The following is a 57,171-nucleotide window of genomic DNA, read 5'->3' as shown; positions in this document are numbered from 1 at the left end:
CGCGCGAACTTCCGCCCCCGCCCACGGCACGTCAGCGCCCCTGACGGCTCCGGCAGGTCACCGCCCGGGCGCTCCGACGCGGAGCGCGTCCATGACGAGGTCCAGCAGGAGGGTCGCCCGGGGCTGCCAGTCGCCGTGCGGGTCGAGTGTCCACAAGCCTCCGATGGCGAGGAACAGGTCGTCCACCGTGATCCCGGGGCGGATGGTGCCGGCCTGCTCGGCGGCGCGGAGCAGGCACTCGGCCGCCTCCGTCACCGGGGCGTGGCCCGGCTTCTGCGTGCCCGGTGCGCCGACCGCCTGCCGGATCGCATCGGCCAGGCCCGCCTTGGTCATGGCGAACCGGGCGAGCCCGTCCATCCACTCGCGCAGCGCCCGGTCGGGTTCCCGGCTGCACAGCAGCGGGGCCGCGGTGTCGGCGACCTGCTGCATCTCGTGGCGGTAGATCTCCAGGACCAGGGCCTCACGGGTGGGGAAGTGGCGGTAGAAGGTCCCCTGCCCGACGCCCGCCTTCTTGGCGATCGTGCTCAGCGGGGTGCCCGCCGAGCGGGTCAGTTCGGCCAGCGCCACCTCCAGGATGCGCGCGCGGTTGCGCTGGGCGTCCGAGCGCAGAGGCGCTTCCTCGTTCTGGCCCACTGGCCCTCCTCGCGGTGGTGGCCGAAACCCGGTCCTTGTTAAGCGGACAGTTGTCCGTTACGTTTTCCGGGTAACGGACAGCTGTCCGCTTGTTCCCATCGTATCGGCGTGCCGCCCCTGCGGGACAGCCCGGGGCGGCCGGACACGGCCCACCTGCCCCGCATCCTGCACGGTCGCGCACCGGCGCCGCCAGCCGCAGCGCCCACACCTTTGCCCGGCCCGCCTCACCACGTGAGAGAGAAGGCTTCCATGGCCTCATCGACGTCCAGCGACCTCACCCTGTCCGTCAACGGCGAGAAGTGCACGCTGACCGTCGACCACCGCACCACCCTGCTCGACGCCCTGCGGGAACGGCTCGACCTGACCGGCACCAAGAAGGGCTGCGACCAGGGGCAGTGCGGCGCCTGCACCGTCCTGGTCGACGGCCGCCGCAGCGTGGCCTGCCTGCAACTGGCGGTCGCGGCCGAAGGGCGCGAGATCACCACCGTCGAGGGCGTGGCCGACGGCGACCGGCTGCACCCGGTGCAGCAGGCGTTCCTCGACCTCGACGGCTTCCAGTGCGGCTACTGCACACCCGGCCAGATCTGCTCGGCCATCGCCGTGATCGAGGAACACGCCGCGGGCTGGCCGAGCGCCGCCACCCACGACCTGCGGCCCGAGGCGGGGCCGCCACCCCTGACCCCCGAGGAGATCCGCGAACGGATGAGCGGCAACCTGTGCCGCTGCGGCGCGTACGTGTCCATCGTCCAGGCCGTGGCCCGCGCCGCCGAGGCGAACGGAGCGTCGGCATGAGGGAGTTCGGCTACCGGCGCGCCCACGACGTCCCCGGCGCCGTGGCGCTGCTCGACGGTGACACGGACGCCCGCTTCCTGGGCGGCGGCACCAATCTGGTCGACCTGATGAAGACCGGCGTCGAGCGGCCCGCCCGGCTCGTCGACGTACGCGAACTGCCCCTGAACCGCGTCGAGCCGACGCACGACGGCGGACTGCGCATCGGCGCGACCGTCACCAACAGCGATCTGGCCGCCCACCCCGAGGTCCGGCGCCGCTACCCGGCCCTGGCCCAGGCGGTACTGGCCGGCGCCTCCGGGCAGCTGCGCAACATGGCCACCGTCGGCGGCAACCTGCTGCAACGCACCCGCTGCGGTTACTTCACCGACGTCGACTCGCCCTGCAACAAGCGTGATCCGGGCAGCGGCTGCCCCGCCCTCACCGGTGAGCACCACAATCACGCCATCCTCGGCGCCTCCGGCCACTGCGTCGCCACCCACCCCTCCGACATGGGCGTGGCCCTGACCGCCTTCGACGCCCGCCTGTCCTACGAGACCGCTGACGGACCGGGCGAGCTGCCGCTCACCGACCTCTATCTGCCCGTGGGGCAGACACCGCACCGGGAGACCGCCCTGCCGTGGGGCGCCCTGATCACCGCTGTCACCCTGCCGCCCAGCGCCACGGCGGCCAACTCCCGCTACCGCAAGGTGCGCGAGCGGGCCTCGTACGCCTTCGCCATCGGCTCGGTCGCCGCCGCCCTCGACCTCAGGGACGGCGTCGTGCACGACGTGCGCCTGGCCTTCGGAGCCGTCGCCTCCCGCCCCTGGCGGGCCCGTGCAGCCGAACGCGTCCTGACCGGCGCCCCGGCCGACGCCGAGACCTTCGCGGCCGCCGCGGACGCCGAACTGGCGGCCGCAAGGCCCCTGCCCCGCAACGGATACAAGGTGACCCTGATGCGCAACCTCGTCGTGGCCGTCCTCAGCGAACTCGCCGAGGAGGCCGCCCGATGACCACCGCCACCACCGGCCGGTCCGCCGCCGAGCGCGTGACCGGCACCGCCCACACCCGGGTGGAAGGCCGCGACAAGGTCACCGGCGCGGCCCGTTACGCCGGCGAGATCCCCTTCGCCGAACTCGCCCACGGCTGGCTGGTGCTGTCCACCGTCGCCCGCGGCCGCGTCCACGCCCTGGACACCGACACCGTCCTGGCGATGCCCGGCGTCCTCACCGTGCTCCACCACCACAACGCCCCGCGCGTCGACACCGGGTTCGTCGGCATGATGGGCGTCCCGCCGGACCCGAGCACCGGCCTCTTCCAGCACGACCGGGTGCCCCACCTGGGCTGGCCCGTGGCCCTGGTCGTCGCCGAGACGTCCGAACAGGCCAGGGAGGCCGCCGAGACCCTCGTCGTGACGTACGACGAGGAGCCGCACGACGTCGCGTTCTCGGCCGGACGGGAGGCCCAGGCGTACCCGGTCGACGGGCACCTGCCGGCCGTGGCGGAGAAGGGCGACCTGGACCGGGAACTCGCGGCGTCCGCCGTCGTGGTGGACGCGCAGTACACCACCCCCGAGGAGCACCACAACCCGATGGAGCCGCACGCCGCGACCGCCCGCTGGGAGGGCGGCCGGCTGGAGGTCGTCGACTCCAACCAGGGAACCACCTGGGTCGTGGGAGAGCTCGCGAACCTGTTCTCCCTCGACCCGGCCTCCGTGCGCGTGCGCTCCGAGCACGTCGGCGGCGGCTTCGGCAGCAAGGGCGTGCGCGCCCACCAGGTGGCCGCCGTGATGGCCGCGACCGTGCTGCAGCGGCCCGTCCGGGTCGTCATGACCCGCCGGCAGATGTTCTCGCTCGCCGGCTACCGCAGCCCCACCGCGCAGCGCGTCCGCCTCGGCGCCGGTCCGGACGGGCGGCTGCGCGCCCTGGAGCACCGCTCCCTGAACCAGACCTCCACCGTGCACGAGTTCGTCGAGCCGAGCGCCGCGGTCGGCCGGTCGATGTACGCCGCCGACGCCCACCACACGGTCAGCCGGCTGGTGCGACTCGACGTCCCCACCCCGACCTGGATGCGCGCCCCGGGCGAGGCACCGGGCTCGTTCGCGCTGGAGTCGGCGCTCGACGAACTCGCCGAGAAGTGCGGTGTCGACCCGATCGAACTGCGCCTGCGCAACGAACCCGAGGTGGGACCGGTCTCCGGACTGCCGTTCGCCGGGCGCAACCTCGTCGCCTGCTTCCGGGAAGGGGCCCGCAGGTTCGGCTGGGCGGAGCGCGACCCGCGCCCGGGCGTGCGCCGCCAGGGGCGCTGGCTGCTCGGCACGGGCACCGCGGCCGCCTCCTTCCCGGCGATGGCCATGCCCTCCACGGCGTCCGTGACAGCAGAGGCGGACGGCACCTTCACGGTCCGGATCAACGCCGCCGACATCGGCACCGGCGCCCGGACCGCGCTCACCCTGGTCGCCGCCGACGCCCTGGAGGTACCCGCCGACCGCGTACTGGTGCGGATCGGCGACAGCGACCTCGGCCCCGCGATGATCGCCGGCGGCTCCGCGGGCACCCGCTCCTGGAGCTGGGCCGTCACGGCCGCGGCCGAGGAACTGCGCCGCGGCCTCGCGCCGGGCGGGGACATCCCGCCGGAGGGCATCACCGTGCGGTCGGACACGACCGAGGCCGTCGGCGCGCTCGCCCAGAAGGAACGGCACTCCTTCGGGGCCCAGTTCGCCGAGGTCGCCGTCGACCCGGCCACCGGCGAGGTCCGGGTGCGCCGCATGCTGGGCGTCTTCGCGGCCGGCCGGATCGTCAACCCCCTCACCGCCCGCAACCAGCTCGTCGGCGGAATGATCTGGGGCCTGTCCATGGCCCTGCACGAAGAAGCCGTCCGGGACCCGGCGAGCGGCGGTGTCCACGGCGCAGACCTGGCCGGCTACCACGTCGCCGCGCACGCCGACGTCCCGCACGTCGAGGCCGACTGGGTCGACGACCCCGACCCCGACGACCCGGTCGGCATCAAGGGCATCGGCGAGGTCGGCATCGTGGGCGCGGCCGCCGCGATCGCCAACGCCGTCTGGCACGCGACCGGCGTACGCCACCGCGACCTGCCGATCCGGCCCGACCGCGTCCTGTCGGCGGGCGGCGATGCTTGATCTGGCCGGGGCCCTGCACGCCTGGGTCGAGGAGGGCCGGGACTTCGCCGTCGCCACGGTCGTCGCCGTCGGCGGCAGCGCCCCGCGTCCGCCCGGGGCGGCCCTGGCCGTCGACGCCGACGGCACGGCGATCGGCTCGGTCTCCGGGGGCTGCGTCGAGGGCGCCGTGTACGACCTGTGCCGCCAGGCCCTGAGTGACGGCGAGCCGCTGACCGAGCGGTTCGGCTACAGCGACGAGGACGCCTTCGCGGTGGGACTGACCTGCGGCGGGACGATCGACGTGCTGGTCGTTCCGTTCTCCGCCGGGCGGGCGGTGCACGACGCCGCGCTGTCCGCCGCGGCGGGCGGTGAGCCGGTGGCCCTGGCCCGGGTGGCGCGGGGCCCCGCCGCCCTGCTCGGCCGGGCCCTGCTCGTCCGCCCCGACGGCTCGTACGGGGCCGGCCTCGGCGGCGGCCCGGAGCTGGACCGCACCGCGCGCGCCGAGGCCCGCGCCCTGCTGGACGCCGGCCGGACCGGCACGGTGGAACTCTCCGAGGACGGCACGCACTGCCCGGGCGGTGTCACCCTGCTCGTGGAGTCGGCAGTGCCGCCACCCCGCATGATCGTCTTCGGCGCGATCGACTTCGCGGCGGCGCTCGTGCGGGCGGGACGGTTCCTCGGCTACCACGTCACGGTGTGCGACGCCCGGCCGGTCTTCGCCACCCGAGCCCGTTTCCCGGACGCCGACGAGATCGTCGTCGACTGGCCCGACCGGTATCTGCGGGACACGGCCACCGACGGGCGGACGGTGCTGTGCGTCCTGACCCACGACGCGAAGTTCGACGTGCCCCTGCTGCGGGAGGCGCTGCGCCGGCCGGCCGCCTACATCGGCGCGATGGGCTCGCGCCGCACCCACGAGGACCGGGAGCGGCGGTTGCGGGAGGCGGGCGTCGGCGAACACGAGCTGGCCCGGCTGAGGTCCCCGATCGGGCTGGATCTGGGGGCCCGTACACCCGAGGAGACCGCCGTGTCCATCGCGGCGGAGATCATCGCGGAGCGGCACGGCGGGACGGGGGCCCCACTCACCGGCTCGGCCACCCCGATCCACCGTCCGGACAGGGAGCCGCAGCCGGTCTGAGCGGTGACACCGGCCGGGCCGGGAGCCGCGCCCGGTCCACCCGGGAAGGAGCGCACTACTCCCTCACGTATCCCTTCGACGAGTCGGCACCGGCCGATCTCGCGTACTTCTTCGCCGACCGGAACCTGGCGCCGTACATGCTCGACGCGGTCGAGTGGCACGACGAGTTGAGCGGGCTGGTCACCCAGTGGCGAGCAGCCTGGCCGGGGGAGGACGGAGCGGCCCGTCGCGATGAGTCTGTGCTCGGTGTCGGTGCTGGTGCTGGGCGGCACCGGGCACGTGTCGGTGGCGGCCGTGACGATCTGTCTGTACTCCTTCGGCATGGCGCTGGTGGGCGTCTGCTCGATGTCCCTGCGTCAACAGGTCACGCCGGACTGTCTGCTGGGCCGGGTGACCTCCGCGTTCTGGGCGATCCACGGCAGCCTCGCGCCCCTCGGCGCGACCCTGCTCACCGCCCTGGTCGGTCGGCTGGGGACGCGCGGGCCGCTGACCGCGGTGGCCGTCGTCTTCCTGGCCGTGGTCGTGGCCGCCGCCTTCACTCCCATTCGACAGCGCCACCCGGAGCAGACCGCCGTACAGCTCCTGCAGACAGGGCCGACCGATGCGCCGCCACCACGAGAGGAGCGTCACGGGGATGAGGCCGAAGCCCGGCGATGACGACCGGCAGTACAAGGTCGTGGTCCACCATGAGGTGAAGTTTCCCGTGATCTTGGACACTCGTTCGTCATGCCGCGAGGGCGTGTTGATGGCGTTGCCGGGTCTCGGCCGGTGTGAGGTGGCCGAAGGTCTTGTGCTTGCGCAGGCGGCGGTGGTTGTAGAAGGTCTCGGTGAAGTTGAAGCCTCGGCGCGGGCGGTGGCCCGATCGGGCCAGGTCCGGTTCCGATCTCCTCCTTGAGTAGGGCCCAGAAGCTCTCCGCGGTGGCGTTGCCGAAACACGGTCCGGTGCGTCCACAGCTCTGCCGCAGCCCCGACTCACTACCGGTGCCGGACGCCGTCCCGTTCTCCGGTTTGCTGGCGAGCGCCGGTCCCCTCCTGTTCTCCACCGTGTCCGAGGACCTGGCGGTCACCGGCGAGCCGGGCCGGCTCCTCGGCGGGGTCCGCGCTGTCGTCATACAGGTACCAGAACGGCCGCTCGGCCGTCAGCGCGACGATCCGGGGGAATCCCGTCGAGGGAGAGACCGGCCCGGAGACGGGACGCGCCGGCTGTCATGACCATCCCTGCACGGGGCGGCTTTCGACCGTACCCCTTCCACCTTCGCCGGGACCGGTTCCAGCAGTGCGGCGACCGCGAGCTGACGACACTCCATCGCCTCCCCGCGCATTCCGTTCCCGTCGGCCGGCACGTCCATGATCTGCCGGCAGTCCGGCGTGAGGATCGCCGGGGCGAGCCCATCCTCCCAGTGCGGCACCACTGAGCCGGGCACCACCCGCCCGACCTGCACCGACCGTTCGCCGACCGCCGCGACCGGTACCACGTCCTCGCCTCCGCGAGGCTCCGCCGAAACCTCACCCCCGTCTCACGGGCAATCACGAACCGCTCGCACCCCGCCTCCGCCTCCCGCAGCTCGGCCTGGTGAGCCTCCACCCACTGCAGAGCGACGCGTTCACGCTCCTCCGGCACCCCCGTCACCGACGGCATCCCGGCACCTTCACCGAAGAGACGACACAACAACCCGTCCCTCCCGCCGAAACACCACCCCCACACCTGACCAGCGAAAACGTGCATGAGGGTCCTTCCCGGCATCCGCCAGGCACGCCGCCGCAACGCGGCCGGGCCGAGCGCACCATCTGCGCGGCGGGCTTCACGGTGCGGTGACAGGAGCCTCACAAGCGGAGACCCCCGGGCAACGGATTCCGGCGGGCAGGACAGTCCAGCCCACTCAAATCCCCTGGCCGGACTGGCCGGACTGGCCGACGGCCCAGGTCGAGCTGGGCCCGGGAGCGGAATCGCCCAGTGGATTCTGAGACCGGAAAGCTGACTCGCGCCTACCGCCCGCAGACCAACGGCAAGGTCGAACGCTTCAACTGAAGAGGGCACCGGGCCGCGTAGGCTGATCGCCGCCCGGTGCCGGGGGAGAGGGAGGGAGCGGGACGTGGGAGTCGCTTCGATCGCCGTACAGCTCGTCGGCAGGACGTCCGGAAGAACGGGCGAGGAGTTCGTGTACTGCTGGCTGGTGCCCGACGACGGACGGCGCGGTTGGATGCTGTTCACCCCGGCGGAGGGGGTCTTCCGGGAGTGCGACGAGGTCGGAACCGTTCCGGAGGACGGCATCGAGGTCTGTTTCGGAATGCCCGAGGAGGAGTCGCTGCGCAGGCACGCCCGGTGGGAGGGCAGCCGGGAGTGGCGGGTGATGGTGACAGCGGCCTATGGCGTCTGGAAAAAGTTCCAGCAACACGGGGAGCCGCCGCGGCAGGCCCACCGCACCTTCCACTAGGGTCTCTCGTCTGGATCATGCCGGTCTCGCGGGTCCTGGCACCGTGAACCGCACCGGCTCGGCCTGTACGCGACTGGGGACGTACCCGCACCCTTCCTCAAGAAAGAGGGGTGTCTTGCCGCTGGATATTCGCAGACCGCTGCTTGTCCTTCGGGGTCCTCCGCCTCCGCCACGTCGCTGCTGTCAGCAGGAACGTGGTGCCGGTGGCGATGAGGACGGCGGTGTCAGGAGTCGTGACGGTGAGGAGGAGGCCAGTGGCCGCGGCGCTGAGGCCGTAGCCGATGCCGCTGCCGGCGTACGGGACGGAGTAGCCGACGGGGTGGAGGTCGACGGGCAGTTGTTCGCGGAGGGCGAGGTCACGGGTGATCAGTACGGCTGCCTGCAGGAGACCGGTGAGAGCGAGGAGAGAGGCGATCACGGTCCAGGTTGAGGCGAGTGCGGTGGCGGCGACGCCCACGATCACGATGACGAGCAGAAGGTTGCTCTGACGTGGCACACCGCCGGGCCAGGTGCGCGCGCCGTGGAGGAGGCCGCCGAGGATACCCGCAAGGGCAAAGCCGGTGAGGATCGGGCCGCTGTAGGTGACGGGCAGCTCCCGGTGCTGGAGCAGTGCGGGCAGCGTGAGTTCGATGCTGGCCAGCAGGTACATGGCGGCGACACCGCAGGAAGAAACCGACCGACTCCTCGCCCACCCCTTGGAGGACGTCCCGGCCGGGCCGTCGGCCTGGTTCATCGCCGTCGCCCGGCCCGACCGGCCGCTGCCGCGTACAGCCCCACCGCTGACCCGGGAGATGGCCGGCTACGTCAGCACCACGGCGAAGTCCCGTCCGCAAGCCCTGACGCGCAGACGTCACGTCGTCAGCCCGCTGCAGGCTCTGGAGAGCTGCGGCCAACCGGTCTAGACCTCTGTGGGGCTCGTGGGGCATGATCGGTGGCATGGACAGAGCGCATCTGCCGACCACTGAGTCCGCTGTCGTGGCGATTCGTGACCTCGCGGTGGAGTTCGGGGTGAGCATGACCGGCACCGACGACATCGGTGCCGACCAGACCTCGCGCCGCACCTCGGCCGAGCTGTTCACCGTGTTCGACCCCGACGGTTCGCTGCCGCACGAGGCGTTCGTGGAGCTGGCCGGGTCGCCCTCCGTCAGCGTCCGGCTCTTCCCCGAGGGCGACGCGCGGATCACCGTCGACGGGGTGGAGTTCCACGATGTGCCGCGGGACTCCGTGCCCGGGTTCCTGCGATCCGTCTACGGCGGGCTCGCCCGGACCAAGGGCCGGCTGTTCCCGCCCGGCCAGTGGCTCATCGTGCCGCTCCCGGGGGGGCGAGACCTGCAAGGAACTGATCGTGGACGCCAACCTCACCCCGTGGCTGGCGCGTAGCGCGCGATGAGGCCGTCCAGGTGGGCGGGGCCGAAGCCGAAGCGCGCGGCCTCGGGGACGTAGGCCCGCATCCGGCCGGTGGAGATCCGCAGGCACTCGGGCGGTACCTCGTGCGGGACCCGGTGCGCCCGCCTGCCCAGGGTCGCGGTTCCTGTCCACGTTCAGCGGCGTTTCACCCCACTTCCGGCCCCGCCGCCCCCTGGTGACCGCCACCGACTACCGTGCCGAGATGACCGTCCGCTTCGCCATCCGGGACCAGATCACCGGCACCGCTGACCTGCCTGCCGAGGCCTGAACACCGGCCCGAAACCCGACCCGCGCCACGTTCCGACGCACCGTCGGAGATCCAGGTACCCGACAACGTGACAGCGCCGCCGGACATGTTCGCCGAAGGCCACTACCGCAAGCACCTCACAGAAAATCCTTCACCCGTCGACCTCCGTGAAACTCTTTGAGCTTGTCGCCGAAGCTCGGCACGCAGGACGACGGAGTCGAGAGGGCGCAGGCCCGGCAGGTGACGGCCGGCCCCCGGGCCGGGTCGCCCCGCTCCTGTTCGCCACCAGGTCCCAGTCACCGTTCGCTCGGTACAAGCGGTCTTCACGTCCATCCCATCCCCGCTCCGTGCTCCTCAGCGACGGCCAGGGCGTGCTCAGCCCGGCCGAGTCCGCCGTGGAGGAATGCCTGGGCCGGGGCGAGCTGGGCGGTCCATATGCGCTGCACCCGCATGACTGACCCGCCATCACCTCGACTTGACTAGCTAGGCTGTGCGCCGGTCGGCCCCAGGCGAGGGGTCTCAGGGGGTGGGGAACAGGATGTCCGTAGAACGTCACATAGCGGGGATGCTCCGGCAGATCGCCCGTCAGCAGGACACCGTCGAGATCGCCCCCCAGGGCTCCACGCTGAAGGCAGCCGCCCTGGCGCATGTGGCGGAGCAGTACGGCTACACGTACGGCATGGCGTACAGGACCGGGTTCAAGAACTCGCTCGTGCAGGTCCGGATGTACCGGGACCCGCGGCCCGACGCGCGCGTCCGCGAGGCGGTCACCATCACCACCCATCCGCAGGCGGGCAACGGCGGGACAGTGCCGGGGCTGGAGCAGGGCTCGCTGAAGCCGCTCCCCGAAGCGGTCGGTGCCGTGGCCGTGCTGAAGGACCTCGTCACCTTTGACGTCATGGCCCAGTACGTCGCCGACCGGACCCAGAAGGTGCTGGGCTACCTCGCCTGCGCGGTCCTGGCCGTCCTCCTGCTCATCGACAGCTCGCCGGTCGAAGCGGTCGCCTCCGGCGGGACGGTCGCGCTGCTCTTCACCGTGGCGTTCAAGGTGGGCGCGATCCGCCGCGGGAAGATCGCACAGCGGCTGACGGACGCCGGGTTCCTCGCGGTACGCGACGAACAGGGCGCCCAGCGGTTCCTGCGCCCGGGGCAGCAGTTGCCCGGCCACACCACCCCGTTCGCCGGCTGAGGCCTGGCCTGCGGCACAGCCAGGCCTGAGACAGGCCGCCGGTAGCATCGGAACCGATGAGGAGATAGTCTCCGTTTCGCGCACGGCAATACGGAGAGATTCTCCGTATTGTCAACGGGAGGTGCAACGACATGGGTGAGGCAGCCGCCGGCGAGCGTCGGCAGCGGACGGACAAGCAGCGCAACCGCACGCACATCCTTGAGGTCGCGGAGCAGTTCTTCGCCGAGCAGGGCATCACCGGCTCCATGGATGCCATCGCCAAGCGGGCCGGTGTCGGTCCGGGCACGCTCTACCGGCACTTCCCCAACCGGGAGGCACTGCTGGCTGCCTTGCTGCAGGCCCGCGACGAAGAACTGGAGGCCCGACGCGTCGCCATCCAGCGCGAGGTGACCGACTCCCGTGCCGCGCTCGCACAGTGGCTTCAGGCGCTGGGCGAATGGGTGACCGCTTTCGACGGTCTGCCCGAGCCCCTGCGGGCCGCACTGACCGAAGGCACGTCCCCTCTGGCGATCACCTGTCAGGGCTTCGTCACGACCACCGAGGACTTCCTCCACGCAGCACAGCGCGACGGCAGCGCCAAGCCCTGGGTGCGGGGGCGCGACCTGTTCCTCAGCACGCTGGCCACCGCCTGGGCCCGTGGTGCCGCCATGGCCGACGAGTCGTCGCCCGACGCGCTCGTCTCCCTCATGCGCACCGGGTGGGAGACGCCCACGGCGGAAACTGCCCCCGGGGGCGGCGAAGACCCTGCGTAACCGCAGGCAGAAGCGTGGCGCCCTTGCGCGGGGCACTCTCTCGACAGCTCACCACCGGGCTCCCCCACCCGTCGGGCGCGCGGCCTGCGGGCCGGGCCGCCACTGGGATGCCACGGGCGCGCGGCGTCGGCGGCGGCCTCTCGCGACTGAACTCGAGGCAAGGAGAACCATCGTGAAGATCGGCGTTCTGGGCGTAGGGCATATCGGGAAGACCCTGACCCAGCGGCTGGCCGCGGCAGGGCATCAGGTGAAGGCGGCCAACTCGCGCGGCCCGCACACGATCGAGGCTGACGCGCTGTCCACGGGCGGGCGCGCGGTGACGGCGGCAGAAGCCGTTGAGGACGTCGACGTCGTGATCCTCTCGATTCCCTTGAACCGTCTTCCGCAGGTCGCGCCACTGATCGCCGACGTGCCGGTTGACACGGTCGTCATTGACACGTCGAACTACTATCCGGCGCGGGACGGCCGGATCGAGGCCATCGATGCCGGTCAGGCCGAGAGCCTGTGGGTCACCGAACAGCTGGGCCGGCCGATCGCCAAGACGTGGAACGCGATCGGTTCCCACTCGTTCGCGGCCAAGGGCAAGCCCGCGGGAAGCCCGGACCGCGTCGCCATCCCCATCGCCGCCGACCGCGACCAGGACCGCAAGGCGGCCATGGCGCTGGTCGAGGACACCGGGTTCGACGCCTTTGACGCAGGGGCGCTCGCGGACTCCTGGCGCCAGCAGCCGGGTGCGCCGTGCTATTGCACCGACCTCACCCGCGAGGAGATGCCCGGTGCGCTGGCGGCGGCGGAGGCCGAACGCCTGCCCAAGCGGCGCGACCTGGCCGTCGCCGCGATCCAGGAAAGGGTCGGGGACGCCACGACCAACCCCGATGCGGAGTACGGCGTCCGCCTGAACCGGGCCCTGTTCGTGTGAGCCCGCGGGGTGTGCGCCGTAATCCGCGCATCTCGTCGGCCGTCGAGCGGTACACGCCCCACCCACTCCGAACGCCCCGGCCCCGGCGTCGACCGACGCCGGGGCCGAGGTCCGCGGACGGCGCACAGGGTTACGGCGCTGCCCGGACACGTGCTGTCAGAAGGTGCGCGCGGCCACCTTCACCCGCTGGGCCGTCCGCAGCGCGTCGCGCAGCTTGTCGGCGGGCAGCGGTGCAGCGGGGGCCTGGAGCATGCGCTCGGCCGGCACGTCGGGATCTGCCAGGTAGATACGGGTGTAGGCACCAGCCTCGGGCTCGAATCGCCAGCTTTCGTCCAGGGTTCCGGCGTCCACCGTGTCGAAGCCGAGCCGGCCGATCAGTCCTGCCGCCCAGGCTTTAGCGTCAGGGTCGTTGCCGGCGATGGGCAGGGCGCTGCGGTCCGGATCTCCTGTGGGGCGGGCCAGCCGGGGGATGTGGTGGGCCAGGATGTTGTTGAACGCCTTGACCAGCAGCGCGCCGGGCAGGAGCTGCTGCTCCAGCTCGGCCGTGGTCACCTCCTCGGAGTCGAGTTCGGTGATCCGGCCGTCGCGGTACGGGTAGTAGTTGCCCGTGTCCAACACGGTCCTGCCCGCCAGTAGGCCGGCGGGCAGGTCGCGATACGCGGCCAAGGGAATGCTGAGCACGGCGGCCTCCCCCGCGCGGGCGGCCTCCTCGACGGTACCTGCCGTGGCGCGCGGCCCCAGTTCCCCGACGAGGTCCGTCAGGCTCTGGAGACCGCGTGAGTTGGCGATCACCACGTCGATGTCCGCAGCCACCGCCAGCCGTGCGATCGCGGACCCGATGTTGCCGCTTCCGATGATTCCCAGGGTCGGCATCGTTGCTCCTTGCTTCCTTGGTGTGCCCGGCACCGAGCAGTCCGGTCAGATTTCGGTGATGGTTGTCCACGGCGCTGCGTGCCGGGCGGAGAGGGCAACGCAGCGCCGCCTCCTGCCTCGGGCCGGTGGTCTGGCCCTGGATTCCATGCCTTCCTCGACGTGCCGCACGGTTACCGGGCCAGTGGTGTGTGGGTGCCGAAAGAGCGCTGGTGATACGTGAGTGGTTTCAGGGAGCCCTCGCCCGGCTCCGCTGCCGTTACGCGGGCGAGCAGGACGGTGTGGTCACCGGTGCCGACGCAGTCGGCCACCTCGGCGGCGATCCATGCGGCGGCGTCCGGCAGCCGCGGCAGTTCCCCGCGTGGCGACCAGCCGATTCCGTCGAACTTGTCCGCCGGTCTGTCGGGGATGCCGATCGTCTGCCCGAGTGCGAAGGCGCTACGTGACCTGCGCCGCAGACTCGGCAGCGCACCGGTGCGGGCGTTGTTCGAGGTGCTGGCCGGGCCGTTGGCCCAGCCGGCCACGCCGGGGGTACGGTTCGGCCCGTATCGGACGGTGTCGTTCGACGGCTGCAGCTCGATCAAGGTGCCTGACAGTGAGTGCAACCGGGGCTGGCCGGGGCGGTGCCCGCACGGCGGTTATCCCCAGGTCGAGCTGATGACGCTAGTCGAGACCGGTACCCGGGCCGTGATCGGGGCGGTTTTCGGTCCCACCCGGGAGGGCGAGACCTCGTACGCCACCAGGCTGTTGCGTCATCTGGGCCCCGAGATGCCGGTGCTGTGGGACCGGGGCTTCGACGGCAACGACTTCCTCACCGCCGTGCACGCCACCGGCGCACAAATTCTGGGCCGTATTCGCCAGCGCCGGCGTCCACCGGTCCTCCGGCCGCTCGCTGACTCCTCCTACCTGTCGGTCATCGGCGGCGTCCCGGTGCGCATCATCGAGGCCCGGGTGAGCGTCATCTGCACGGACAGCAGCGCCTTTGAGGGCTCCTACCGTCTGGCGACCACGCTGCTGGATGCCCGCCGTTACCCCGCCGCCGCCTCGTGCACCTCTCTCACGAGCGCTGGGAGCACGAGAGCGCCTACTACGCACTCCGCCACACCATCCTGCACGCACGAGTCCTGCGCTCGCACGATCCGGCCGGAGTCGAGCAGGAGATGTGGGCCCTGCTCACTCTCCAGCAGCTCCTGCGCCGCACAATGGTCGAGGCGGCGGAGTCCAAGCCGGGCACCGATCCCGACCGCTGCGGCTTCACCATTGCCCTCCAAACCGCCCGCGACCTGCTGGTATGTGCGCAAGGAGTCTTCGAGCAGGGCATCGGCGAGATCGGCCGCCGAGTCCTGTTGGCACTGGCGCCCGCACGGCGAAACCGCGTCAGCACCCGCAAGGTGAAGTCACCCATCTCCCGCTACGCGGAACGGAAACCGGGCGGCCGCCCCGACGGCAGCAAGGTCGTGACCTCGACGACGATCACGCTTCTGCCGCCCCCCGGACCCTGTGTCCGGCGAGGGCGGCCTGTTGCGGGCTGCCGTGGTCTTCCCAGAGGATCCCGGCGTGAACGTTTCCCCATGTGCGCACGGGGGCGACCATGACGGTCCTGCGATCACTCGTTTGCCGATGGGTACAGGGCGTCCGTCACCTGGCCGGCGTCACTGTTTGTCGTGGCCGCGCCTTGATGCACTGTTTAGATCACCACATATGGGCATTCAGTAGGGCAGGCGATCTTTACGCCTGCCAGTCCGCGGAGCGCATCAAGGTGCTCCCCATGACAAGAAGAGGTGCCTTCCATGAGCGCTGCGAACCCGGTTGGCAACGCCGGCCCCCACAGGAGTGACGGTGCGGCCGCTCACCGGCCGCGCCGACTGTCGACGGAGACGAAGGCGGCCTTCAAGACCACCGAGTTCTTCGTCTATATCGCCGCGGTCGTCGCGGTGCTGATCGCCTCCATGGTCGTGGGAGATGACGAGGGCCACGCCGACTACTTCCGGGCCGACAAGGCGTGGCTGTACATCGTGATCCTCACCGTCGGCTACATGATCAGCCGAGGCCTGGCCAAGTCCGGCAGCCGCGACCCGTACGACGACTGAGCACCGCTGCGACAGCGTGTCGGGGACGTACCGCACCGGCACCGCGGCCGCCACCGCACTCCTACCTGCTCCGGCCGGTCGTGTCGGGAAACCGTGCCGAGGAAGGCCCTGGAAGGCATCCGGTGCTGCGATTCGTCCCGTCCCGGTTGCGTCATGAAGCCGGTGGCGGACGTCTGGAGACGGGGGCGCCTTCGGATCGTCGCCGATCGGTGTCCGGGCCGGGCTGCAGTGACCCCGCTCCGGTCGTTGATGAGTGAGGCGGGCGAAAGCGGAGAGTCGCAAGGTAGCGGGTGCCACTGCCACACGAGTCCGCTTGGCCAGCGGGCACCGTCTCCGTCTTCAGTGGGCCTTCTGGCCGGGCGGCGCCGCTCCGTCCTGGAGGTCTCGCATGTCTGTTTTCGCTTCGTCCGAGCCGCTTGCCGAGCTGTCCGCCGCGGGGGTGTCGGTCTGGCTGGACGACCTGTCCCGTGAGCTGCTGGCCGGTGGGGAACTGAAGGAGCTGATCACGGACAAGCACGTGGTGGGGGTCACCACGAACCCCACGATCTTCGCCTCGGCGCTGTCCAAGGGAGACCGCTACCGCGACCAGCTGCGCCGCCTGGGCGGTGAGGGGGCGGGCGTCGATGACGCGGTCTTCGCGCTGACCACCGACGATGTGCGGGAGGGCTGCCGGGCGTTCCGCGACGTCTACCGGCGTACCGGCGGGCGGGACGGACGGGTGTCGATCGAGGTCGATCCGCGGCTGGCCCGTGATGCGCAGGCCACTCTCGCCCAGGCGGTGAAGCTGTGGGAGACGGTGGCGGAGCCGAACCTGTTCGTGAAGATTCCGGCGACCCGCGAGGGACTGGCTGCGGTCACCGCCGCCATCGCCCGGGGTATCAGCGTCAACGTCACGCTGATCTTCTCGCTGGAGCGCTACCGGGAGGTGATGGACGCCTACCAGACTGGTCTGGAGCAGGCCCTGGCCGCGGGACGTGATCTGACGGACATCCACTCGGTCGCCTCGTTCTTCGTCTCCCGCGTGGACTCCGAGGTCGACCGCCGTCTCGAGGCCCTGGGCACCTCGCAGGCCCGAGCGCTCAAGGGCAGGGCTGCCATCGCCAATGCCCGGCTGGCGTACCAGGCGTACGAGCAGGTGGTGGCCGAGCCGCGCTGGCAGATCCTGGCCGCGGCGGGAGCGCGTGCCCAGCGCCCGCTGTGGGCGTCCACCGGGGTCAAGAACCCGGCGTACCAGGACACGATGTATGTCAGCGAACTGGCCATCGCGGGCACGGTGAACACCATGCCGGGCACCACGCTGGCCGCGTTCGCCGACCACGGCACCCTTCCTGACCATGCGCCGGCCGCCCAGGACTACGCCGCGGCCGCAGCCCACCTGGAGGCGCTGGAGCACGCCGGCGTCGACTTCGCGGACGTGACCGACACCCTGGAACGCGAGGGACTGGACAAGTTCGAGAGCAGCTGGTCGGAGCTCGGCGCCTCGGTCGACGAGGAGATGCGCTCCGAAGCCGGGAAGGCGGCCGGGAGCGGATCGGCGAACGATGGTTCCGGCAGTGCCGGTCTGCTGTCGATCTATCTCAACGACCACTATTCCGGTGCGACCGGTGGCCTGGAACTCCTCCGGCGAGCCGCCCAGGCACAGCAGGGTGAAGAACGGGAAGGATCCCTTGCCGATCTGGCCCGTCAGGTGGAGGCAGACCGCGCCGCGCTGGCACAGATCATGGCCGACCTGGGGGTGTCCGTCGACCACACCAAGGTCGCTCTGGGCTGGTTGGCGGAAAAGGCCGGCCGCCTCAAGACCAACGGTCATCTCTTCTCCCGCTCCCCGCTCAGCGACGTGCTGGAGGCCGAGGCGATGCTCCTGGGCGTTCAGAGCAAGGCGGCGTGCTGGCGCACCCTGCGTGCCCTGTCCGAGACCGACCGGCGCTTGGACACCGCGCACCTGGACACCCTGCTGGAACGTGCCGAGCGCCAGAGCGCGGCTCTGGAGGAGATACGGATCGCGGCAGTCACCCGAACGCTCCGCCCCCAGCCCGCCCCCGCGCAGTGATCCGGATCGTGGCCGCTCCCGGGCAAGGGGCCCGGCAGCGCCTCCTCCGCGGTCTCACCGCTCGCCCTCCGCTGCCCTCGACGTGCCATCTGGCGGCCCACGTTTGCGCACACGAGCCTGTTCCAGGCGGACTCGCGGTCGGACACTGGCCTGCAAGCCTGCGTCTTCGGGCGAGGGACTGGCTCATCACGTGTCCCAGTCACACCAACACCAAGCTGCACGCCGTGGCCACATTGGTGATCGCCTGCGCCTGGGCAGCGGCTGCCGGAGCCGGTGGGGCAGGAGCTGGAGGCGGCTGTGCAGCGGCGCTCACGCCGGCGGGATGCCCCGGACACGGAAGCCGGGTAGAACGCCGTAACCGGGCACGGCGCGGGTCAAGCGGTCAGAGCCTGCTCGACGGTGGAATGGCATGGGATGACGCCGGCCAGGCCGACGATCTCAGAGGACGTCCTGTTTGATTGGGGGATAGTTCACGGATTGTGCCAGGTCATGGGCGTTTCGCCGGTTGCTCGTCTCGCGAGGTTCGAGATCGTCGCGAGACGGGTCATGCTCTCGGAGTGGGCGGGTTTGGCCTCGTAGTCGCGAGCGAGGCGCCGGTGCATCATGATCCAACCGAAACTTCGCTCTACCACCCAGCGTCGCGGTACCACTGAGAAGCCCTTGACCTGGGTGTTTCGCGGGACGACGTCGACGTCGATGCCGAGTGCGGCGCCGTGTTCGATGGCCTGGGCCTTGTAGCCGGTATCGACCCACGCCTTGGTGATCGTGGGGTGGTCGGCGGCGATCTGACTGAGCAGCTGCTTGCCGGCCTCGTTGTCGGAGACGCTGGCTGCGGTCACCATGACCAGCAGTAATAAGCCGAGGGTGTCGACGACGATGCTGCGCTTACGGCCCACGATCTTCTTGCCGGCGTCGGTGCCCTGGGTGTCGGTGGGCACGCTGGGAGCGGTCTTGACGCTCTGCGCGTCGATGACGCAAGCCGTGGGCTCAGCAGTGCGTCCTTCCTGCTCACGGACCATCCGGTGCAGGCGGACGCCGAGTTTCTCGATGGTGCCGTCGGCGGTCCAGGCGCTGAAGTAGCTGAACACGGTGGTGTGTGGCGGGAAATCGTGCGGAAGGTAGCGCCACGGGACCCCGGTCCGGTTGAGGAAGAGGATCGCGTCCATGACTTCCCGCAGGTCAGTGACCTTGCCGCCGAGGTTGAGCGAGGTCTTCTGCCGCTCGGCCCGCCAGGCCGTCAAGGTCGGCTCCATCACCGCCCAGCGGGCATCGGACAGGTCGCTCGGGTAGGGCTTGCGTTGCTTCGAAGAGGCCATGAGGATACTGACGCACGAGGTGTCCAACCGGGCATATCGCTCGATCGGGTGAGGCGAAAGCGCCGTTCAATCCCATATTCGAACCGGACAGGAGCTCTTGGCGGGAATCGACGCAAACCGCAAGGTCATGTCCGTCTCGACTGGCGCGACATACTGCTTGTTCTGCCTTTATATGGCTAATCCTGACAAGTGTTGAACCACATCAAATAGCCGCAAAAGTGATGCGGACGTCCTCTCGCAGAGAGGAGTCCTGTTGGTGCCTGCCCCGAGGAAGTACCCGCTGGAGTTGCGTGAGCGTGCGGTGCGGATGTATCGCGCCGCGGAGCCGAAGCCCGTGATCCGTCGCATGGCCGACGCCCTCGGCCCGCTCGCCCTTCTCATGGCCCAGGTGAGCGGTGAGTTCGCCCTCCGGAGCCGATTCCAGGAACACCTTCGTCAGCTGCTGCAGCAGACCGCCCTCGCCGGTCAGCTCCAGCCCCTGCGAGCGAGCCTGCTCCATCAGCCGGCCCACCAGCTCCACGGACGGTCCCCCTCCACCATGACCGACCCGAAGATCATCCCACCCGGCCAACCAACGTGACAGCGCCAGGCACAGGCGCCGCAGGGGGCTGTTACTCGGTGGTGCCTGTTCCGGAAGCCGACGTCGCGGGAGCCGGTTCCTTCGGTGCGGGGGCGCCTGGCTGACGCTTCCTCCTCTGCAGGAAAGAGATCAGGAGGAATGCAGCGGCGATGGCGATCAGGACGAGTGGTGTCACGTCGGTCAGGAGTGTCAGCAGCAGACCGGCCGAGGCGGCCTTGTCACCGAGTTCTCTCATGCTCGCAGGAGTCACGCTGAACGTGAAGGAGGAGACCGGTAGCAGGGACGTCGGTTCATCGCCGACGCCGGTGCTCGCCACGACGGTTCTGCTCACCGTCTGGTCGATGGCGATGCCGGTCTGCTGGTCGATGTAGGCGACCAGTGTCGAGCGGCCCTGGTAGGCGATCGGCACCGGGTCCGGCAAGGCGGACAGCGCCGTTGAGTCGAGTTCGGGCAGCAGTTTCGCGACAAGCTTCTTCGGCAGGGCGGGCGGGAGCGGTTTGAGTACCGCGGGGTCCGTGACCGGGGCCGACACCGTGATTTTGTAGACGTTCACCGCACGGCCTTCACGCTTCGCGGTTCCGGTGTAGCGGACCGGCACGATCGAGCGGGTCGTCGAGTCGTAGTACGTGTAGGAGTCGTTCTGCTCGGCATCCGGGGGGAAGGCGGAGCTCAGTGCACCGCGTGAGGGTTCTACGGACTTCGAGGCCGGCGGTGACGTTCCCCGTCTGGTCTCCCTGTCGAGGGCGTACGCCTTGGCGCTGGAGAGGGACTGCTTGCCGAGGTGAATTGTCGTGGCGTCCTTGAGTACGGCTGTGTCGCCGTGGACGGAGGTGACCTGTACTCGTCGGTCGACGGTGATGGGGATGTCGGACCTGAGCGCGTGCGCGGTGTCTCCGGACTGCAGGGCCTTGCTGTCCAGCATCATGGCCTCACCCGCGTAGTGCACCGTCTGGTCGGTGTCACCGGGCAGCTTCGTGGCGTTCGGGGCGAGGACGAAGCGGACGACTGTCGCGACAGCGACAAGGACGACGGCCACGGTGATGAGCACGATCGACGAACGACGAGCGGACACGAAGTCCTCCCTTCCTGTTCTGGGCACGGTTCTGGTCACATGTTTTCGGCGCCGGCCCTGATCGCTTCGCGGATACGGGGGTAGGTGCCGCAGCGGCAGATGTTGCGGATGCCGTCCAGATCGGCCTCGGTGACCGGGCGGCCTTCCTCCTTGACACGGCGGACCAGGGCGACGGCGGTCATGATCTGGCCGGGCTGGCAGTAGCCGCACTGGGCCACGTCCTGGTCGAGCCATGCCTCCTGCATCGGGTGCAGGTCCGCTCCCACGGTGGCCGGGAGCCCTTCGATGGTGGTGACTTCGTCGGACGGCCGCAGAGCGCCCACGGGAATGGCGCACGGGTTGGCCGCCCTGCCGTTGAGGTGGCTCGTGCAGGCTTTGCAGACGTTGATGCCACAGCCGTACTTCGGTCCGGTGACGCCGAGGATGTCGCGAAGGACCCATAGCAGCCGCTCGTCGTCCGCGGCGTCGACGGTGACCTGCTCGCCGTTGAGGCGAAACGTGTGCTCAGGCACGGAAACTCCCTGTCTCGACGCACATCAGCGGACGTGGTCCAGGCCGTCGGTGGGTGACGCGGGGACGGGCGGGACGGTGGGTTTGGGTGTGAAGGAGAGAGTGCCGTGGTTGATGGGGAAGTCGGTGGGCATGGCTCCGGTGGCACGGCCGTACGCACAGGCGACCGCGGCCATCGACGCGGCCACGCCGAGTTCCCCGGCACCGCCGGGCTCACCGGTACTGGTCGGCATGACGACGACCTGCAGTTCGGGTGGTGTGTTCCACTGCCGGGTGTAGAAGTAGTTGTCCCAGCTGGCCTCCAGGAAGTGCCCGTCGCGCAGGTGAAGGCTGGAGGTCAGGGTCAGCGCGATGCCGTCCATGAGACAGCCCATCATCTGCGCCTCCAGACCACGCGGGTTGACCGCGAGGCCGACATCCACGGCGATGACCGCTTTGGTGACGCGAGGGCCGGCGACACCGTCGCGGATGGGGCGGTCGACCGTCTCCGGGCGGCAGTCGAGTTCCACCAGCACCGCGCTGGCGGCGTGGTACTCGGAGTGGAAGGCGATGCCCTGAGCCGTACCGGCCGGCATGCTCCGGCCCCAGTTCCCGACATCGGCGACCTTGTCCAGCACTGAGCGGAAGCGGTTGTCCCGCAGGAAGTCGTGCCGGAACCGGTAGGGGTCCTTGCCCATCCTGGCGGCGAGCTGATCGACGAGGAGTTCCCGGGCACAGGTGACATCGGGGGAGTAGACGTTACGCATACTGCCGGTGTTGAAGCCCTTGTCGGTCTCGCTCAGGAGCCGGCTGTTGGAGCCGAAGTCGTACGGCATCGACTGGGAGAGCTGGAAGAAGAGTTCCGAGAATCCGATGTCGCCCACCGGAAGTCTCGCGGCCAGGGCGGTGAGGATCTCCCCCAGGCCGTGGCCGAGATCGGTGGAGACACTGGTGTGCCGCTGGGTACAGCTGAGAACGGTGTTGCCGAGGTAGGCGATACGCGCACGGGAGATCGCCATGGGATGGGTGCGGCCCTGACGGGAGTCGTCAGCGCGATGCCACATGAGCCTGACCGGTTTGCCGGTCTTCTGGGAGACCTCGACAGCCTCCAGCGCGGCGTCGAAGAAGAGCTTGCGGCCGAAGGAACCGCCCCCCTCGGTGACATGGACGGTCACCGAACGCAGCGGCAGACCAAGCTTGGCGGCGATGGCCTCTCTCGCGACGATCGGTGCCTTCAGGCTCGACCAGATCTCGGCGCGGTCGGATCGGACGTCGGCTATCGCGCAGTTCGGCTCCAGTGCGCTGTTGCTGCGGAATCGGAAGGTGAACCTGCCTTCCACGCTCGGCGTCAGCGGCGGGAGTCCGAGGGGCAGTTCGGCCGCTCGCAGTTCCTGCAGCACGGAATCGTCGGACTTGCCTTCCGCGCTCCCGGCCTTCCACGACACCTTCAGGGCACGTACGGCGTCGATGCACTGTCCGAAGGTGGCCGCGCGTACCGCCACCCCGGTCGATATCACGACGACGTCGGTGACACCGGGCATGGAGCGGATCGCGGGCAGATTGGACACCGATCCGACCTTGCCGTTGATCGTCGGTGGACGGCACACCATGGTCGGCATGGCGTCCGGGACGTCCAGGTCCAGCGTGAACTTCTTGCGTCCGGTGACCGCGGCGAGGGCGTCGACGCGGCCGTGCGGTTTTCCGATGACACTGAACTGTTCACGCGGCTTGAGGTCTACGGTCACCTGTTCGGTCCGTACGCTCGCGGCCCTTTCGGACAGCGTCCCGATGCCGGCTTTCCGGTTGCCGGGACCGGTGACGACTCCCGCCTTCAGAGCCAGCTCGGCGACCGGGGCTCCCCATTCGGCCGCTGCCGCCTGGAGCAGCCGGCTGCGGGCGATGGCGGCGGCGACCCGGATCGGGGTGTACGTCGAGAACGTCGTGTTCGATCCGCCGGTGAGCTGGTTGAACAGCAGTTCCGGTCGTGCGTCGGCCAGGGTGACGCGCACCCGTTCCAGGGGGACGCCGAGTTCCTCGGCGACCAGCATGGCCGTCGACGTGGTGATGCCCTGTCCCACTTCGGCACGCGGCAACGCGAAGGACACGGTGCCGTCCTTGTTCACCTCGACCGTGATCAGACCGGAGGTCGGCAGGGCTGCCGCCGTCATCACGTCGTTGAGATCGATCAGTTCGGTGATCTCCGGTGAGGGGATGTCCGCCCGTGCTCCGGGCGCGGAGACGAGTTCGGCCGCGGCCGTCAGCGTCGGAGCGGCCAGCACGTAACCGAGGAACCGGCGTCTGGCCATGGGCGCCGAGCCGGCTCCCTGCTGTGTCGGGCGATCAGTGCCTGTCACGGACGGCCGCCCCCCACCTGTACCGCCGGTCCGGCGGACGGCTGTCCGAGGGCGGCAGCCCGGCGGAGAGCGCCGGGGTTGTTCCATCACTGCGCAGTGTCGTCATCGTTCCATCTCGGCTTCATGGTGGAGAGCACCTGACGAGCCCGGGCGGAACGGGCCGTCGTGGTGAGTACGGCCGGGCCCGGGGCCGACGCGGGGGTACGCCGATGACGACGATGTGCCCCCGCGCCGGGCATACCGGACGTGACTCAGGAGGGACGGTTGGTGTCGGGGATCTCAAGGTGGATGCCGCGTCCTTCGGCGAGGAAGAGCAGGACGAACTTGCGGATGGCCTCTTCCACGGTCCAGGCCACCTCGGGGACCAGCGGCAGGGGAATGAGTCCCTCGCGGAAGGCCACGAGCAGCGGCCAGGCGGCCGCGATCAGCGGCTGCCAGAAGGGCTCCCTGTCCAGCCCGATCAGGTCCCCAGTCCGGTCGCCGAGCGTGTACCTGCCGAAGGCGTTGATCAGGGGCCGGGTGAGGCCGGCGTCGAGTTCGGCGACGATGTCGAGGAGAGCGTCGGTCAGTTCCTTCCCTTCGGGCGTGGCGGCGAGCCTGGGATCGAGGACCTGCGCGGCCTGTGCGTTGGCCTCGTTCCAGGAAGCGGGTATGTACTCGTCCTGGACGCCGAGCATGTGCGCGGTGACCTGCCACACGTGCAGGAAGCCGTCGGACTCGGTGGAGCTGACCGGAACCCTCCAGTTGATCAGCTTGCGCATGACAAACGTGGCGAGGCTGTGCCAGGTGACCATGATGTCGGCCTGGCTGATGGGAATCGTCTGGCCGCCGCTGGTCTGGGACCAGCCCGGAGACTGTGGCAGCAGGTGCCGTACGGCGGCGTGCACCACTCGGGTCTTCACGGCGGTCACGATCATTCCGCCCTGCGGCTGGTAGGCGTCCAGGTCCCCGACGTCGTACCCGAGCTGGGCGGTCTTGGCGATGCGGTCCTTCATGTCCGCGCCGCCTTTGGAGTAGTAGACGGCGCGCGCCTCCCGGGGAATGGCGGTGCTCATCAGGCCGCTGCCCAGCCCGTACAGGGCGCCCGCGTAGATGCCCTTCTTCTTGGTGAACTGGGCCGCGGCATCGAGCTTGCGCCGGTCGGTCCAGGACGGGAGTCGGCGTGCCTTCTCCATGAAGTCGCGCAGGTCCGCGGGGAGTCCGGCCGGCAGCGGCTGGTCGTTGCGGGTCCACTTGCGTAGCGCCTCGTTGGCTTTGGCCGTGTCCCCGCGTTCGATCACGGCGGCCAACACCGGGTCGGCCTCTTCGTCCCAGACCCATTCCGGGTCGAGTCCCGCTCCTTTGCCCGCCACCGAACCGCTCGGTGCCCACGTCCACAGGGACCGTGCGCTCGCCGGCGACGCCGCCCCGAGCGCTCCGAGCGCTCCGAGCGCTCCGCCTGTGATCAGTATTTTGCGCCTGCTGAGTTCGTCCATTGCTCTGAACTCCTCCTTGGTTCCTGCTGATGCTCGCTTTGAGGTGAGAGGGGTGAGAAGGGTGAGAGAGCTGTGGTGCGTCTTCGCGCGCGAGGACCGGCCCCGGACGTCCGTACGGGCGGCGATAGGCCGTCACGCGTCCGGGTCTCGAGCGGGTCTGTCCGCTGGTGCACGAACCTCTTACGTCCTGTGTGGCGTCGGAACCTGCGGGGCGGTGTCCTGCCCGCTTCCTCCGCACCGCTCGAACGCTTCCGTGTCAAGTCGCGTGCGCCCGCCGCCCGCCGGTTCGGGGCCGTTGCACGCGCGGGTGCCGTCTCTCCTCAGTCGGGGCGGTTGGTATCGGGAATCTCGATGTGCGTTCCCTGACCCTTGGTGAGGTAGAACAGGATGTACTTGCGGGCTGCCTCGTCGATCGTCCAGGCCAGCGGCGGCACCATCGGCAGCGGGATCAGCTTCTCGCGGAAGGCGACCAGCTTCGGCCAGGCGGTCTCTATCGCCTTCTCCCAGAACGGCTCGCGTGGGATGCCGTCCCAGTCGGCGACCTGGTCACCGACCAGGTATCGGGCGAGCGCGTCGACCAGGGGACGGTCGATGCCACCGGGGCTGGTCTGCTCGGCGAGCTGGCGCAGCAGGATGTCGGTCAGTTCGACACCTTCGCGCGTGGCTGCCAGGACGGGGTCGAGGACCTGCTCGGACTGTGAGTTGGCCGCATCCCAGGTGGCGGGTATGTACTCGTCCCGGATGCCGAGCAGGTGTGCGGTCACCTGCCACACGTGCAGATAGGCAGCCGATTCGGCCGACGTGATGGGCACCTTCCACTCGAGCATCTTCCGCATGGCGTAGGTGGGCAGGCTGTGCCAGGTGACCAGCATGTCCTGCTGGCTGATGGGGATCGTCTGGCCGCCGCTGGTCTGGGACCAGCCCAGGGACTGAGGCAGCAGGTGGCGTACGGCGGCGTGGACCAGGCGGGTTTTGACGGCTTGCACGATGACGTCGCCGTCGGGCCGGTACGCGTTCAGGTCTCCGACGGCGAAACCCAGCATGCTCGTCTTGGCGACACGGTCCTCCATGTCGGCGCCGCCCTTGGAGTAGTAGACGGCGCGCGCCTCGCGGGGGATGGCGGTGCTCAGCATGCCGCCCCCCACCCCGTTGAGCAGGTTGAGGTAGAGGCCCCTGGACTTGTTGAAGTCGGCCGCGGTCTCGAGTTTGTTCCGGTCCGCCCAGGACGGGAGTCGGCGTGCCCTCTCCATGAAGTCGCGCAGGTCCGTGGGGAGTCCGGCCGGCAGTGGCTGGTCGTTGCGGGTCCATGTGCGCAGCGCTTCGTTGACCTGGGGCACGTCACCACGCTGGATCACGGAGGCGACCAACTGGTCGGCCTCCTCGTCCCAGACCCATTCCGGGTCGAGTCCCGCCCCCTTGCCCGCCACCGAACCGCTCGGCGCCCACGTCCACAGGGACCGTGCGCTCGCCGGCGACGCCGCGCTCAGCGCCCCGAATGCCCCCAGAGCCCCACTCGCGAACAACATCCTGCGCCTGCTGAGTCCGTCCATTGCTTCGAACTCCTCCTCGAGTTCTGTAGCACCACTGCCGGGATTGGTACGATGAAACGATTTGAGGTTCTATGTTTCACCAGGGGAGCACATGTTCGATGTGAACGCCATGGGCTGTACCGAATCTGGGAGGCACATATGGAACCCGTCCTGTCGGCTGTCATGCGGCCGTCCGGCACTCCGTCCGTGTTGGAGATCGCGTTCACCGAGGCCGTGACGGTGCCGACCAGGACGACGAGATGTCGGCTCGCCTGCTCGACGCCGCCCATGAGCAGTTCTGCCGCATGGGCATCAAACGCTCGACCATGACGGACGTGACGCGACAGGCCGGCATCTCCCGGACCACCGTCTATCGTCGTCTGGCCGCTGAGGACCAGTTGGCCGAGCAGGTCGTACGGCGCGAGTTCCGGCGCAGCTTCGACCGTTTCATCGAGGACATCCGGGACGCCGAGACCGTCGGCGGGCAACCTATCCGGCGACGTGGAGGTGAACATGCTGGCCGAGATGAGGGTCCGGGCGTCCGCGTCGTTCCTGATCATCCCCAGCCATGTGCTGGACCTTGACGACGAGGAGCAGGTGCGTGCGGCAGTTTCTCGTCCCGATGCTCGGTCCACTGCACTCGCCTCACCCGTAGCGTTCGCCCTTCTCCGCCATCGTCACCAGGGATGCCGACGGCTCGAACCGCTCTCCGTACCGTCCGGCCAGTTCCCTGGCCCGGACGACGAAGCCGTGGAGCCCGCCGGGATAACCGTTGACGTACTGCAGGACCCCGCCGGTCCACGGGGGAAAGCCGATGCCCAGAAGGGAGCCGATGTTGGCGTCGGGCACCGAGCGGAGCACACCTTCGTCGAGGCATCGAACCGCGTCCAGTGCCTCGGCGAAGAGCATCCGCTCCTTCATGTCCTCGAACGGGATCTCATGTCCCGGTACGGTGAAGTGCTCGTACAAGCCGCGCCACAGTTTTGTCCGCCGGCCGTCGACGTACTCGTAGAACCCGGCGCCCGCGGAGCGCCCGCTCCGCCCGAATTCGTCGATCATGCGGTCCACGACCGGCTCCGAACCGTGCGGATGCCACAGCCCTTTCTCCGCCAGCACCGCGGCCTTGGTCTCCTCCCGGATCTTCCGCGGCAGGGTCAGGGTCAGTTCGTCCAACAGCTGTAGGGGCGGCGCGGGATAACCTGCCTGGGAGCCGGCCTGTTCGACCGAGGCGGGAGGCAGGCCCTCACCGACCATGGCCACCGCCTCGTCGATGAACTTGGATATCACCCGGCTCGTGAAGAAGCCCCGGCTGTCATTGACGATGATGGGCGTCTTGCCGATCTGGTGCGCTATGTCGACGGCCTTCGCCACGGTGTGCTCGCCGGTCTTCTCACCGGTGATGATCTCCAGCAGGGGCATCTTGTCGACGGGGGAGAAGAAGTGCAGGCCGATGAAGTCCTCCGGACGCCTGACGCCCTTCGCCAGCCCGGTGACCGGCAGGGTGGAGGTGTTGGACCCCAGTACGGCGTCCGGCGCGACGACGTCCTCGATCTCACGGAAGACCCGCTGCTTGAGGTCCGGGTCCTCGAAGACGGCCTCGATCACCAGGTCGCAGCCGGCGAGGTCCGCGGGATCGGCGGTCGGCATGATACGAGCGAGGATCTCGTCGGCCTCCGCCCGGGAGAGCCGGCCTCGCGCCACGGCTTTGGCGAGGAGCTGCTCGGAGTAGCCCTTGCCCGTCTTCGCCGCCTCGTAGGAGACGTCCTTGAGGACTACGGGCATGCCGCTGCGGGCGCAGGAGTACGCGATCCCTGCGCCCATCATGCCTGCGCCCAGAACACCCACCCTGTGCGCGGTGTGGTGGGGATGGCCGTCGGGACGGCCGCCACCGGATGTGATGTGCTGCATGTCGTAGAAGAAGGCCTGCATCATGTTGGTCGAGACCTGACCCGTCATGAGTTCGACGAGGTAACCGGTCTCGATCTTCTGTCCCGCGTCGAGGTCGACCTGCGCGCTTTCCACGGCTGCGGCGAGGATGTTACGCGGTGCCGGCAGGTTGGCCCCCTTCAGCTGTTTGCGCAGGTGTGCTGGGAGGGTCGGCAGGATTGTCGCGACCTTGGGATGGGAGGGAGCGCCGCCGGGGATGCGGAATCCCGCGGTGTCCCACGGCTGAACGGACTCGGGATGGTCCAGGACCCACTGCCTGGCCCTGGCGAGCGTCTCCTCCGGCGTCCGGGTGAGTTCATGGACCAGCCCTATGGCGTGTGCTTCCTGGGGCTTGTACTGCTGCCCCGTGAGCAGGACGCCGGCCAGCGCCTCCTGGAGTCCCAGAAGGCGTACGGTTCGGCTGACGCCGCCGGCGCCCGGTAGAAGTCCCAAGGTCACTTCGGGCAGCCCGAAGCGGCTGCCCGGCGCCTCCAGGGTGATGCGCCGGTGGCAGGCGAGCGCGATCTCGAGCCCGCCTCCGAGGGCCGTGCCGTTCATGGCCGCAGCCACCGGCCTGCCGAGGGTCTCCAGCCGGCGCAGCTGCGCCTTCAGGACCGTGCACAGCTTGCTGAGTTCCGCGGCGTTCTCGGGCCCTGCCTTGCTCATGAAGCCGATGTCACCACCGGCGAAGAAGCTCTTCTTGGCAGAAGCAAGGACGACACCGGCGATGTTCTCCCGCTCCGCCTCCAGACGGGTGACGGTGGCTTCCATCGACTCCACGTAGGTCTGGTTCATCGTGTTGACGGGTTGGTCCGGGTCGTCCATGGTCAGTACGACGACACCGTCGGCTCCCTGTTCCCAGTGGATCATGTTCTTCTCCGGCATTGGTCCGGCTCTCCTTTCGAGGGGGCGTGCGCGGCCGACGGGCGGGGAGGGCAGCGGGCCGTCACAGTCGTTCGATCACGGTGGCGATGCCGATGCCGCCACCGGCACAGAGGCTGACCACGGCCCGGCGCGCGGAGCGACGCTCCAGTTCGTCCAGGACGGTGCCCACGAGCATCGCCCCGGTGGCGCCCAGCGGATGTCCCATGGCGATCGCGCCCCCGTTGACGTTGACCTTCTCGATGGGCAGATCGAGGTCCTTGACGTAACGGAGTACGACGGCGGCGAACGCTTCGTTGATCTCGAACAGGTCGATGTCGTCGACCGTCAGCCCGGCGAGGTCCAGTGCCTTGCGGGTCGCCGGGGCGGGCCCGGTGAGCATGATCGTCGGATCGGCACCGCTGACCGCGGTCGCCACGACCCGTGCGCGGGGCACCAGGCCGAGCTCCGAGCCGGCCCGTTCCGTGCCGACCAGGACCAGGGCCGAACCGTCCACGATGCCAGAGGAGTTGCCTGGTGTGTGGACGTGCTCGATGCGCTCCAGCCAGTGGTACTTCTGCAGGGCCACCGCGTCGAAGCCCGCCATCGCGCCGATGTCGGTGAACGAGGGCTTCAGTTTGCCGAGCGTCGCCGTCGTGGTCTCCGGGCGCGGGTGCTCGTCCTGGGCGAGCGCGGTGACACCGTTGCGGTCCCGAACCGGAACCACGGATTTCGCGAAGTAGCCGCCGGACCACGCGTGCGCGGCCCGCTCCTGGGATCGGACCGCGTACGCGTCCACGTCCTCGCGCGAGAAACCCTCGATGGTCGCGATCAAGTCGGCGCCGATGCCCTGCGGCACGAAGTACGTGTCGAACGCGGTCTCCGGATCCGCGGCCATGGGTCCGCCGTCACTGCCCATCGGCACACGCGACATGGACTCCACACCGCCCGCGATCACCAGCTGCTCCCAGCCCGAACGCACCTTCTGCGCGGCCGTGTTCACCGCTTCCAGGCCCGAGGCGCAGAACCGGTTGAGCTGGACGCCGGCCACCTGGTCCGGCAGTCCCGACGCCAGCGCCGCCGCCTTGGCGATGTTCATGCCCTGGTCTCCGACCGGGGAGACCACGCCGAGTACGACGTCGTCCAGCCGCTCCGGATCCAGCTCCGGGTGGCGGCGGCGGAGTTCCTCGATCAGGCCCGTCACCAATGACAACGGTTTGACGTGGTACAGCGAACCCCGCCTGCCCCGGCCACGCGGGGTGCGGATCGCGTCGTAGATGAATGCTTCGGCCACTGTCCTTGCACTTCCTCTCCGACGGCGGGCGACTCCCCGCCGACCCGGGCACTCTCGGTGCACCTGATGGCTCCGACGGAGACAAGTAAGAGGCTCTATTGGCTATACGTCAATAGAGTGCGCAGACATCAAAAAGCAGTGCTGTGAGCTGTTTTGGGGAAGATTTACAGCTCAGGCGCGCGATTGATATCGCTTGTCGTCTTACCTGTTGACTCAAAGCCAAGAGCGGTTCACTGTGGGGACCGCCCAGGAATCCGCTCACGTGATGGAGGGAGCCCGCCGTGGCCACAGCAGAGCAGCTGTACGAGCCCGTCGAAGGGCTGACGATCCCCGCACTGCTGCGTCGCAACGCCCAGCGGTTCGCCGAGCGTCCGGCGCTGACTACCGGTATCGGCCCGGATGCCGGAACGCTGTCGTGGTCGCAGTTGCGCGCGGAGGTCGCCGCTCTCACCCGTGGTCTCACTGCCCTTGGGCTCAAACGGGGCGACCGCATGCTCGTCGCGATGTCCAAGCGAGCCGAGCACTGGGTCACCGACCTGGCCGCGATCCACGTCGGCGCCCTGTCGTGCAGCACGTACGACACGCTGAGCACCGACCAGATCGGAGCCGTGGCCCGTCACAGCGCGGCCACCGTCCTCGTCCTGGAGGGCAAGGAGCAGATGAACCGTTGGCAGCCGGTCCTGGAGGATCAGCCGAATCTGCGCGCCGTCGTCGTCCTCGACTGGGACGCCGCGCCGCCGGATGACCCGCGTTTCGTCAGCTACGCCGCCGTGCGCGGCGTGGTACCGCCCGATGACGCCGCCTTCGAGACGCTCACTGACACCGCCACCCCCGACCAGCCGCTGGCCCTGGTGTACACCTCGGGCACGACCGGTGACCCGAAGGGCGTGGTGCTCTCGCACCGCAACGTGATCCACCAGTCCCGGATGCAGGACCACCTCGTCCCCGTCCCGGAGCATCCGAGGTCGGTCGCGTACCTGCCGATGGCGCACATCGCCGAGCGGGTGCTCGGGATCTACATGCCGATCTGCAACGCGGGCCACGTCACGATATGCCCGGAGCCCGACCAGCTCCTGTCCGCGCTGCTCACGGTGCGCCCGCAGGGCTTCTTCGGAGTCCCCCGGGTGTGGGAGAAGCTCACAGCCGGCCTGAAGGCGAGGCTGGCGACACTTGACGAACAGCAGAGGACGGCGGTGGCACAGGCCCAGAAGATCGCTCTTGAGGTGTATCGCCTTCGTTCCGAGGGCAAGGACATACCGGACGAGCTCGCTGAGCCGCTGGAGCAGCTCGACGAGCAGGTGATGAGGCCCCTGCGAAAGGCCGTCGGACTCGAGGACTGCCGCAGGGCCTTCAGTGGCGCGGCCCCGATTCCCACCGCTGTCCTGGAGTTCCTGGCGAGCGTGGGACTGCCGGTGTACGAGGTGTGGGGACTGAGCGAGACCACCGGCGCGGCCACGGTCAGCACACCCGAGGTGTTCGCGCTCGGCTCGGTCGGCCGGGCCGGGCCGGGCATCGAGGTGCGGGAAGCCGGTGACGGTGAACTTTTCGTCCGCGGCCCTGTTGTGTTCCTCGGCTATCTGCAGGCCGACGGCCGCATCGAGAGCGCGACCGACGCCGCGGGCTGGCTGCCCACCGGTGACGTCGGAACGGTCGACTCACGGGGGCTGGTCACCATCACCGACCGCAAGAAGGAAATCATCATCACCGACGCGGGCAAGAACATCGCCCCGACCAGGATCGAAACCCTGCTGCGGGCGCACCCACTGGTCGCTCAGGCCGTCGCGATCGGTGACCGGCGGCGCTACGTCACCGCCCTTCTGGTGCTCGACGAGGACATGGCTCCGATCTGGGCCAAGGCGAACGGGATCGACGAGTGCGACCTGGACGCGCTGACCCGCGACCCGGCGGTGCTGTCGGCCTTGGACGAGGCGGTCGCCGAGACCAACGCGGTGCTCTCCCGCGCGGAGCAGGTGAAGAGGCACCTTGTCCTGCCCGGTCCCTGGACTGCCGAAAGCGGTGAGCTGACGCCCAAACTGAGCTTGCGGCGCCGTGCCATCGACGAACTGCACGCCGCCGCGATCGAGTCGATGTACACGTAGGACAGACACACCGCGACCACGAAGGACAAGGAGAAAAGATCACATGGGCGTTCAGCGTGAGGCTCAGCGACGCCGAATGGAGCCGGACGCCCGGCGTGCCGAGATACTCGGCGTCGCACGCAGACTGTTCGGCGCCAACAGCTACACCACGGTGTCCCTCTCGGACATCGCCTCCGAGGCCGGTGTGGCGCGTGCCCTGGTCAGCCACTACTTCGGCAGTAAACGGCAGCTCTACCTGGAGGTTGTCCGGCAGATGATGGTCGTCCCCGCCTCCGTCTCCGAGCGGCTCCCTCCGACCACGGCCGAGGAGCGCGTGTCGATCTGCGTCGACCGCTGGCTCGAAGTCGTCGAACGCAACCGGGACATGTGGCTGTCCGCGATCGGCCTGGAGTCCCTGGGCAGCGATCCGGAGATCGACCAGATCATGCTCGAAGCCGACGAGATCGCCACTGACCGTGTTCTCGAGGCGGCGATGATGGCGGACGTCACCGAGGGCCGGCAGAAGCTGCGGGCGATGGTCCGCGCCCACAGCAGCATGCTGAAGGCCGCCTCCCGCGAATGGCTGGTGCGCGGCACCCTCAGCCGCAGTGACCTGCACGTGATGCTGACCCGCACCGTGCTCCACCTGGTCGACACGGTCTTCCCCGCCCTGCGGGACGAGTGAGAACACCTCTACGGCAGAACACCTTCACGGCAGAACACCTTCACGGCCCTTGCCGAAGAAAGAGAGCGTCATGCCCCGAGTCCTGTCAGACGAACGTCGTGATCTGCTCAAGACGATCGCCGACTTCTGCCGTCGCGAGTGCGGAACGAAGGAGCAGCGCGACAAACTGACCGCCAACGGCCAGGAACAGCACAACCAGAAGCTGTACGAGAAGATGGCCGCGCTGGGTTGGCTCGGCATCGCGATCCCGGAGGAGTACGGAGGCGCGGGTCGGGGGATGACGGACCTCTGCCTGTTCCTCCAGGAAACCTCCTACGGACTGGCGCCGATCAGCGGCTTCGGGACGACTGTCATCTCGGCCGCTGCCTACGAGAAGTTCGGCACCGAGGAGCAGAAGCGCACCGTACTCGAAGGTGTGGTCAACGGCCGGGTGGAGGCCGTCTCGATGTCGGAACCCGGCGCCGGCTCCGACGTGGGCGCCCTGACCTGCCGCGCGGAACGCACCGACGGCGGTTACCTCGTCAACGGACAGAAGACCTGGTGCTCCAACGCGCACTTCGCCGACCACATCCTGCTCATCGCGCGCACGGAGCAGGGCGAGTCCAAGCACCACGGCCTCACCCAGTTCATGCTGCCGACCGATGCCGAGGGCCTCCGGATCAGAGGCATCGACACCATGGGAGGCAAGGACGTCAACGACCTCTATCTCACCGACTGCTTCGTACCCGACTCCGCGGTCGTCGGTACCCCCGGACAGGGATGGGCCCAGCTCATGGCCGGCCTGAACCTGGAACGGATGATCCTCGCCGCCCTGATGCTGGGCGTGGCACAGCGGGCGTTCGACGACACCCTCGCCTACGTGCGTCAGCGGGAACAGTTCGGCAGGCCCATCGGCTCCTTCCAGGCGCTCAAGCACCGGATCGCGGACATGGCCACCGAGCTCGAATGCGCGCAACTGCTGCTCGACGACGTGGCCACCGCGATCGATGCCGAACCCGGCCGCGTGTTCGCACGAGAGGCGTCCATGGCCAAACTCAAATGCACCGAACTCGCCAAGCACGTGACCCTGGAGGGCATGCAGATGATGGGCGGTTACGGCTACGCCACGGAATACGGCATGGAAGCCCTGCTCCGGTCGACCGTCGTCTCCACGGTGTACGGCGGCACCAGCGAGATCCAGCGGGAGATCATCGGCAAGACCTACGGGCTTTAGGCGATGGCGATGCTGACCACACGGTTCTGTGAGATGTTCGGCGTGGAACACCCCATTGTCCAGGGCGGCATGCAGTGGGTGGGGCGGGCGGAACTCGTCGCCGCGGTCGCCGACGCCGGCGCGCTCGGATTTCTGACGGCTCTCACCCAGCCGACACCGGAGGCACTCGTCAGGGAGATCACGCGCTGCCGGGAGCTGACCGACAAGCCGTTCGGCGTCAACCTGACCATTCTGCCCTCGATCAACCCGCCACCGTACGACGAGTACCGGCAGGTGATCGTCGAATCCGGTGTGCAGGTCGTCGAGACCGCCGGCTTCAACCCCGAGGAACACCTGCCGGAGTTCCGGGCGCACGGCGTGAAGGTTCTGCACAAGTGCACGAGCGTCCGGCACGCGGTGAAAGCGGAGAGGATCGGCGTCGACGCTGTGAGCATCGACGGGTTCGAGTGCGCCGGGCACCCCGGTGAGGATGACGTTCCCGGTCTGGTCCTCATCCCCGCCGTGACGCGTCGCCTGTCCGTCCCGGTGATCGCCTCCGGCGGTTTCACGGACGGGCGAGGACTGGTCGCGGCGCTGGCTCTGGGTGCCGAGGGGGTCACCATGGGCACGCGGTTCCTGTGCACCGTCGAGTCCCCGGTGCACCAGCGCGTCAAGGAACAGATCGTCGCCGGCAGTGAACTCGCCACCGAGCTGATCTTCCGGCCTCTGCGCAACACCGCCCGGGTGGCGAGCAACTCCGTCAGCCGGAAGGTCGTCGACATACTCGGCGCCGGGGGTGAGTTTGCCGACGTACGGGACCTGGTCGCCGGTGCCCGCGGGCGCAAGGTGTTCGAGGATGGTGATCTGGAAGCCGGTATTTGGAGCGTCGGCATGGGGCAGGGACTCATCGACGACATTCCGACCGTCCGGGAAGTCGTACGGCGCATCGTGGCGGAGGCCGAAGACCTGATCAGCGGGAGGCTGGCCGCCGCCACCTGTCGCGATCACTGACCCGATCTGTCACGGAGTTGCGCAGATGCTGGACATCGCGCAGGAACTGCACCGTTGGGTGACGCCGGGGCGCGATGTCGCGGTGGTCACCGTGGTGGCCGTCAGCGGCAGCGCACCCCGCCTGCCCGGCGCTGCGCTCGCGGTGAACGTCGAGGGCACGGTGATCGGGTCGGTCTCCGGGGGTTGCGTGGAGGGGGCCGTGTACGAGCTGTGCCGACAGGCACTGAAGGACGGCGAAACCGTCCTGGAACGTTTTGACTACAGCGACGAGGACGCCTTCACCGCGGGCCTGACCTGCGGCGGAGTCATCGATGTCCTCGTCACACCGGTTCGGGCGGACGACCCCGCCCGTCCGGTCCTGGCGGACGTGCTCGCCGCCGTGGCGCGGGGGAAGTCACAGCGGTGACACGGGCCGTCAACGGTTCCGCGGACCTCATGGGCCGTGCCCCCTGGTCGTCCGCCCGGACGGCTCCCACCGCGGCGGTTTTGGCGCCCGCTCCGAACTGGACCATGCCGTGGCCGCCGAGGCCGGCGCCTTTCTCACAGCCGGCCGCACCGGAACCCTGGAGTTCGCGATCGCGGAGCACCGCCCGCGTCGCGGAACGCCGCTGACCTTCCTGGTGGAGTTCTCCGCGATGTGCCGGGCGACGAGGTAAACGTGGTGGTCTCTCCGGGCAGACGCTGATGGCTGCCGGGTTCACCGGGTTCGGCATCTCGTTCGCCGCGACCTGGAGCGGTCAAGACCAGCAAGGGGACGGGTGTCCGGACATTGCGATGACGGCGGAGGGACACCGAGGGGACCGCCGCGCACGCGACCGCTGTGTACGCGTTGACGGGTCGGCCACCAGGCAGAGAAGAGGGGATGTCGGACCGCTGTGACAGGGTGGGTCCCGGACGGAGGATTCGTCCGGAACAGATCCCGGAGACACCCCAGGGAGCAGCACGTGAACAGCCCCGACACCGCCCCGCCCGGGCACCGTTCGGCGCGGCGACGCTCGGACCTCACCACGATCACGGCCTGGTGGCGGGGACTCGGTGGCGACGGGTTTCTCGTGCTGCCGCCGCCGAAGCGGGACCGCTACACCCAGTCCGACGGCCATGAGGACGCCGCCGCACTCCTCGGGGCGCGGGGGTTCACCGGCCCCGCCTCCTTCGCGTACTGGCACTGGCAGTCCCATGAGCGTGCCTTCGACCGCTCCGGCACCCTGACGGACGAACTCATGCTGCACTGGGGCGGCGACCACGCCGCCGTCGCCGCCGGGCTCGGCGAGGGGCCGACCGGTTTCCGGGTCGTCGACGGCGGGCCGCGGGGCGCCTTCCGGCTGGACCGGGTCACCCACCGGGACGGTGCGGGCCTGCCCGACCCCGCGGACCCCGACGGCGTACGCCAGTTCCTCGACGCGCTCGACAAACCGGTGGACCGCAGCACTCCCTCCTTCCGGTACCGGCCGCTGTCCCCGGCCGAGGCCGAGTGGCTCCATGATCGGCTGCGCGACCCCCTGGATCTCTCCGCCGCGACCCGGTTCGTGGTCTCGCTGGAACGGCGGGACGGGCTCACACCCGACGAGACGCAGCGGCTGCTGCGCGCCTGGCGAGTGGGGCACGAAGGGCGGCCCGCGGAGTGGGACGCCGGGCCGGCACTGCTCCACGCGCTGCTGCGCCACGGCCACGAGGAGGCTTGGGAGATCGTCGCCGTCCTCGGCTCCCGTGCGTCCGGTGTCCTGTGCCAGGTGCCGTCCGAGCGGGGCCTGGCAGTCGTGCGGGGGCTCGCGCTCGTCGGCGACCGCGGTGCGGTCCCCGCCTGGCTGGCGCTGCACCGGTCGCTCCACGAGCCCGACGCGGTACGGGCCGCGGCCGCCATCGCGGCGGAACTGACCGCGCACGACGTCCCGGAGGCCTCACTGCGCGGGCTGCACGACGCGCTGATCGGGGGCGTCACGGCAGACTGGTGCCGGGAGACGGGGGCGGACCACCGCGCCGGCCGGTTCTATGCCGCCCTTGCGGCGGTCCGCTTCGGCACCGACGAACGGCTGCCGTACGCCCTGCGCGTCCTCGCGGCGGGCGCGGCCCGCGACCAGGCGGATCTCGTACGGGAGGAGGCGCTCCGGCCCGGTCGTTCCGTGCTTGTCGGCACCGGCACCGCCGAGGTACTGGCCGCCGTGGACCGCTACGAGGCCGCCCGGGACGGGCTTCTGTCCGGCACCGGCCCCGATCTCAGCGCCTATGAGGGCGCGCTGGGCGACGTGTGGCACCGGTACCGGACGCTCACCGACGCCGACGTGCGCTGGCTGCGGGAGCGGGTGGCCGACCCGGAGACCGGTTTGCAGGGGCTCGGTTTCTGCCTCGAACTTCTCCTCGCCCACGGCCTGGCCACGGGGTCCGATGTGGAGGCGCTGCTGCCGCGCCGGCTGAAGGACCTCACCAAGAAGTACGAGACCACGTACACCGAGTGGCGCCATCCGCTCGTCACTCTGACCTGTCTCGCCCTCGACCTGGACCATCCGGCCGCGGGAAAGCTGGTCTCCTGGTGGAACGGAGCCCGGCCGGTCTGGAAGGACGAGCTGCGGCTCCTCACCCACCTCGGCGCCCCCGACGAGGCCAAGGCTGCCGAGCTGTGGGACTTCGCCACCTCGCCTGCCCACGACGTGGGTCAGCTGATGACCTGGGTGCTGGTCCGGGCCCGCCTCGACGGGGAGCACCCGCTGCTCGTGGCCGACCGACTCCTCGGCACGCCGGGCATCCGCGACCGCGTCCTGCACCGGGTGCTGATCGGTGTGGCCGACCCTGGGCAGCCGCTGTGGCACTACGCCATCGACCCCCGCAGCCGGGGGTGGTGGCAGCGTGCCCTGGAGGTCGCCGAGCACCCCCGCCTCTCCCCGGAGGCCCGCGCAATCGGACTGCGGGCCGCCCGCGAGCACTGCCTGATCCGCTACCCGGACCAGCTGAAGCCCTCGCCGACCGAGACCGAACGCGCGGCGGCCCTGGCCTGGATCGACCGGCACACCGACGGCTAGGGTCTGTTCGCGCAGGCCCCGGACGAAGCGTGGGAGAAGATCTCCTGCGGCGACGGCGCGAAGGGGCCCCGCGTCTACTGGGCAGCGGTGCGGCTGCCGGCCGTCGCCGAATTCGACTATCAGGGCGAGGTCCCTCACCGGATGCGGTGGGCACTGGCCCGGCGCAGCATCAGCAAGCCCGACGAGATCGCCTACTACCTCGCCTACGCGCCCCTTCAGGTCACCGCCCAGGAGCTGGTGCGGGTCGCCGGAGCACGCTGGGCGATCGAGGAGTGCTTCCAGGCCGCGAAGAACGAATGCGGCCTGGACCAGTACGAAGTCCGCCGCTACGTGGGCTGGTATCGGCACATCACTCTGGCCATGCTCGCGCACGCCTTCCTGGCCGCCACGGCACGCCAGCCCGGGGAAAGAAGGGGCGGAACAGGTGGGACAGCCGGGACCATCGAGCTCACAGTGGCGGAGGTTCGGCGACTCCTGGCAGCTTGTCGTGCCCGGCCCCCGCACCTGAGCGGACACCGCGGACTGCACCACGCGCTGAGCTGGTCGAACTGGCGCCGCTGACGCCAGGCAGTCGCCCGCCGCTGTCACTACCTGCGGCGTTGTCGCACGATCGAGGGGCGGTCCCCGTGAGACCGCCCCGGATCGTTCCGTGTCCCGCTACACTCCAGCCGCCCAGCGAAACCCGCAGGTCAGACAGCAAAATCCTGCTGGAGTCCTACTAGTGCCGCATCAGGCAACGTTCGCCCTGGTCTCGCCTTGATCGCAGGCCCGTACCCTCGTGGGATGCACTCTCATCGGCGCTTCGAGAATCCGCCCGCGCTGCCTCACGAGGTGGTGGTCGAGACGTTGGAGCGGGCGCTTCGCGACCGCTCGCACGAGGGTGAGGCGGCAAGTGTCTTGGTCGGGAGTGCGTTGAACGACGAGGATCGAGAGTTCGTCGAGCACTGGTGCGTGCAGGTCGGGACGCGGGCTGTGGCGGGGAGCCCTTTGCTCGGCCTGGCTGGTCTGTGCCTTGGACATACCGCCCGGCGCTTCGGATATCTCAGCGCTGAGGCCCTTGCGCTCGTGGAGTCGCTGGCGGCGCGTGCCGAGGCGGATCCGAAGGATGTGGACGGTCGGGCTCTTGATGGCTTTGACGACGCCCGGAGCTTCCTGCATCTGTGGTGAGGAAAGCTGTCACAGCCGGAGTCAGGCGGCGTTCGCCCTGGTCACGACGTCGTTGAGGCGCTCGTCGGTGGCATGCTTGTTCCGCCAGATGATGTAGCGGCGGATCATGCTGCCCTGGGCCTTGTGGGTGAGGTGGTCGGTGCCGTCCAGGGCGAAGTAGCGAAGGGCCGTGAACTGGGCCTCGATCCGATTCAGCCAGGAGCTGTTCGTCGGGGCGTAGGCGATCTCGACGTTGTTCGCCCCGGCCCAGTCCGCAACCCGCTGGCACCGCTTGGTGGTCAGGTGCGGCGCGTAGTGGTCACACACGATCGCGATGCGCTTCTCGGCCGGATGCAGGGACCGCAGGTAGCGGCAGAACTCCAGGAACTTGCTGCGGGTCTTGGCCCTCTTGATATGGCCGTAGAGCTGGTCTTTGCCCAGGTCGTAGGCCGCGAAGAGGTGCCGGACTCCGTGCGGGCGGGTATAGGTGGCCCGTCGACGTGGCCTGGGCTCGCGCTCGGGGTCCTTGCCCCTGCCGCTGCGTTCGGCCCACTGGCGTCCGGGGTGGGGCTGGAGGTTGAGCGGGCCGAACTCGTCCATGCAGAAGATGACTTCGGGTTCGCCAGGCTCGGGTATGACCTCGCCGTCGGCGATGGCATAGAGGTGTTCGACCCGGGCCTTCTTAGCCTCGTAGTCCGGATCCTTGGAGGTCTTCCAGGTCTTCACGCGTTGAAAGGTGACGCCTTCCTCGCGGAGCAGGATGCGCAGTCCCTCGTGGCTGATGTCGTCGACCACCCCCTCGGCGACCAGGAAGTCGGCCAACTTGACCAGGCTCCAGGTCGAGAACGGCAGGCCGTGCTCGGCCGGCTTGGACTTCGCGATCTTCTTGATCTCCCGCCGTTCCGGCAGAGTGAACGTCTTCGGGCGCCCGCCCTTGTACTTGGGATAGAGCGCCTCGAAACCGTCCGCGTTGAAATTGTGGATCACATCGCGGACCCGGTCCCGGCTGGTGAACGTCACCGTCGCGATTTTGTTGACGTCCATCCCCTGCGCGGACAACAGCACCATCTGGGCCCGCCGCCAGGTCACCACCGACCCGGTGCCCCGGCGAACGATACGCAGCAGCCGCTGCGCCTCGTCGTCATCGATCTCACGCACCCGCACACGCTCAGCCACGAGGACAGCATGGCGGGCACCTACCACCCGGACCCGTACGCCGGACGGCGCGTCACAACAGGGCGAACGTTGCCTGATGCGGCACTAGCACACTGGCCGGAAACCTAGTCGGTGGCTGACCGAATCGGTATCAGCTAGATGATGAGAAGGAGTGACCATGCCTCTGGGATGGACCAGTGAGCAACAGGCTGGAGTGAAGCGTTGGTGGCAGTTCGCTACTTTCTTCTGTGTCCTGGGGCTGGCCCTTTCCGTGTACCTAATAGCCAGCGGCAATTCTGGAGGGTGGGGACTCCTAGCCTTTATCGTCATTCTGTGGGGAGTGGGTGCGTACTCCTTGAGGACGATGAAACGTAATCGACCTTAAGGAAAACACCGGTTGCCTTCCCGGCCAGGGAGGGCCACCGGTGTATCGCATCGAGCACACCACTTACCGGCGTCGGATGCGCCGGCGCTCGGCCTGTCCGTTCTGTTCCTCAGGCCCGCCCCTTTTTGGCGGGCCTCCTCCTGCTCAAGCGCAGCTTCTTCCAGGGCGTCCATGAGGTCCTTGTCGATCCGCATCCCAGCGGCGTCGGGATGGGCACGAGCAGTGGTGGAATCCACGCTGACCAGCGATAAGCCCGTTATCCCCGTGCCTGCGGCCTCGGCGATCATGCCTTCCAGCAGAGCAGAGAAGACACCGGCGTCCCGCCAGACCCGGAAGCGTCCGTAGACGGTGGCCCAGGGGCCGAACTCGGCAGGCATCTCCCGCCACTGAACACTGGACCGGAACCGCCAGACCACCCCCTCGAACTGCTCCCGCAGCCGTTCGGGGTACGGGCCGTAGCGGCCAATCGGCAGATACGGCTCGATGAACTTCCATTGCCTGTCGGTGAGTTGCCTGCGCGTCACGACCAGTTCCTACCGGGTTCCACCCCGCGAAGGAGGCGGAACCCAGCAACTGATCACGACCTCACACAGGCCCTAACCGCGCCACCACACTACCGACGCGCTGACCGCCTCACGGCAAGGGCATTTCCTGCTCGATCCAGTTCGTGATCGATGGGCGCGAGGGGCGCCAGCCAAGGTCGTGAGCCCGGGTGGCACGTACGCGGCTGTTGGCGCCGAGGGCGTACCGGGAGAAGCCCTCCCCCCACGCGGCCGCAGCGGAGCTCAGATCCCACGGCTCCACCGGCCCCAGTCCCAGCCGACGGGCGATCGCCTCACCGATTTCGGCGAACGAGGCGTCCTCGCCGCCCTCCACGAAGTAGAAGCCCGTGGCCGCGGGGTCGGTGAGCGCCAGGTGATACAGGTCGGCCATGTCATCGAGGTGCACCGTCGACCAGCGGTTCAGGCCGCGTCCGACGACGCGGACGGTTTTGCCGGCCTGGGCCTGTGTGACCAGTGGCGGGATCAGCACGGTCTGCGGGCGCGGTCCCGTGCCGTTGCCGTAGATCAGTGAGTTGCACAGCACCACCGAACGCACTCCCGCTGCACCGGCATCGACGACGGAGCGGTCGATGGCGTACCGGGCCCGCCGGATCTCGTGGTCCCCCGGGCTGAAAGGCTTCGCGTCGTCGAAGACCACCTCGGATTCGTACTGGCCCTGGGCGTCGTCACCGATGACGCTGGTCCCGCTGGTGTGGATCAATACCTTGCCCGAACCCCGCAGGGCGTCGACAAAGGCGGCCACAGCGCCGCGGTGGTCGCTGTGAGCGGCGTTGACGACCGCGTCGGCGCGGTCGGCCTCTCGCTGGAGCAGCGCCGTGTCGTCAAGGTCCCCGACGACCGGTTCGATGCCGGCGGCGGCGAGAGCACCGACCACGCCGCGTGTGCGGGTCAAGCCGCGTACCGTGTGCCTCTCGCGGATCAGACGGCGGGCCACAGCTCCGCCGATGTAGCCGCTGGCACCTGTGAGAAAGACGTCCATGATGACTCCTGACGATGTCGGGGTGGTGGGGGTGTCAGCTGCGGAAGCGGCCTGCGGCACGCAGGGCCTCATCCAGTGGCAGGCGCTGCTGTCGGTCGCCGAACTCGCAGATGCGAGTGATGCGCCCCTCGTGGACCGTCACCTGGAGACAGCGTGAAATGCGCACCGGGGTGCCGTTCTCCAATTCGCCCGAAGCGGTGGCGGCCAGAGCGAAGCCGTGGTGGTCGACGTGGAGAGACCAGATGCGGTCGGCGTGGTTCCTCACGAGGTCGGCGGTCGCACGGAGCATCCGCAGCATCGCGTCCGCGAACTCCTTGCCGGGAAGTGACACGGTCTCGTGATCGAAGCTGTGCCAGACCTCCACGGTCTCGGCGAAGAGCAGACCGAACTCGGGGTCCACCTCCGTCAGACCGTAGGCCCCGGTGAATCGACTGGCGACTTGGCGCACAGCGGCCAAGCAGGCGGACGACTCGGAGTCCTGCTCGTTGGGTCGGCTCGCAGCGGCTGCGGCTATGTCACTGCTGGTCATCATTGCCCTCTCGTGCCTACCCCCATGCAGTTAGGGGCGCTCGAGAACCAGCGTCCTTGTAACCGTGCCAATGCGCGAAGGCGCCTTGCTGCTATGGCAAAAATCGCCGACCGGGTGGTCTCAGGTGACGCGGCGACACATGTTCCTGGGCCGAACGTGGGGCCTCTGACCTGTCCATACCCGCCGGCCTATTCCCACAAGGCCAGAGGAAGCACACTCGACACTGCCCTCAACGTGGCCTCTCTTACGAGTTGGTGCGTGATAGCGGGTGAGGTGTGTTTGGCCTGGTCATGGCTTGTTTTTAGGTGGTGCTGGTGCGGTCGGAGACGAGGCTGGCGATGGCGCGGTAGGTGTCGGGCAGTCGGTCGCGGCGGTGGGTCCAGCGCGTCAGTTGCTTCCAGCGTTTGTGGTCGGCGAGGGCGTGTTCGATGGTGATGCGGTCGGATGAGTGCCCGTGGCGCTCGCGTTCCCACTGTTCGACTCTGCCGGGCAACGCTCCGGGCCGCGGCTTTCTCGGGGGTGTGACGGCTTGCCCGCGGTGGTCGCGGCTCAGGCCGAGGTAGCCGTCGTCCAGGAGGACCTCGACGTCGGGGAAGTGCTGGAAGCAGATGGCGATGCCTTCGTTGCGGGCGGCTGTGGCGTCGTGCATTCGTCCAGGTCGCAGGGCATCGGTCCATAACGTGCGGCCCTGCCAGTCGGCGATCACGGTGGCCTTCATGGTGTTCTGTTTCTTCTTGCCCGACACGAACGCGCGTCGTCCGCCGCGTCCGGCCGGTGGCCGGCGGACCTGGATCTCGGTGGCGTCCAGCCGCAGCTCGATTCCCTCGGCCTGGGCATAGGCGAAAACATCCGTCAGAGTCCGCAGCCACAGGCCGCGACGGTCAGGGACCGCACATCCCCGCTCGGCCAGGAGCGGACGTATCTCCGCGATCGCGCGAGTGACGGTGGAGCGGTCGACGCCGAACAGCAGGCCCAGCACGGCGTGCGGCAGGTCGTGGCGCAGATGGATCAGCGTGGCCACCAGCCGGTCGACGAAAACCAGTTGGTGGCGGGCCCCGGCGCCCTCGGCCCGCTTCCTGGCCCCGCCCCGCGCCGCATGACGGCGACCTTCAAGGCCGACCTGCCACGGCAACGCCAACTCCTCGATCAGACAAGCAAGATGACGCCGAGAGATCCCCGTGAACGGCTGGTGCGCCAGTACCGCCCGATTGACCATGATCGCCACAGTCGAATCATGCCACCAGCCAGGCACGACGCCTCACTCGCTATCACGCACCAACTCGTAAGCCTCTGATGCCCCGGCGCATGAACGGCAGGGCGCTGAGCGCGAGGCAGAGTCAGCGGATGGCTCTGGCCATCCAGGACGATTTTAGAAGAGGCTCAGTGACGCCGGCCATCGACAACGCCGCGACGGCCGGACGGCGGCTCGCCGCCACCGTCACCGGACGTACGCCCGCACCGTCCGGCTCGTACGTCGACCGCAGCCGCGTGACGCCCTCGTCGAACGAGTCTTATGACGTCGAGCGTGAGCGTGCCCTGTGGGACTACCTCGAGGCGGTGCGGCTGCACGAGGTGAACCTATGACCGGCGACGGTGCCGGGGAGACACATACCGGATAGCACCCATGGATCGACGCTCAAGCGGCGCTGGCCGCGGACGCAGCGGGGGCGGCACTGCCCGCAGCAGTTCCCGTAGCGGGTGCGATCCCGAGGCCCATAGGGCGAGTGTCTGGCGGTCGACGACGTGGAGGCGCTGCTGCTGGGCGAAGTCCACGGCCGGGCCGGTCACCCGGCCGTTCGTGACGATCACCGCGACGTCCGCCCCGTGGACCTGCCGGGTTGTGCCGTGGAGCACTTGCAGATCCGGTGTCCCCACTGCCGAGCCCTGAGCGCCGTTGCGGCGGTGCTTGCACTGGATCACCCAGCGCCGGCCGAACGGGTCCGTGGCCTTCACGTCCGCACCCAGGTCCCCGCGGCCGCCGACCCGCTGAGCGTCCCGGCAGCCGTCCCGCTGCATGAGGTCACGTACCGCGTCCTCGAACCGGGCATGGTGCAGCACGTCCAGCTGCGGCAGTCCGTAGCGCAGGCCCTGCGCCCGCACCGCCTCCCACTGTGCCCGCTGCTGCCAGTGGTAGAGCCATCCGGCGCCCGCCAGCACGGCGAGTACCAGGACTACGACGAGTACCCACCCGTGGGCCAGCAGCCAGTTGACCACCATCACCACGACACCGATACCGACCGCGGCCACCACGGCGAAAGCGACCAGCTGCGCTTCCCGCTGCTGCTGCCTCCGGCTGGGCCTCCTCGTACGCCGCCGCGCCGACGCCCGCCGACGAGTCACCGCTCGAACCGGATCGGGTACGACACCGTTGGACGAGGCTGCGGCGCCCGCGCAGCCGGCCCGCTGTCGAACCGGATCGGGTACGACACCGTGGGGCGAGGCTGCGGCGCTTGCGCGCCGGGACCGTTGTCGAAGCGGATCGGGTACCGGACCGTGGACTGCGGCCGCTGAGTGTCCTCACCCTGTGCGGACCCGTTGCTGTGGCTCAGCCCGACCACGACCAAGGCCACCACACCGAAGATCATCGTTTCTCGTTTTGCACCCGGCGCCCAACGCGAATGCCCGCGAACCGCTGTCCCGTCAGAGCGTACGTACGGCCGTACCCAAGGCATACAAACCTCCCCCTCGTCACGGCTCCCCCGTGCAGCCGCCCATGATGACAGGGGGCACCGACAACGCGTCAGCACATCAGCACACCTGGTGATCAAGGAAGAGGAGAACCGGCCAGGTCAGACAAGACGCGGGGCTCTGCCCCACACCCCGGGGCTCTGCGGAGGGAGTGGAGCACCAGTCCTGGGTGCGGGCCCGTGGGTGGTGGAGATGGTGGTGGGTCGTGGTGCGGCCGCCTCGTCGGACGGCGCCCGGAGAGCACCGCGGCCGCTGTCGGACCGCCAGACCAAGCAGCTTCGTGGTCGGCTACGCCGAGCCTGGCACCCCGACAACGCCCGCGGTAAGGTTTCGCCTGCCGCCCAACGAGGGAACCCCCCGACTCCGCTCGCCCGGACCTGGGCCCCCGTGGAATCTGTCACCGGCCGCAGACTGAGGTTCCCCCGCTGCGCGGGAGTGGCTGACTAGCGGGTCAGGGCGGGTTGACGTGGTTTCAGGTTCACTGGTTCGGCCGCTGCCTGGTCGGCGTAGTGCTTCTCTTCGAACTCGATGGGGCTGAGGTAGCCGAGGCGCTTTTGGATGCGGCGGGGGTTGTAGAAGCCGTCGATGTACTGGAAGAGCGCGAGATTCGCCTCGGCTCTGGTGGCGAAGGTCCGTCCGCGGATGCACTCGGTCTTGATCAGCATCCACAGGTTCTCCGCCAGGGCGTTGTCGAAGGAGTCGCCGACCGAGCCCATGGACGCTTGGACTCCTGCTCCGACCAGGCGGGTTGTGAGCTTGATGGACGTGTATTGCGTGCCGTGGTCGGCATGGTGGACGAGTTCGCCGGGGATGACCTCGCGGCTGGCCAGTGCGTACTCGAGGGAGGTGAGGACCAGGTCGGCGTCCGCGCGGGTGGAGGTCTCCCGGGCCACGACTCTGCGGGAGAAGGCGTCGCGGATCGCCGACAGCCACAGTGGCCCCTCCAGGGTGGGGATCATGGTCAGGTCGGTGACCCACAGCCGGTTCGGCGCGGAGGGTGAGCAGCCGTGCATTGGGGGTCTCGCGCGCGATCGCCTCGCCGTTGCCCACGGGGAAGAACCGGTTGTGGTGGCCGTGGACGACGAGCGTGGGGACCTCGATCCCGGCCAGGCGCTCGCGCCAGCGCGGTGTGCAGTCGAGTCTGGAGAACACCGTGCCCATCTGGTTGGCCATGCAGGGCGCGGGTGCGGTGCCAGGTGTGCGGTCCCAGACGCGCGCGGCGACGAGGTCGTCACCGAGGATTTTCGCTCCGACGGGGGCGAACTCCCCAACTGCCTCGCGGTCGGTCCAGTCGGGTATCGGACGCGCGAACAGTCGGCTCATCGTCGCCCGGTCATGGTCGGGGAGGTCTCCGTCAGGTGGGCCGGGGGCAACCGCACGGGTGCCGCCCAGGGTGAGCGCCGAAAACGCGCCCGGATGGTCGAGCACGGCCACCTGGGCGACCATCCCACCCACGCCGCAGCGCGGGTCCGGTCCTCCGGCGTCACCCCGAGGCGGGACGCGCGGCCGTGACGATCCGGTTCCGGTTAGCCTGGGCGCATGCGTGTCACCAGGGACCTGCCGACGCTCGCCGCCGGTGAGGTGGACGTGTCCTTCGTGATCCAGGGGTACGAGGAGGTCGTCGATGCCGACACCGCCTGGAACGAGCACTCGCACCCGTGGCACGAACTCCTCTGGAACGAGCACGGCACGTCCACCGCCGTGGTCGGCTCCCAGGTGTGGTGCATCACACCGACGTTGGGACTGTGGATGCCGGCCGGGCAGCTGCACTCCGCCTCCGCGGTCGCGGGCACCTCCTACCGCGCCCACTTCTTCCACCACGGCACGGAGTCGGCGTTGCCCGACGTGCCGGTGGCCGTGGAGATCACCCCGCTGCTCCGGCTGCTCCTGGAGCGGCTCGAAGAGGCGGAACTGCCGCCGCGCTCCCGGGCCGTGACCGAGACGATGGTGCTCGACGTCCTGCGGCCGTCGCCCCGGGCGCTGCTGGTGCAGCTGCCCACGTCCCCGTTGCTGCGGCCGATCGTGGACGGGGTGCGGGCCGACCCGGCCGGCCAGCGGACACTGGCTGGCTGGGCCGCCGCGCTCGGCTGCAGCGCGCGCACGCTGACCCGCGCCTTCCGGGCCGAGACGGGCACGGGTTTCGCCCGCTGGGTCGCCTCGGTCCGGGCCCAGCACGCCGTGCAGCTCCTCTCCCTCGGACACGAGGTCGACGTGGTGGCCGACGCGGTCGGCTACCGCTCGGCGAGCGCCTTCGGCGCGGCCTTCCGGCGGACGACCGGCATGACGCCCGGCAGGTTCCGGGCGCGCTGAGAACGTCGGGGCGGACCTCTCCCCTGCGGCGGAGCCACCCGCGTGCGTGTCCCGATCGCTACAAGGGCTGTCTGAAAGGCTCGATTGATCAACGTGCCTTCGCTCCATACTCTATGCAGGCAAGCCTTACCTAACCTTCTGTAGCAAGCTCGGTGCCCTGCTCCACGACCCACAGTCCGCGGTCCGGACGTGCGAGTCCCGGCACCCGCGACCGAAAGTGAAACCGGGTCGATGAAAACCCCACGCCTCCGTGCGCTCGCCCTTACGGCGGCCCTCCTGTTCGGACTCACCGCCTGCGGCGGCGGGTCCGGAGACAAGGACGACAGCGGTTCCGCCGGTGCCGACCGCGCCGGCCAGTTCCCCGTGACGATCAAGCACGCGCTCGGGACCACCGAGATCCCCTCCAAGCCCCAGCGCGTCGCCACCGTGAACTGGGCCAACGACGAGGTGCCGCTCGCCCTCGGCGTCATCCCCGTCGGCATGGCCAGGGCCAACTTCGGCGACGACGACGGCGACGGCGTGCTGCCCTGGGTCGAGAAGCGGCTCAAGGAACTGAACGCCAAGACCCCGGTGCTGTTCGACGAGACCGACGGCATCGACTTCGAGGCCGTCGCCGACACCAAGCCCGACGTCATCCTCGCCTCGTACTCCGGACTGACGGAGCAGGACTACGAGACGCTCAGCCAGATCGCCCCCGTCGTGGCCTACCCCGAGGCCGCCTGGGCGACCCCGTGGCGCGACATCATCCGCCTCAACAGCAAGGCCATCGGACTGGCCGACGAGGGCGACGAGCTGATCGCCGACCTCGAGGGGCAGATCGAGAAGACCGCCGCGAAGTACCCCCAGCTCAAGGGGAAGACGGCGATGTTCATGACGCACGTGTCGTCCAAGAACGTCAGCCAGGTCGGCTTCTACACCACCCACGACACCCGCACGCAGTTCTTCACCGACCTCGGTCTGAAGATCCCCGCCAGCGTCTCCGAACCGTCCGGGGCGACGAAGAAGTTCGTCCTCACCAAGAGCGCCGAGCACATCGACGACTTCAACGACGTCGACATCATCACCGGCTACGGGGACGACAAGGGCGAGCTGCTGAAGGCCCTCGAGAAGGACCCGCTCACCTCCAAGCTGGCCGCCGTCGAGCGCAACTCCATCTACCTGCTGCCCGGCAGCACCCCGCTGGCCACCGCCGCCAACCCGACCCCGCTGTCCATCCCGTACGTCCTGGAGGACTACGTGAAGGCGCTCGCCGAGGCCGCGGACAAGGCCGCGTGACCGTCACCGAGACCCCGCCCGCGCCGGACACCGCCCCGCTGCGGCGTCCGGCGCGCGTGCGCGTCACCTGGCTCCTCGCCGTCGCCGCGGTCCTGCTCGCCGCCATGACGGCCTCCCTCGCCTTCGGCTCCCGCGACGTCGCCTGGGCCGACGTCTGGGCGGCGCTCGGCGGAGCGGAGGCCACCCTGGAGGAGGCTGCGGTCGCCAACCGCGTACCGCGCACCCTCCTCGCCGTCGTCGTGGGCGCCGCCCTGGGCCTGTCCGGCGCGGTCATGCAGGGCGTCACCCGCAACCCGCTGGCCGACCCCGGCATCCTCGGCGTCAACATGGGCGCCTCGCTCGCCGTGGTCACCGGCATCGCCCACTTCGGCCTGGCGTCGGTGTCCGGATACATCTGGGCGGCGATGACCGGAGCGGCCGTGACCGCAGGGTTCGTGTACGCCGTCGGCTCGCTGGGCCGGGGCGGCGCCACCCCGCTGAAGCTGGCCCTCGCCGGTGCCGCCACCTCGGCCGCGCTCGCCTCACTGGTCAGCGCCGTCGTCCTGCCGCGCAACGACATCTCCGACACCTTCCGGCTGTGGCAGATCGGCGGCGTCGGCGGCGCCACCCACGCGCAGCTCGGCAGCGTCCTGCCGTTCCTCGCCGTCGGCTTCGTCGTCTGCCTGGCCTCCGCCCGCGCCCTCAACTCCCTCGCCCTGGGCGACGAGCTGGCTGCCGGACTCGGCGAGCGGGTGGCCCTCGTGCGGGCCGGCGCCGCGCTCGGCGCGGTCGTGCTGTGCGGTGCGTCCACCGCCGTCGCCGGCCCGATCGCCTTCGTCGGACTCGTCGTACCGCACGCCTGCCGGCTGCTGGTGGGTGTGGACCACCGCTGGCTGCTGCCGTTCTCCGCGCTGAGCGGCGCCGTCCTGCTGACGGTCGCCGACGTGGTGGGGCGGGTCGTGGCCCGGCCGTCCGAGATCGAGGTGGGCATCGTGACCGCGTTCGTCGGCGCCCCCTTCTTCATCCACATCGTCCGCCGGCAGAAGGTCAGATCACTGTGAGCGCCCCCGTCGCCACCGCCCCGCCCACACTGCGCACGGTCACCCGCACGCGGGTCCGCCGCGCGTACCGGCGACGGCTGATCGTCTGCGCCCTGCTGGTCCTCGTCGTCGCCGCGTTCGCCACCACGCTCATGGCCGGACACACCTTCTACCCGGCCTCCGACGTGCTGCGCGTGATCACGGGCGAACAGGTGCCGGGCGCCTCCTTCACCGTCGGCACGCTGCGGCTGCCGCGCGCGGTGCTCGCCCTGACCGCCGGGTTCAGCTTCGGCATGGCCGGCGTCACCTTCCAGACGATGCTCCGCAACCCGCTTGCCAGCCCCGACATCATCGGCATCAGCGCGGGGGCGAGCGCGGCGGCGGCCATCGCCATCGTCACCTTCTCGCTGAGCGAGACCCAGGTGTCCGCGCTGGCGATCGCCGCCGCGCTCGGGGTGGCGCTGCTGGTGTACGTCCTCGCGTTCCGCGACGGGGTCGCCGGCACCCGGCTCATCCTGATCGGCATCGGCATCGCCGCCCTGCTCGACAGCGTCACCTCCTACGTCCTGTCCCGGGCCGGTGAGTGGGACCTCCAGGCGGCGATGCGCTGGCTCACCGGCAGCCTCAACGGCACCACCTGGGAGGAGACCGTGCCCACCGTCCTGGCCGTACTGGCGCTCGGCCCGGTGCTGCTGTTCGAGGGCCGCAACCTGAGCGCGCTGAGCCTGGGCGACGACACGGCCTCCGCGCTCGGCGTCCGCGTCGAACGCACCCGCGTCACCGTAATCGTCGCCGCCGTCGGGCTGATCGCGTTCGCCACGGCGGCGGCCGGACCGATCGCCTTCGTCGCGTTCCTCTCCGGGCCGATCGCCGCCCGGCTCACCGCAACCGGCGGCTCCCTACTGGTGCCGGCCGGCCTGGTCGGCTCCTTGCTCGTCCTGGTCGCCGACCTCACCGGCCAGTACGCCTTCGACACCCGCTACCCCGTGGGCGTCGTCACCGGCGTCCTCGGCGCCCCCTACCTCGTCTACCTGATCGTCCGCACCAACCGGGCCGGAGGCTCACTGTGACCGCGTCCCACACCCTCGCCACCGAGGACCTCACGCTCGGCTACGGCGACCGCTCCGTCATCGAGGGCCTGGACCTGACCCTCGCGGCCGGGCGCATCACGGTGATCGTCGGCGCCAACGCCTGCGGAAAGTCGACACTGCTGCGCTCGATGTCCCGGCTGCTCGTCCCGCGCACCGGCCGGGTCGTCCTGGACGGCAAGGAGGTCCACCGCACCCCGGCCAAGGAACTCGCCCGCACCCTCGGGCTGTTGCCACAGTCACCGGTCACCCCCGAGGGCATCACCGTCCTCGACCTGGTCGGCCGGGGCCGCCACCCCCACCAGCGGGCCTTCTCCCGCTGGACGACCCAGGACGACGCCGCGGTCGCCGCCGCGCTGGAGGCCACCCACACGATGGAACTGGTGGACCGGGCGGTCGACGAACTCTCCGGCGGCCAGCGCCAGCGCGTGTGGATCGCGATGGCGCTGGCCCAACAGACCGACCTGCTGCTGCTCGACGAGCCCACCACGTTCCTCGACATCAGCCACCAGATCGAGGTCCTCGACCTGCTGACCGACCTGAACCGGACCCGCGGCACCACGATCGTCATGGTCCTTCACGACCTCAACCTGGCCGCCCGCTACGCGGACCAGCTCGTTGCCCTGGCCGCCGGACGGCTGCACGCCGCCGGAACGCCCGAGGAGGTGATGACCGAGGACACGGTCCGGGCCGTCTACGGCATGGACAGCCGCATCATCGAGGACCCGGTCTCGGGCAAGCCCCTCGTCCTGCCGATCGGACGCCACCACGCGACGACCGGGGACACCGAAGCCGCCCCCGCGTCGAAGCCGGCCGGGAGCCGCTGACCATGCACGCCAAAATCGCCGCCATACTCCCCGACCTCTCGCCCTGGCGCTCCTCCCGCGACTTCCGCCTGCTCTGGACGCAGGGCATCGTCACCTACGTCGGCAGCGTCATGGCGCTGATCGCGCTGCCGCTGCAGATCAAGGAACTGACCGGCTCACCGCTCGCGGTGGGCGCGATGGGCGCCGTCGAACTGGTGCCGCTGATGGTCTTCGGCCTGTACGGCGGGGCACTCGCCGACGCCGTGGACCGGCGCAAGGTCATCGTGCTGACCGAAGCGGGACTGGGACTGCTGGCCGCCGTCCTGCTGCTGAACGCGCTGCTGCCCAGCCCCATGCTGTGGCCGCTGTACGTGGTCGCGGCCGGTGTCGCGGCACTCGCCGGACTCCAGCGGCCCGCCCTGGACTCGCTGCTGGCCCGGATCGTCCCGCACGACCAGCTCGCCGCCGCGGTCGCGCTGAACTCGCTGCGCTGGCAGACCGGCGCGATCGCCGGACCGGCGCTGGCGGGCCTCGTCGTCGCGTACGCGGGCAACAGCACCGCGTACGCCATCACGGTGGTGAGCTTCGTGGTGTCGGTCCTGATGTGCCGCCGGCTGACGCCGGTGCCACCGGTCGAGCAGGCGGCCGGGCCGTCACTGCGCGGCATCGCGGAGGGAGCCCGGTACGCATGGTCCCGGCCGGTGCTGCTGGGCACCTACGCGGTCGACCTGGCGGCGATGTTCTTCGCCTTCCCCAACACCGTCTTCCCCTTCCTCGCCGACGAGCTCGACGCCGACTGGTCGCTGGGCCTGATGTACGCGGCGGGCTCCGTCGGGTCGCTGCTGGTCAGTCTGACCAGCGGCTGGGTGTCCCGGACGCAGCGGCACGGCCTGCTGGTGGTGTTCGGCGCGGCCGGCTGGGGCCTGGCGATGGCGGCGGCCGGCTGGACGTCGAACGTCTGGCTGGTGCTGCTGTGCCTCGGGCTGGCGGGAGCGGGGGACATGCTGAGCGGACTGGGCCGCTCCACCATCTGGAACCAGACCATCCCGGACCGGCTGCGCGGCCGGCTCGCCGGCATCGAGGTCCTCTCCTACAGCGTCGGCCCGCAGTTGGGTCAGGTCCGCGCCGGGGCGATGGCCGGCTGGACCGGCGTCCGCCCCGCAATCTGGACGGGCGGACTCGCGTGCGTCGCGGCGGTGGGCCTGCTCGCTGCCGCTCTGCCGAAGCTCATCAGCTACGACGCCCGCACCGACGAGGACGCCCGCCGCCGCGCCGCCGAGGGCACCGGAACCGCACCGGGCCGTGAGGACACCGGCGCCGACCGGTAGCCCGCTGTCCCCTCACGATCGAACGGCCGGCGACCTCCTCGGGCAGGAGGCCGCCGCCGGCCACGATGCGCCCTCGGCGGCGAACCGCGGCGCGGCGGCCCAGACCCAGAAGGGTCGTCCGTGGGAGCGCGTCGCCGTCGTACAAGGGTCACCGGTACCCGGTCGAGGTCATCTCCCACTGTGTGGCTGTACCACCGCTTCCGCCTGTCGTTGCGCGAAGTCGAAGAGCTCATGCTCGAGCGCGGGACCGTCGTCTCGTACGAGACGATCCGCCGCTGGTGCGGCAAGTTCGGGCAGATCTACGCAGGCGCGCTGCACCGCCGACAATCCCAGTTGGGGGACAAGCGGCACCTGGGCGAGGTCTTCATCAAGATCAACGGGCGGTTGCAGTACCTGTAGTGGGCCGTCGACAAGGACGGGGACGTCCTCGACGTCCTCGTGCAGAACCGGCGGGACAAGGCCGCAGCCCGACGCTTCTTCCGCAGGCTCCTGAAGAAGATTCGCACGGTGCCGCGGGTGATCGTTACCGATAAATGCCGCTCCTACGGAGCGGCACACCGCGAGATCTGCCCTGCATCGAGCACCGCTGTCACAAGGGCCTGAACAACCGGGCGGAGAACAGCCACCAGCCGACCAGGCAGCGCGACCGAGCGATGAAGGGCTTCCCCGCTCGGTCGGTGCCGCGCAGCGGTTCCTGTCCGCTTTCAGCGGCATCTCGCCCCACTTCCGGCCCCACCGTCATCTGATGCCCGCATTCGGCTATCGAGCCGAGATGACCGTCCGCTTCGCGACCTGGGAGCAGATCACCGGCGTTGCCAGCCTGCCCACCGCACTGTAAATACACAGCCGGAACCCGACTCCACCACGCCCCGGCACACCGTGAGCCTTTTCCAGGCTGACGGTGCTGACCATGTGCTGGGCATGCATGCGCAACGACGAAGCTCCTGGTAGACGGGTTCTCGACCAAGATCATCCGTGTCTCCAGAAGCTTCGCGTGCTTGTCTACCCATCCTCGATCGATCTGTCCAATCGCACCCTGCGGGTCCTGACCGGGCGGCTGAAGAGCAGGCGGCAGGAGATCGGGACGCGGTGGCGGCGTCTTCCCGCCTCGCGACAGGCCCCGCTCGCCCTGGCCCACCTGCGGTGCGGTGACATCTACGCCCAGCTGGCCGCCGGGTTCAGCATCGGGATCGCGACCGTCTACCGCTACATACGTGAAGCCGTCGAGGTCCCGGCCGCCATCGCCCCGTCCCTGGCCGAGGCAATGTGGACGATCCGAGAGAAGGCGTTCGTCATCCTGGACGGAACCCTGCTGCCGAGCGACCGCATCACCGCCGACATCCCCTACTATTCCGGGAAATACAAGCGTCACGGCATGAACGTGGAGGAAAGCTGTAGTCACTGCCGGGACGGCCGGAATCGGTTTGGAGACGGCGCTGGGGCTTGCTGCCGCCGGGTTCGCGGTCACCGTGGTTGGAAGGAGCCCCGACCGGGGTGCCCAGGCGGTGGACCGGATCAACGCCATGGGCCCGGCGCAGCCTGGTCGGTTCCTGGCCGCCGACCTCTCCTCGCTCGACCAGGTGCGTTCGCTGGCCGACCGGATCGCAGCCGAGCACCAGGCCTCAGGGGATCCGCTGGCGGTGCTGGTCAACAACGTCGGGGCGATGTTCCCCAGTCGGCGCGAGTTGGGCGGCGTCGAGGCGTCGTTTGTCGTCAACCACCTCTCGCCGTACCTGCTGACCGAACTGCTCCTGCCCACGCTGACGGCCGGTTCGCCGAGCAGGATCGTGAACGTGACCTCGGGCGCGGTCGGGGTCGCGAAGCAGGTGTTCGACGCCGTCGAGCCGCCCGGCGGCTACTACGGCTTCCACTGGTACGGCCGCGCCAAGCTCGCCTACACCCTCGACCTTGCCGCGCGGCTGAACGGCACGGGCGTATCGGTCTTCGCCGCCGACCCCGGAGGCGCCGCGACCGACATGACCAACGGAACCCTGACCGACCCGAAGATCGTCTCTCCCGCCCTGCGACTGCTGTGGCCGCTGGTGTCCCGCAAGTTCGAACGGTCCACCTCCGGCCCGGCGTCCGCGGCAGCCAGGTCATCGATCGTCGCCGCCACCGACGACGCGCTGATCGGCAAGACCGGAGTCGTCATCGGTCCCCAAGCGCGTCCGGTCGCCCCGTTTCGCCCGGCCACCGACCGTCGCGTCGCCGAAGCAGTGCGCCGGCTCAGCGAAGCCCACGCTCCCGCCGCGGCCAGGTAGGCGCTACGCCTGCGCCGGTGGACATCGGACCAGCCCGCCCCGACCCCACGATGCCGGCCCAGCACCACCGGTGACCAACGGGTCGAGCCCTCGCGCACCCTTGCAGCTCCACGCCCCGCACCGCCGTCACGCAGACGCGCAAAGCTTGCTGCCGCCGGTCACTGAAGAACGAACGCTGCACATGGTCACCCCTGCACACCTTCGCCAGATGAGGACACGTCCATGACCAACTCAATCCCGAACGTCCATGCCCGCACCGTCCACGGCTCCGGCTCCGGTCTCCTCCTCACCCACGGCGCGGGCGGCGGGATCGAGGCCGACTACGGGCCGATCATGGAGGGGCTCGCCGCGCAGCACACCGTCGTCGGGGTCGACTACCCAGGCTCGGGAAAGAATCCCACCACGTCCACGCCCCTGGAGCTCGACGCGCTGGCGGACCAGCTCGTCGCCGCAGCAGACGCCGAGGGGCTCGACACCTTCGCCGTCTGCGGCTACTCGCTGGGCGGCCCGGTCGCGATCCGTGCCGCGGCCCGCCACCCGGAACGCGTCACCTCCCTCATCCTGACCGCCACGTTCGCCCGTCTGGACACCCGTACCGAGCTGGCCGCTGCAATCTGGCACCAGCTCTACGAGTCCGGACAGCACCTCCTGCTCGCCCAGTATCTGACCCAGCTGACCGTGAGCGCGCCGGTGCTGAACTCCCTCACCTCGGAGCAGGTGCGCGCCGCCGCGGAGCAGGCCGCCTCTGTGCTGCCGCGGGGCACCGGGGCCCAGGTCGACCTGGTCCGCCGCGCCGACGTGCGCTCAGACCTCGCCCTGATCACCGTCCCGACCCTCATCGTTGTCACCACCGCCGACAACCTGATACCCACTGCCCTCCAGTACCACCTGTCTGAGGCCATTCCCGGCGCGCGGACCGCCGAGCTCGCCACCGGGCACCTGCCCTTCCTGGAGCGGCCCAAGGAGTGGCTGGAGATCATCACCGCCTTCCTCGGCCGACGGCAGGACCGGGACTGAAAGACCTCGCGGGGGGGGGGGGGGGCCCGGCCCCCCCCCCCCCCCCCCCCCCCCCCCCCCCCCCCCCCCCCCCGCCACTTCTCCTACTTCTTCGCCGCCTTCTTCGCGGCCGTCGCCTTCCTCGTGG

At 69.6% G+C, this 57,171-nt stretch carries 49 protein-coding genes and 6 pseudogenes (1 of these 55 running past the window's edge); 35 read left to right on the top strand and 20 right to left on the bottom strand.

Annotated elements, in window-relative coordinates; all coding sequences use genetic code 11:
• Nucleotides 1-44: the 3' portion of a hypothetical protein gene (locus ACGFQC_RS25480; RefSeq protein ID WP_363092262.1), read on the top strand. The gene continues 199 nt to the left of window position 1, outside the view; the window shows 44 of its 243 coding nt (coding positions 200-243); its start codon lies off the left edge, out of view; the stop codon is at nucleotides 42-44.
• Between the two features lie 13 nt (nucleotides 45-57).
• On the opposite strand, the gene ACGFQC_RS25475 is transcribed toward ACGFQC_RS25480, so the two are convergent.
• Nucleotides 58-633: a TetR/AcrR family transcriptional regulator gene (locus tag ACGFQC_RS25475; RefSeq protein WP_363092261.1), complete on the bottom strand. Its 576-nt coding sequence runs from the start codon at nucleotides 631-633 to the stop codon at nucleotides 58-60.
• Between the two features lie 249 nt (nucleotides 634-882).
• Between ACGFQC_RS25475 and ACGFQC_RS25470 the strand changes: the two genes are divergently transcribed.
• From ACGFQC_RS25470 to ACGFQC_RS25445, 6 genes are all read left to right on the top strand, one after another.
• Nucleotides 883-1,425: a 2Fe-2S iron-sulfur cluster-binding protein gene (locus ACGFQC_RS25470; protein ID WP_363092260.1), complete on the top strand. Its 543-nt coding sequence runs from the start codon at nucleotides 883-885 to the stop codon at nucleotides 1,423-1,425.
• Nucleotides 1,422-2,414: a xanthine dehydrogenase family protein subunit M gene (locus ACGFQC_RS25465; protein WP_363092259.1), complete on the top strand. Its 993-nt coding sequence runs from the start codon at nucleotides 1,422-1,424 to the stop codon at nucleotides 2,412-2,414. The genes ACGFQC_RS25470 and ACGFQC_RS25465 overlap by 4 nt, the downstream gene beginning before the upstream one ends.
• Nucleotides 2,411-4,543, top strand: coding sequence for a xanthine dehydrogenase family protein molybdopterin-binding subunit (locus tag ACGFQC_RS25460; RefSeq protein ID WP_363092258.1), 2,133 nt, complete (start codon nucleotides 2,411-2,413; stop codon nucleotides 4,541-4,543). Before ACGFQC_RS25465 ends, ACGFQC_RS25460 begins: the two co-directional genes overlap by 4 nt.
• Complete coding sequence (locus ACGFQC_RS25455) at nucleotides 4,536-5,660, top strand: XdhC/CoxI family protein (RefSeq protein WP_363092257.1); 1,125 nt, start codon at nucleotides 4,536-4,538, stop codon at nucleotides 5,658-5,660. The genes ACGFQC_RS25460 and ACGFQC_RS25455 overlap by 8 nt, the downstream gene beginning before the upstream one ends.
• A 231-nt stretch (nucleotides 5,661-5,891) precedes the next feature.
• On the top strand, nucleotides 5,892-6,317 hold the full coding sequence (locus ACGFQC_RS25450; RefSeq protein WP_363092256.1) for a hypothetical protein: 426 nt from the start codon (nucleotides 5,892-5,894) through the stop codon (nucleotides 6,315-6,317).
• A gap of 1,436 nt (nucleotides 6,318-7,753) precedes the next feature.
• Nucleotides 7,754-8,095: a hypothetical protein gene (locus ACGFQC_RS25445; RefSeq protein ID WP_363092255.1), complete on the top strand. Its 342-nt coding sequence runs from the start codon at nucleotides 7,754-7,756 to the stop codon at nucleotides 8,093-8,095.
• Between the two features lie 97 nt (nucleotides 8,096-8,192).
• Here the strand turns inward: ACGFQC_RS25445 and ACGFQC_RS25440 are convergent, their stop codons facing one another.
• Nucleotides 8,193-8,744 carry an MFS transporter gene (locus ACGFQC_RS25440; protein WP_363092254.1) on the bottom strand — a complete coding sequence of 184 codons (552 nt, stop codon included), beginning with the start codon at nucleotides 8,742-8,744 and terminating at the stop codon, nucleotides 8,193-8,195.
• Between ACGFQC_RS25440 and ACGFQC_RS25435 the strand changes: the two genes are divergently transcribed.
• The 5 genes and pseudogenes from ACGFQC_RS25435 to ACGFQC_RS25415 all read left to right on the top strand — a co-directional run bounded on the left by ACGFQC_RS25435 (nucleotide 8,725) and on the right by ACGFQC_RS25415 (nucleotide 12,609).
• Nucleotides 8,725-8,997 (top strand): hypothetical protein, encoded by a 273-nt coding sequence (locus ACGFQC_RS25435; RefSeq protein ID WP_363092253.1) that lies wholly within the window; start codon nucleotides 8,725-8,727, stop codon nucleotides 8,995-8,997. The two genes, ACGFQC_RS25440 and ACGFQC_RS25435, sit on opposite strands and share 20 nt — an antisense overlap.
• A 34-nt stretch (nucleotides 8,998-9,031) precedes the next feature.
• Nucleotides 9,032-9,485, top strand: a pseudogene (locus ACGFQC_RS25430) (hypothetical protein).
• Nucleotides 9,486-10,287: 802 nt separating this feature from the next.
• A complete protein-coding gene (locus tag ACGFQC_RS25425; protein WP_363092252.1) occupies nucleotides 10,288-10,938 on the top strand; it encodes a hypothetical protein in 651 nt (216 codons plus the stop codon).
• A gap of 131 nt (nucleotides 10,939-11,069) precedes the next feature.
• The gene (locus ACGFQC_RS25420) at nucleotides 11,070-11,690 is read left to right on the top strand and encodes a helix-turn-helix domain-containing protein (RefSeq protein WP_363092251.1); all 621 of its coding nucleotides are present in this window, start codon (nucleotides 11,070-11,072) and stop codon (nucleotides 11,688-11,690) included.
• Between the two features lie 172 nt (nucleotides 11,691-11,862).
• Nucleotides 11,863-12,609, top strand: coding sequence for an NADPH-dependent F420 reductase (locus ACGFQC_RS25415; RefSeq protein ID WP_393288707.1), 747 nt, complete (start codon nucleotides 11,863-11,865; stop codon nucleotides 12,607-12,609).
• A 156-nt stretch (nucleotides 12,610-12,765) separates the two neighbouring features.
• Here the strand turns inward: ACGFQC_RS25415 and ACGFQC_RS25410 are convergent, their stop codons facing one another.
• Entirely contained in the window at nucleotides 12,766-13,482 is a 717-nt protein-coding gene (locus tag ACGFQC_RS25410) for an NAD(P)-binding domain-containing protein (protein WP_363092249.1), read from the bottom strand.
• A gap of 170 nt (nucleotides 13,483-13,652) precedes the next feature.
• Nucleotides 13,653-14,063, bottom strand: coding sequence for a flavin reductase (locus ACGFQC_RS25405; RefSeq protein WP_363092248.1), 411 nt, complete (start codon nucleotides 14,061-14,063; stop codon nucleotides 13,653-13,655).
• 462 nt (nucleotides 14,064-14,525) lie between these two features.
• Here ACGFQC_RS25405 and ACGFQC_RS25400 point away from each other — a divergent pair, with 462 nt between their 5' ends.
• The 3 genes from ACGFQC_RS25400 to tal all read left to right on the top strand — a co-directional run bounded on the left by ACGFQC_RS25400 (nucleotide 14,526) and on the right by tal (nucleotide 17,619).
• Nucleotides 14,526-15,074 (top strand): hypothetical protein, encoded by a 549-nt coding sequence (locus ACGFQC_RS25400; protein WP_363092247.1) that lies wholly within the window; start codon nucleotides 14,526-14,528, stop codon nucleotides 15,072-15,074.
• Nucleotides 15,075-15,269: 195 nt separating this feature from the next.
• A complete protein-coding gene (locus ACGFQC_RS25395) occupies nucleotides 15,270-15,569 on the top strand; it encodes a hypothetical protein (RefSeq protein ID WP_363092246.1) in 300 nt (99 codons plus the stop codon).
• A 388-nt stretch (nucleotides 15,570-15,957) separates the two neighbouring features.
• On the top strand, nucleotides 15,958-17,619 hold the full coding sequence (gene tal, locus ACGFQC_RS25390; protein WP_363092245.1) for a transaldolase: 1,662 nt from the start codon (nucleotides 15,958-15,960) through the stop codon (nucleotides 17,617-17,619).
• A gap of 470 nt (nucleotides 17,620-18,089) precedes the next feature.
• Here the strand turns inward: tal and ACGFQC_RS25385 are convergent, their stop codons facing one another.
• The 7 genes from ACGFQC_RS25385 to ACGFQC_RS25355 form a co-directional block, all read right to left on the bottom strand.
• A complete protein-coding gene (locus ACGFQC_RS25385; RefSeq protein ID WP_363092244.1) occupies nucleotides 18,090-18,935 on the bottom strand; it encodes an IS5 family transposase in 846 nt (281 codons plus the stop codon).
• Nucleotides 18,936-19,137: 202 nt separating this feature from the next.
• On the bottom strand, nucleotides 19,138-19,455 hold the full coding sequence (locus ACGFQC_RS25380; RefSeq protein ID WP_363092293.1) for a hypothetical protein: 318 nt from the start codon (nucleotides 19,453-19,455) through the stop codon (nucleotides 19,138-19,140).
• A 91-nt stretch (nucleotides 19,456-19,546) separates the two neighbouring features.
• Entirely contained in the window at nucleotides 19,547-20,587 is a 1,041-nt protein-coding gene (locus ACGFQC_RS25375; protein WP_363092243.1) for a porin PorA family protein, read from the bottom strand.
• 35 nt (nucleotides 20,588-20,622) lie between these two features.
• Nucleotides 20,623-21,099, bottom strand: coding sequence for a (2Fe-2S)-binding protein (locus ACGFQC_RS25370; RefSeq protein ID WP_363092242.1), 477 nt, complete (start codon nucleotides 21,097-21,099; stop codon nucleotides 20,623-20,625).
• 24 nt (nucleotides 21,100-21,123) lie between these two features.
• A complete protein-coding gene (locus ACGFQC_RS25365; protein ID WP_363092241.1) occupies nucleotides 21,124-23,382 on the bottom strand; it encodes a molybdopterin cofactor-binding domain-containing protein in 2,259 nt (752 codons plus the stop codon).
• Between the two features lie 299 nt (nucleotides 23,383-23,681).
• The gene (locus ACGFQC_RS25360) at nucleotides 23,682-24,905 is read right to left on the bottom strand and encodes an oxygenase MpaB family protein (RefSeq protein ID WP_363092240.1); all 1,224 of its coding nucleotides are present in this window, start codon (nucleotides 24,903-24,905) and stop codon (nucleotides 23,682-23,684) included.
• Nucleotides 24,906-25,225: 320 nt separating this feature from the next.
• A complete protein-coding gene (locus ACGFQC_RS25355) occupies nucleotides 25,226-26,455 on the bottom strand; it encodes an oxygenase MpaB family protein (protein ID WP_363092239.1) in 1,230 nt (409 codons plus the stop codon).
• Nucleotides 26,456-26,694: 239 nt separating this feature from the next.
• On the opposite strand from ACGFQC_RS25355, the gene ACGFQC_RS25350 reads away from it, so the two are divergent.
• Nucleotides 26,695-27,018 carry a helix-turn-helix domain-containing protein gene (locus ACGFQC_RS25350; protein ID WP_363092238.1) on the top strand — a complete coding sequence of 108 codons (324 nt, stop codon included), beginning with the start codon at nucleotides 26,695-26,697 and terminating at the stop codon, nucleotides 27,016-27,018.
• 61 nt (nucleotides 27,019-27,079) lie between these two features.
• Here the strand turns inward: ACGFQC_RS25350 and ACGFQC_RS25345 are convergent, their stop codons facing one another.
• Nucleotides 27,080-29,245, bottom strand: a complete 2,166-nt coding sequence (locus tag ACGFQC_RS25345) for a 3-hydroxyacyl-CoA dehydrogenase NAD-binding domain-containing protein (RefSeq protein ID WP_363092237.1) — start codon at nucleotides 29,243-29,245, stop codon at nucleotides 27,080-27,082.
• 61 nt (nucleotides 29,246-29,306) lie between these two features.
• A complete protein-coding gene (locus ACGFQC_RS25340) occupies nucleotides 29,307-30,515 on the bottom strand; it encodes an acetyl-CoA C-acetyltransferase (protein WP_363092236.1) in 1,209 nt (402 codons plus the stop codon).
• Nucleotides 30,516-30,796: 281 nt separating this feature from the next.
• Here ACGFQC_RS25340 and ACGFQC_RS25335 point away from each other — a divergent pair, with 281 nt between their 5' ends.
• From ACGFQC_RS25335 to ACGFQC_RS25300, 8 genes and pseudogenes are all read left to right on the top strand, one after another.
• Nucleotides 30,797-32,614, top strand: a complete 1,818-nt coding sequence (locus ACGFQC_RS25335) for an AMP-dependent synthetase/ligase (protein WP_363092235.1) — start codon at nucleotides 30,797-30,799, stop codon at nucleotides 32,612-32,614.
• Nucleotides 32,615-32,657: 43 nt separating this feature from the next.
• On the top strand, nucleotides 32,658-33,278 hold the full coding sequence (locus ACGFQC_RS25330) for a TetR family transcriptional regulator (protein WP_363092234.1): 621 nt from the start codon (nucleotides 32,658-32,660) through the stop codon (nucleotides 33,276-33,278).
• A gap of 70 nt (nucleotides 33,279-33,348) precedes the next feature.
• Nucleotides 33,349-34,491 (top strand): acyl-CoA dehydrogenase family protein, encoded by a 1,143-nt coding sequence (locus tag ACGFQC_RS25325; protein WP_363092233.1) that lies wholly within the window; start codon nucleotides 33,349-33,351, stop codon nucleotides 34,489-34,491.
• 3 nt (nucleotides 34,492-34,494) lie between these two features.
• Complete coding sequence (locus tag ACGFQC_RS25320) at nucleotides 34,495-35,481, top strand: NAD(P)H-dependent flavin oxidoreductase (protein WP_393288702.1); 987 nt, start codon at nucleotides 34,495-34,497, stop codon at nucleotides 35,479-35,481.
• Between the two features lie 25 nt (nucleotides 35,482-35,506).
• A pseudogene (locus ACGFQC_RS25315) lies at nucleotides 35,507-36,113 on the top strand (XdhC family protein); the annotation flags it as partial.
• Between the two features lie 312 nt (nucleotides 36,114-36,425).
• A complete protein-coding gene (locus ACGFQC_RS25310) occupies nucleotides 36,426-38,495 on the top strand; it encodes a hypothetical protein (protein ID WP_363092231.1) in 2,070 nt (689 codons plus the stop codon).
• Between the two features lie 87 nt (nucleotides 38,496-38,582).
• On the top strand, nucleotides 38,583-39,056 hold the full coding sequence (locus ACGFQC_RS25305) for a hypothetical protein (protein ID WP_393288700.1): 474 nt from the start codon (nucleotides 38,583-38,585) through the stop codon (nucleotides 39,054-39,056).
• A 222-nt stretch (nucleotides 39,057-39,278) separates the two neighbouring features.
• Nucleotides 39,279-39,662 carry a hypothetical protein gene (locus tag ACGFQC_RS25300; RefSeq protein ID WP_363092230.1) on the top strand — a complete coding sequence of 128 codons (384 nt, stop codon included), beginning with the start codon at nucleotides 39,279-39,281 and terminating at the stop codon, nucleotides 39,660-39,662.
• A 21-nt stretch (nucleotides 39,663-39,683) separates the two neighbouring features.
• Here ACGFQC_RS25300 and ACGFQC_RS25295 read toward each other — a convergent pair whose 3' ends face one another.
• The 5 genes and pseudogenes from ACGFQC_RS25295 to ACGFQC_RS25275 form a co-directional block, all read right to left on the bottom strand.
• Entirely contained in the window at nucleotides 39,684-40,817 is a 1,134-nt protein-coding gene (locus ACGFQC_RS25295; protein ID WP_363092229.1) for an IS630 family transposase, read from the bottom strand.
• 430 nt (nucleotides 40,818-41,247) lie between these two features.
• Nucleotides 41,248-41,705, bottom strand: a pseudogene (locus ACGFQC_RS25290) (transposase); the annotation flags it as partial.
• A gap of 109 nt (nucleotides 41,706-41,814) precedes the next feature.
• Nucleotides 41,815-42,723, bottom strand: coding sequence for an NAD-dependent epimerase/dehydratase family protein (locus tag ACGFQC_RS25285; RefSeq protein WP_363092228.1), 909 nt, complete (start codon nucleotides 42,721-42,723; stop codon nucleotides 41,815-41,817).
• A 34-nt stretch (nucleotides 42,724-42,757) separates the two neighbouring features.
• Nucleotides 42,758-43,255, bottom strand: a complete 498-nt coding sequence (locus ACGFQC_RS25280; RefSeq protein WP_363092227.1) for a hypothetical protein — start codon at nucleotides 43,253-43,255, stop codon at nucleotides 42,758-42,760.
• Between the two features lie 298 nt (nucleotides 43,256-43,553).
• Entirely contained in the window at nucleotides 43,554-44,468 is a 915-nt protein-coding gene (locus ACGFQC_RS25275) for a transposase family protein (protein ID WP_363092291.1), read from the bottom strand.
• Between the two features lie 167 nt (nucleotides 44,469-44,635).
• Here ACGFQC_RS25275 and ACGFQC_RS25270 point away from each other — a divergent pair, with 167 nt between their 5' ends.
• Nucleotides 44,636-44,836, top strand: a complete 201-nt coding sequence (locus ACGFQC_RS25270) for a hypothetical protein (protein WP_393288698.1) — start codon at nucleotides 44,636-44,638, stop codon at nucleotides 44,834-44,836.
• Here the strand turns inward: ACGFQC_RS25270 and ACGFQC_RS25265 are convergent.
• Nucleotides 44,831-45,592 carry a restriction endonuclease gene (locus ACGFQC_RS25265; protein ID WP_363092225.1) on the bottom strand — a complete coding sequence of 254 codons (762 nt, stop codon included), beginning with the start codon at nucleotides 45,590-45,592 and terminating at the stop codon, nucleotides 44,831-44,833. The genes ACGFQC_RS25270 and ACGFQC_RS25265 overlap by 6 nt on opposite strands.
• A gap of 791 nt (nucleotides 45,593-46,383) precedes the next feature.
• Nucleotides 46,384-46,899, bottom strand: coding sequence for an IS3 family transposase (locus ACGFQC_RS25260; RefSeq protein WP_363092223.1), 516 nt, complete (start codon nucleotides 46,897-46,899; stop codon nucleotides 46,384-46,386).
• Nucleotides 46,900-47,479: 580 nt separating this feature from the next.
• Between ACGFQC_RS25260 and ACGFQC_RS25255 the strand changes: the two genes are divergently transcribed.
• From ACGFQC_RS25255 to ACGFQC_RS25210, 10 genes and pseudogenes are all read left to right on the top strand, one after another.
• Nucleotides 47,480-48,250: an AraC family transcriptional regulator gene (locus ACGFQC_RS25255; protein ID WP_363092222.1), complete on the top strand. Its 771-nt coding sequence runs from the start codon at nucleotides 47,480-47,482 to the stop codon at nucleotides 48,248-48,250.
• Between the two features lie 231 nt (nucleotides 48,251-48,481).
• Nucleotides 48,482-49,525, top strand: a complete 1,044-nt coding sequence (locus ACGFQC_RS25250) for an iron-siderophore ABC transporter substrate-binding protein (protein ID WP_363092221.1) — start codon at nucleotides 48,482-48,484, stop codon at nucleotides 49,523-49,525.
• Nucleotides 49,522-50,565, top strand: coding sequence for an iron ABC transporter permease (locus ACGFQC_RS25245; RefSeq protein WP_363092219.1), 1,044 nt, complete (start codon nucleotides 49,522-49,524; stop codon nucleotides 50,563-50,565). Before ACGFQC_RS25250 ends, ACGFQC_RS25245 begins: the two co-directional genes overlap by 4 nt.
• Complete coding sequence (locus ACGFQC_RS25240) at nucleotides 50,562-51,614, top strand: iron chelate uptake ABC transporter family permease subunit (RefSeq protein WP_363092218.1); 1,053 nt, start codon at nucleotides 50,562-50,564, stop codon at nucleotides 51,612-51,614. Before ACGFQC_RS25245 ends, ACGFQC_RS25240 begins: the two co-directional genes overlap by 4 nt.
• On the top strand, nucleotides 51,611-52,459 hold the full coding sequence (locus ACGFQC_RS25235; RefSeq protein WP_363092217.1) for an ABC transporter ATP-binding protein: 849 nt from the start codon (nucleotides 51,611-51,613) through the stop codon (nucleotides 52,457-52,459). Before ACGFQC_RS25240 ends, ACGFQC_RS25235 begins: the two co-directional genes overlap by 4 nt.
• Before the next feature lie 2 nt (nucleotides 52,460-52,461).
• Nucleotides 52,462-53,766: an MFS transporter gene (locus ACGFQC_RS25230; RefSeq protein ID WP_363092216.1), complete on the top strand. Its 1,305-nt coding sequence runs from the start codon at nucleotides 52,462-52,464 to the stop codon at nucleotides 53,764-53,766.
• Nucleotides 53,767-53,831: 65 nt separating this feature from the next.
• Nucleotides 53,832-54,604, top strand: a pseudogene (locus tag ACGFQC_RS25225) (IS6 family transposase).
• A gap of 156 nt (nucleotides 54,605-54,760) precedes the next feature.
• Nucleotides 54,761-55,153: pseudogene (locus ACGFQC_RS25220) on the top strand (transposase family protein); the annotation flags it as partial.
• A gap of 7 nt (nucleotides 55,154-55,160) precedes the next feature.
• Nucleotides 55,161-56,027: pseudogene (locus ACGFQC_RS25215) on the top strand (SDR family NAD(P)-dependent oxidoreductase); the annotation flags it as partial.
• Nucleotides 56,028-56,249: 222 nt separating this feature from the next.
• On the top strand, nucleotides 56,250-57,044 hold the full coding sequence (locus ACGFQC_RS25210) for an alpha/beta hydrolase (RefSeq protein WP_363092215.1): 795 nt from the start codon (nucleotides 56,250-56,252) through the stop codon (nucleotides 57,042-57,044).
• Nucleotides 57,045-57,171: the final 127 nt, after the last annotated feature.

This window comes from Streptomyces sp. NPDC048734 (assembly GCF_043198675.1).
Classification (GTDB): domain Bacteria; phylum Actinomycetota; class Actinomycetes; order Streptomycetales; family Streptomycetaceae; genus Streptomyces.
The sequence above is the reverse complement of the archived record's forward strand: the minus strand, read 5'-3'. Positions and strand labels throughout refer to the sequence as shown.

Excerpts from the sequence above, each read along its gene's own strand:
- ACGFQC_RS25350 (WP_363092238.1), top strand. The coding sequence starts at position 26,695 with ATGTCGGCTCGCCTGCTCGACGCCGCCCATGAGCAGTTCTGCCGCATG.
- tal (WP_363092245.1), top strand. The coding sequence starts at position 15,958 with ATGTCTGTTTTCGCTTCGTCCGAGCCGCTTGCCGAGCTGTCCGCCGCG.
- ACGFQC_RS25395 (WP_363092246.1), top strand. The coding sequence starts at position 15,270 with ATGAGCGCTGCGAACCCGGTTGGCAACGCCGGCCCCCACAGGAGTGAC.
- ACGFQC_RS25345 (WP_363092237.1), bottom strand. The coding sequence starts at position 29,245 with ATGCCGGAGAAGAACATGATCCACTGGGAACAGGGAGCCGACGGTGTC.
- ACGFQC_RS25210 (WP_363092215.1), top strand. The coding sequence starts at position 56,250 with ATGACCAACTCAATCCCGAACGTCCATGCCCGCACCGTCCACGGCTCC.
- ACGFQC_RS25455 (WP_363092257.1), top strand. The coding sequence starts at position 4,536 with ATGCTTGATCTGGCCGGGGCCCTGCACGCCTGGGTCGAGGAGGGCCGG.
- ACGFQC_RS25360 (WP_363092240.1), bottom strand. The coding sequence starts at position 24,905 with ATGGACGAACTCAGCAGGCGCAAAATACTGATCACAGGCGGAGCGCTC.
- ACGFQC_RS25470 (WP_363092260.1), top strand. The coding sequence starts at position 883 with ATGGCCTCATCGACGTCCAGCGACCTCACCCTGTCCGTCAACGGCGAG.
- ACGFQC_RS25255 (WP_363092222.1), top strand. The coding sequence starts at position 47,480 with ATGCGTGTCACCAGGGACCTGCCGACGCTCGCCGCCGGTGAGGTGGAC.
- ACGFQC_RS25260 (WP_363092223.1), bottom strand. The coding sequence starts at position 46,899 with ATGATCCCCACCCTGGAGGGGCCACTGTGGCTGTCGGCGATCCGCGAC.
- ACGFQC_RS25325 (WP_363092233.1), top strand. The coding sequence starts at position 33,349 with ATGCCCCGAGTCCTGTCAGACGAACGTCGTGATCTGCTCAAGACGATC.
- ACGFQC_RS25435 (WP_363092253.1), top strand. The coding sequence starts at position 8,725 with ATGCTGGCCAGCAGGTACATGGCGGCGACACCGCAGGAAGAAACCGAC.
- ACGFQC_RS25355 (WP_363092239.1), bottom strand. The coding sequence starts at position 26,455 with ATGGACGGACTCAGCAGGCGCAGGATGTTGTTCGCGAGTGGGGCTCTG.
- ACGFQC_RS25465 (WP_363092259.1), top strand. The coding sequence starts at position 1,422 with ATGAGGGAGTTCGGCTACCGGCGCGCCCACGACGTCCCCGGCGCCGTG.
- ACGFQC_RS25440 (WP_363092254.1), bottom strand. The coding sequence starts at position 8,744 with ATGTACCTGCTGGCCAGCATCGAACTCACGCTGCCCGCACTGCTCCAG.
- ACGFQC_RS25230 (WP_363092216.1), top strand. The coding sequence starts at position 52,462 with ATGCACGCCAAAATCGCCGCCATACTCCCCGACCTCTCGCCCTGGCGC.
- ACGFQC_RS25450 (WP_363092256.1), top strand. The coding sequence starts at position 5,892 with ATGAGTCTGTGCTCGGTGTCGGTGCTGGTGCTGGGCGGCACCGGGCAC.
- ACGFQC_RS25320 (WP_393288702.1), top strand. The coding sequence starts at position 34,495 with ATGGCGATGCTGACCACACGGTTCTGTGAGATGTTCGGCGTGGAACAC.
- ACGFQC_RS25285 (WP_363092228.1), bottom strand. The coding sequence starts at position 42,723 with ATGGACGTCTTTCTCACAGGTGCCAGCGGCTACATCGGCGGAGCTGTG.
- ACGFQC_RS25410 (WP_363092249.1), bottom strand. The coding sequence starts at position 13,482 with ATGCCGACCCTGGGAATCATCGGAAGCGGCAACATCGGGTCCGCGATC.
- ACGFQC_RS25280 (WP_363092227.1), bottom strand. The coding sequence starts at position 43,255 with ATGATGACCAGCAGTGACATAGCCGCAGCCGCTGCGAGCCGACCCAAC.
- ACGFQC_RS25365 (WP_363092241.1), bottom strand. The coding sequence starts at position 23,382 with ATGGCCAGACGCCGGTTCCTCGGTTACGTGCTGGCCGCTCCGACGCTG.
- ACGFQC_RS25330 (WP_363092234.1), top strand. The coding sequence starts at position 32,658 with ATGGGCGTTCAGCGTGAGGCTCAGCGACGCCGAATGGAGCCGGACGCC.
- ACGFQC_RS25420 (WP_363092251.1), top strand. The coding sequence starts at position 11,070 with ATGGGTGAGGCAGCCGCCGGCGAGCGTCGGCAGCGGACGGACAAGCAG.
- ACGFQC_RS25300 (WP_363092230.1), top strand. The coding sequence starts at position 39,279 with ATGCACTCTCATCGGCGCTTCGAGAATCCGCCCGCGCTGCCTCACGAG.
- ACGFQC_RS25275 (WP_363092291.1), bottom strand. The coding sequence starts at position 44,468 with ATGGTCAATCGGGCGGTACTGGCGCACCAGCCGTTCACGGGGATCTCT.
- ACGFQC_RS25250 (WP_363092221.1), top strand. The coding sequence starts at position 48,482 with ATGAAAACCCCACGCCTCCGTGCGCTCGCCCTTACGGCGGCCCTCCTG.
- ACGFQC_RS25385 (WP_363092244.1), bottom strand. The coding sequence starts at position 18,935 with ATGGCCTCTTCGAAGCAACGCAAGCCCTACCCGAGCGACCTGTCCGAT.
- ACGFQC_RS25425 (WP_363092252.1), top strand. The coding sequence starts at position 10,288 with ATGTCCGTAGAACGTCACATAGCGGGGATGCTCCGGCAGATCGCCCGT.
- ACGFQC_RS25460 (WP_363092258.1), top strand. The coding sequence starts at position 2,411 with ATGACCACCGCCACCACCGGCCGGTCCGCCGCCGAGCGCGTGACCGGC.